The organism is Streptomyces sp. NPDC005820 (assembly GCF_040630255.1).
Lineage (GTDB): Bacteria > Actinomycetota > Actinomycetes > Streptomycetales > Streptomycetaceae > Streptomyces.
Genome location: NZ_JBEXXE010000037.1, coordinates 1 through 55,418, shown reverse-complemented (window position 1 = coordinate 55,418; position 55,418 = coordinate 1). Strand labels below are relative to the sequence as shown.

Genomic DNA, 55,418 nt, shown 5'->3' with positions numbered 1-55,418 from the left:
GCAGTGTCGTGCTTCCGCGGGTCGCGTCAAGGGCGCTTCACTCCGCTGCGCTGCGTTTCGCGTCGGCTGCGCCGATGGCCCTTCGGGCCACCCCTGACCCGACCCGCTCCAGCACGGGGGAGAAGCGAGCGAGCGGCCCGGGGAAAGCGGGGGTCCAGGGGGTGAGCCCTGGGGTTGGGTGCGTTCTGAACCGGGTGGAGGGCGCGGGGGCGCCTCGCAGGCACGCCGGGTGGGATTGGCGGCTGGCGGCGGGCCGGGGGGACCGTTACGTTCCGTCCCGCCTGCCATCCGGTTCGCTGCCTTCAGCCGGACGCGTTCCCCCCGTCCTTCCACAGTTGCTGAGTCTGACCGCCGTCGCACGTAGTCACCATGACCTGCTTGGCGCCGCCGAAGGACGGTGTGGCGATCTCCAGGCAGTGGCCGGTCTCGGTGTTCTTCAGGGTTTGGCCTGTTGAGGTGGGGCTGCCCAAGCGCCAGTGGATGTAGCCCGTTCCTCCGACTCCGCCGCAGGTTTCCAGTTGGGCCGCGTAGTCGTTGTTGAAGGGTGCCGAGAGGCATTTTCCGCCCGCGCCGTTGACCAGTTCGAAGGTGTCTCCGCTGGAGGAGCGCAGGGTCCAGGCGTAGGCGTCGCTGGAGCCGCAGGTGCCGAAGCTGGGGTAGACCGAGGAGGCGTCGCCGGACACGCACTGGTTCGTGGAGACGTTCCGGAGGGTCGCCATGGAGCCCGGGGTGAGTGTGCCGCCGGCCGCCTTGGACTCCGGGGACGACGGCTTCCCGGCTTCTTCCGGGGTGGTGCCCGCGTCCGTTCTTCCCGGCTGTGCCACGGCCTCCGCCGAGCTGGACGCTCGTGCCGCGGCCGGGCCCGAGGGGGAACCGGTGGCGGAGAGTGAGCTGGAAGGTGACGGCGATGGCGCTGGCGGGCGTGACTGCGACGCGGAGGATGTTGGGGGCAGGGTCGGGGAAGCGCGCTCCGGGTTCGGCGGAGGAGACGAGTTCGGCAGGAGAGTGATGGCTGTGATCGCCCCGCCCACCACGATGACGGGCACGATCACCATGCGGATGCGGCGTGAGTGTCGCTGCAGGAAAGAGACGTTGTCGGCGTGACCGATCGCTATCGCACGGTCGGAGGCGGTGATGGTGGTGGGGGCGGTGTCGTCCGGGAGGCGGCCGTCACCGGAATTCGACTGGTGCGGCGGCCTTCCGGGCGGGGTGGCGGCGTCAGTGCGTCGTGGACCTGACAGGCCGGGGGCGGTCAGTCCTGGGTCGCCCCCGGCCCCGGAGGGCCCACGCGCACGTCTCCGTTCAGCACACCGGCCGCCACCGAGCCGCCGGTGGCGGTGACGATCACGCCGCCGTTGGCCGCGATACCACCGTCGCCGGCCGAGGCGCCTGAGCCGGGACCGTGCTGTCGGACGTGCTCGACCAGGCGCCGCAGCTCCTCGACGGCCTCGTTCCTCGCTGCTTCCGGCAGATCCTCGAGCAGGTCCTCGAAGCGCGTCTGCCAGGACCGGGCCTGTTCGTCGCTTACCTGTTCCAGTGCTGTCCGGGTGTCTCCGGCAGGGACGCGGGCGAGTTCGGCGGCGGTCTGGTCGAGGCGCTGCAGGACTGTCTCTTCCCGTCGGCCGTCCCGGCCCAGGAGGCGGGCCACGATGGTTCGGGTCTCGGTCCAGGCGTCAGTGCCGGCCGCCGTCACCACCGCCGTTCCTCCCGAAGCCGCGAGCGCGATCAAGATTTCCGGCAACATCAAGAGCCCCCATGACCAGTTGAGTGACGGACCTTCAGCCACGCCATTCAACACGTCTCGTCGGTTGCAGGGGCCATGAATCCGGCAAGGAATGGTGGCGAAGCGAGTGCTGATTCCGGTGGATGGCGGCCTCAGAGCTCGTCGATCAGCTCTGCCGCGCGGATCACCGCCGCGAGCGCGTCGGGGTGGCCCGTGCGGCGGTGCACGTCGACGCAGGTGTCGGCGAGCTTGATGACGTGCTCGTCCTGGTGGCGGACGGCGAGGGCGAACACCTCGTCCGCCGACTCCGCCGAATCCACCGACTCGGGGGCGGCGGGGAGGCTGTCCCGGGGCGCGGGTGCGGCGGGGGTGTAGGCCGCGGTCACGGCCGCGCTCGCCGCCCAGGCCGCGTGCAGGCTCATGACCCACTGGGTGCCGGGGAGCGCGGGCAGGGTGCGCAGGACGGCCATGGGCGCGGTCACGGCGTGCACCAGCATGACGGGGTTGCCGTGCGCGTTCGGGAGGTAGCGCACGCCGGCGGCGGCCGTCAGGTCGGCCAGCAGCTGCCGGGCCTGCTCGGCGTCGGCGGCGGGTTGCAGGGCGGCCAGCGCGGTGGGCCAGCTCGTCAGGTCGGTGAGCTGGTCGAGCCGGTGGTTGATGCCCGCGCTCTGGTCGGGCACGCGCGGAACGCCGTCGAGGGCGGACGCCGGGTCGGCGGTTCCGGACGAGGGAGCGGACGAGGCAGTGAACGGGACGGGCTGCCAGCGTGCCGCCCAGTAGCCGAGGGCTTGGCCGAGCTCGGTCAGGCGTGGCGCGTCCTCGTGGTCCAGCAGGGTGTGGACGGCGTGGCCGGTGCGGATCACCCCGTGGGTGGCGCCGGCCGCGATGCCGGGCAGAAGCCGGGGCCACCACGTTTCCAGCACCGCGCGCCAGGGCTGTTCGACCACCTCGCGTTCGAAGAACTCGAGCCAGTCACCGAGGCGGCGCGGATCCCCGAGTGCCGTGCGCCATCCGTCGGCGGTGAGGGGCGAGGTACCGCGCGGCCGGTCGTCCAGTCGGCGCAGGTAGAGGTCCAGCCAGCGGTGGACCTGGCGCGCGTGTCCGCGTCGGACCATGGACTCCACCGCCATGGGGCCGTGGTTGGACAACCAGCCCTCGAACTCCGGTCCCGTCCGATGCAGCCGTTCGTAAGCCTCGTCGAGCGTGCCGTCGATGTTCATGTCACCCGACGCTAGCCGCCCGCCGATGAGCGACCATCGGGCCAGGGACCGAGATACGTCCCTGCGCCGGACTTAGGACCCGCACCGGGCGGGCTCAGGACCTGCGGCCCCCACGCTCGACGAATCGCGCGGGGGCACCCTCGCACCTGGCCTCAGCCCGCCATCCCGTGGCATCCCTCATACGCCGACTCCGACCCGCACCAGCAAGAAGCCCCCCGCTGCGGCGGCCAGGCCACGGCTCGTCCCCGGGCCGCCAAGGTCGTCGCGTACTGGGGCAGCAGGTCGGTGTCTCCCGGGGACGTGCCCTCCGACGCGGCGAAGGCCTCGTAAGAGGGGACCGTGCCGGTGACGATCCCCAGATTCGGAGTGCCGGAGGCGGCCAGTTCCCGCAGCGACGCCTCTATCGTCGACAGGTGCTCCTCGTGTGAGGCGTACTCCGTCGTCAGGGCCGGGTACGCGGACACCAGCTCCGTCAGCTCGCCCGTCGGCCAGTGCAGGACCGCCACCGGGAAGGGGCGGGAGAGGGCCTCGCGGTAGGTGCCCAGTTCGGCGCGGAGGCGGGAGATCTCCGCCGCCAACTCCGCCGGGTTGTCCGAGCCGAGGGACCACACGCGCTTGGGGTCGTGGAGTTCGTCCAGGGAGACCGGGGAGGAGTGGAGCGTGTCGGCCAGCAGGTCCCACTCGTCGTGGGGGGCGCCCAGCATCCGCCGTACGCGGTGGCGGCCGAAGAGGAGGGCGTGGGTGGCGTACGGGGGCTCCGGTACGTCGGTCAGCAGGACCCGTGCACCCTCCGTGAACGCCGCCTCCGCCGCCTCCAGCTCGTCGTGGGACTCCAGGGACTCCGCGACGATCACCCAGGGGGCCGGGTCGCGCGGGGCGGCCGCGCGGATGCCCTCGATGATCGCTCGGGCCTCGGCCTCATGGCCGTACTCCCACAGGTTCGAGGCCTTGAGGGCCCGGACCAGGTGGGGGTTGTCCAGGGCGTCGCCGCTGTCCGCGGACGACAGCAGGCGGTCGTAGAGGGTGCTCGCGGCGGGGCGGTCGCCGGAGAGTTCCAGATGGGCCGCGGCCTGCAGCAGCAGCGGCTCGGCGTCCTCGGGGTACAGGCCGGCGGTCCGCTCGAGGCGGGCCGCTTCGGCGGTGTGGTCGACGTTTTCGGCGGGCGTGTCGGGGCGCATGCACGACACCGTACTGCCCGCTGGTGACAAAGGTGAGAGATCTGCAGGCCAGGAAGGTCGGGGAGACCAGGAGGGGCCTGTGTCAGGGCACAGGCCCCCGGGGCCGCCCGGCACCGCTAGATCGTCACGTTGTCCACCTGGAGCGTCTGCACCGACTTCGCCGCGAAGGGCACGGCGACCGTCTTCCCGCTCAGGAAGGTGTCCGAGTACGCCTTGTACTGGTCCCCGCTCGTCGTGACCGTGTTCCAGCGTGGGACCAGCCCGTTCGTGCCGCCCGTCACCGTGGTGAAGTTCGACAGGTTGAACGTCAGGGTCTGGGCGGACGTGGAGGTGTTCAGGGCCACGATCACGAGGCGTTTCGCCGACGCGTCGTACGCCGCCACCGCGTTGCTCACGCCCGTGTCCAGGATCTTCATGCCGGGGCGGATGTGCCGGCTGAACTGGGCCATCACGTAGTACTTCCGCTCGATCGCGCCGGCCGTCAGGGTGCTCGCGTCGTACTTGATCACGCCCCAGCCCGCCGTCGGGTCCATGACCTGCCAGTAGACCCACGCCGTCGGGTGCAGCCAGCGGAAGTCGTACAGGAGGTTGAAGGCCATGGTGTAGCCGGTGCCGTCGCTGTCACCGGTCTCGGAGTTCCACAGGGCCTTGCCGGCCGTCGTGACGACGTCCGTGTAGAGGAGGTCCCGGCGGCCGCCCGAGCCCTGGTAGCCGTGGACGTTGACCCGGTTGACATAGCCCTTCGTGGTCGAGGAGAAGGAGTTCCAGGTGGTGCGGGCCAGGTCGTAGCTCGTCTCGTCCGACGAGGAGATCTTCGTCGACGTCAGGCCGCGCTTGTCCAACTCGCTGCGCATGTACGGCAGTACGGCCGACTGGACCGTCGAGTCCATGTGGCAGCCCTCCTGCGTGCCGGTCGCCGTCCACCAGGACGAGGACGGCTCGTTGAAGGGGTCGACCGTCGCGAAGTTCACGCCCCAGTTGTTCTTGGCGTAGAGGGCCACCGCGGCCAGGTGCGAGGCGTGCTGGCGGTAGTTCCAGGACTGGAGGTTGTTGCCGCCGTCGGAGGCGCCGGACGGGTTGTGGTTCAGGCACATCCACCACATGGGGGAGTTGGCGAAGAGCTCGGTCGTCGCGCCCCGGGAGACGGCCTTCTGGAGCATCGCGCGCTGGGTGGCGTCCGCCGTCCAGTCCCAGGCCGAGGACGTGGGGTCCTCGTTGTTCCAGTCCTGCCAGTAGCCCTCGATCTGCTTGTAGGCGGGGATGTTGGCGGAGGCCACCATCGACGCGCCGCTCACCGTGTTCCCGCTGCACGCGCCCAGGTTGTAGCGGGCGATGTTCAGGCCGAGGCCGGGCAGGCTCGTGCCGTTGTAGGTCACCGACTTGGTGGTGAAGAAGGCGTCGGCGAAGTCGTCCCGGGCGCCGAAGACGTTCGCCCACCAGGCGAGCGAGGTGCCCCAGCCTTCCCAGGTGCCGTAGGACGTGGACGGGTTGACGGAGATGGTTGCGTCGGCGTGGGCGGTGCCCGTGGCCAGTGCGCTTCCGAAGAGCGCGCCGCCGGTGGCGGCCAGCAGTGTCCTGCGTCGGATCATGGCTACTCCGCTCCGAGTGGGTGGCCGGTCCCGTGCGGCCGAAACGAAGCATCGGGCGTGACGCGTGGGGTTGTCGAGAGTTCTGACAGCGCTTTCTATAACCTGTGGAGGAAGGGGGCGGGGGTGCACCCCGGTGGGTTCGAGGGGGCGAACACGCAGGTCGTGCGTGCAGGGCTCTGGAGAGCTCGTCGTTACGGCCTTATCGTGCCCCGATGGCGCGCAGCGTGCGGATTCCCCTCGTGCAGCACAGCTCCCTGCGGCGGCGTGCCCGGTATCGGCGGGTGCTCTGGACCGGTGCCGAACTCCTCGTCACCGCAGGGGTGTTGGTCCTCCTCCTCGTCGCCCATCAGCTGTGGTGGACCAACCGGGCGGCACGGGAGGGCGCCGAACGGAAGGTGGCGGCGCTGGAGCGGGAGTGGGGTGGCGGGGTCGGGGACTCCGACGCGGGCGGCGGGGGCGGGCGGTCCGGTGGCTCCTCGACGGATCCATCCGGCTCCGATACGACGGGTCGTACGAACTCCGGCGCGACCTCCGGGGCGAGCGGCGGCGCGACCTCCGGCGCCGACACCGGCACGAGCGCCGGGGCGAACCCCCGCGCCTCCCAGGCGTACGCCGTCCTCCGCATCCCCCGCCTCGGCCTCCGGGTCCCCGTCGCCGAGGGCACCGACAAGCAGAAGGTCCTCAACAAGGGGTACGTCGGCCACTACACCCGCACCCAACAGCCCGGCCGGGCCGGCAACTTCGCGCTCGCCGGGCACCGCAACACCCACGGCGAACCCTTCCGTCACCTCAACCGCCTCAAGAAGGGCGACACGGTGGAGGTGGAGACGAGGAACGCGACCTACACCTACATCGTCGACAAGATCCTGCCGCGGACCTCACCCCGTGACTCGGGCGTCATCCGGCCCGTGCCCCGCTCCCTGACCGAGCCCGCCTACGGCTACACCCTCCCCGGCCACTACCTCACCCTCACCACCTGCACACCCGAGTACACCTCGCGGTACCGGCTGGTGGTGTGGGGGAAGCTGGTCTCGTCGCGGCCCCGCGGGTAGCGGGCTCCCCGAGAGACCCCCGAGAGACCCCCGAGAGACCCCCGAGGGGCCCCTGGGAGGGCTCGGGCGCCGCACCGACCCCGGACACGGAACGGGCACGAGAACCTGACGAGTTCCTCATAGGTGTCGGTCAGGGTCGAAGCATGATCAGACCTCTCCGCCACCTTGCGTCGCGACCGGCGGCGCTGAGCGTACCGGCCGCCGCCCTGGCCGCTTCGCTCCTGCTCACCGGCTGCGGCGGCGGCGCGGTGGCCGCTCCCGGACACAGGTCGGCCGCGGTGCCGGCCGCCCCCGGACACCCGTCGGCCGCGGCCACCCGGAGCGGAACCTCGTCCGTGCCCGAGGTCTCCCTGAAGGGCACCCGGCAGCAGCTGCCGCAGGAACTCCCGGGCCTCGGACCCAGGACCCTGGCCGAGGTGCCGTCCGGGACCCGGCAGGCCGTCGTGGTGACGGGCCGCGACAAGGACTCGTCGCAGTCCACCGTGGTGCTGTACGAGCGGACCGAGGACGGCTGGCGGGCCGGGGCGAGCTGGGCCGCGCACAACGCCCGCGACGGCTGGAGCGACCACCACATGGCCGGTGACCTGCGCTCACCCATCGGCGTGTTCGGCCTCACGGACGCCGGCGGGCTGCTCCCCGACCCCGGGTCCCGGCTGCCCTACAGCCGCTCCGGCTCCTTCACCGTGTCCGGCACGGGCTTCGAGGGAGAGCAGCTGGCGGGCTCGTTCGACTACGTGGTCGCCATCAACTACAACCGCGAGCCGGGCACCTCGCCCCTGGACTGGATCCGGCCGATGGGCTCGAGCCGCGGCGGCGGCATATGGTTGCACGTCGACCACGGCGGCCCCACCCACGGTTGCGTCAGTGTGAGCGAGGACCACATGAAGGACCTGCTGCGCGCCCTGGACCCCGACCTGAACCCGGTGATCGTCATGGGTGACGCCGACTCGCTGAGCCGCTGACGAGCCCGCGCGGGCCGGGCACGGCACAGGGATGTCAGGAAGCCGTGAGCATGTGGGAAGCCTCATTCACCGTCCTGCTCACGCTTCCGTCCGCCTAGCATCGGCCGCGTGTGCGCTTATGTGCTGGTAGCCGAGGACGACGAGAAACAGGCGGAACTGATACGCCTTTCCCTCCTCAAGGAGGGGCATACCGCCACCGTCGTCCACGACGGCGGGGCCGCGCTCGAGGCGGCCCGCCGGTACCGGCCCGACCTCGTCGTCCTGGATCTGATGCTGCCTGTCATCGACGGGTACGGGGTGTGCCGCGAGCTGCGCCGCGACGACGACATCCCCGTGCTCATGCTCACCGCCCGCTCCACCGAGGACGATGTGCTGCTCGGCCTGGAGATCGGCGCGGACGACTACATGACCAAGCCCTACAGCCCGCGCGAGCTGATGGCCCGTATCCGCACGGTCCTGCGGCGCAGCGAGCGCACCGCCGGCCGGAGCGAGGATCCCGTCGTACGGGCCGGGGGCATCGCCATCGACCTGCTGCGGCACGAGGTGCGCTGCGACGGCGCGCTCGTCGAGGTGACCCCGGCCGAGTACGAGATCCTCCTCGCCATGGCCTCCGAGCCCGAACGGGTCTTCTCCCGGCGGCAGTTGCTGCATTACACCCGGGGATTCGACCGGTCCTCCACCGAACGGGCGATCGACGTGCACATCATGAATCTGCGCAAGAAGACCGAGCGGGACCCGCGCAGACCGGTCCGGCTGCTGACCGTCTTCGGGGTGGGCTACAAACTCAGCGGTGAGCGCGCGTGACCCGGGGCATCCCGCTGCACAAGCGTCTCCTCGTACGCCTGCTGATCACCTCGGTCCTCATCGCCGTGTGCTCCGTCGCGGCGACGGCCTGGCTGGCCGTGCAGACCACCACCCGGGCCCTGCGCGAGGAACAGGGGCAGGTCCTCGCCGACGACATGGACATCCTGCAGCGCCTCAGCGGGTACGCCGCCACCCATGCCGACTGGAGCGGGGTCGACGCCACCGTGCGCGCCCTGTCCGCGAAGACGGGCCGGCGCATCGCCCTGACCACCGTGGACCGCTCGGTCGTCGTCGACTCCGCCGCGCACGGCACCTCGCTGCCGCCCCGGGCGTCGGCGACCGTCGACCCCCTGCACACCGACACCTTCACGGACCCGGGTGCGCAGAGCAGCGGCATCGACCCGCGGGCCGTCGGGCCGTTCCGGCTGACGGCCGCCGAACGCGCCGCGTCGCGCGCCAAGGCCGAGAAGCAGCAGGAGTGCCTGACACACGCCGGCCTGCGGACCACGCTAATGGAGACGCCCACCGGGCGTTCGCTGATCGTCGACGAGGACGGGGACACCGTCAGCGGTTACGACCGGGAGCAGTGCGCCGGCGAAGGCATCTACGGGCAGACGCACACGGAGGAGAAAGCCCTGGACGCGCTGATCCAGGGGGCCCGGTCCTGTCTGACGCGACAGCAGGTGGAGACCGAGGCGCCGCTCTACATCACGCTCGACGTCTGGGACCGGACGCTGCGGCCCCGCGCCATCTTCGAGGGGTCCCCGGTCCGGGAGGACAGCGCCGCGGTCCGCACGGCGCAGAGCTGCGTGGACAGCGCGCGCCGCGCCCAGCTCGACCCGTACGTCGCCCCCGCGGCCGAGCTGTTCCTCGGCACCGGGGACACCATCGCCCCGCGCTTCGACATGTCACCCGCCAACAAGGCCAAGGTCGTCGGCGCCGCCGGTCTCGTCCTCGCCCTCACCGTGGTGGTGACCGCGGTGGTCGCCACCCGGCTCGTACGACCGCTGCGCGCGCTGACCCGGGCGGCCCAGCAGCCGCCCGAACTGCACCTCCGTGTCCCCGTCACCACGCGCGACGAGACCGGTGTCCTGGCCGAGGCGTTCAACGACCTCGCCGACCGCCGGGAGCGTCTTGAGACCCAGCGCAAGGCGCTGATCAGCGACATCGCCCATGAGCTGCGCACCCCGCTCACCAACATCCGCGGCTGGCTGGAGGTCACCCGGGACGGCACGGTCGACCCGGAACCGGCTCTGCTCGACTCCCTGCACGAGGAGGCGCTGCTGCTCCAGCGCGTCATCGACGATCTGCAGGATCTCGCGTCCGCCGACGCGGGCACCCTGCGTCTGCACCCCGAGTCCGTGCGCACCGACGAACTGCTCGCCCAGGTCGCGGCCGCCCATCGGGTCGCGGCGGACGCGGCCGGCGTCGCCCTGCTGACGAAGGGCGACGACGTCCTCTGGCTGCACGCCGACCCCGTCCGGATGCGGCAGGCGCTCGGCAACCTGGTCTCCAACGCGATCCGCCACACCCCGGCCGACGGCACGATCACCCTCACCGCGCGCCGCGAGCCGGCCGGCGGCGGCCATGGCGGCCATGGCGACCGGGCCGAGCGGGCCGACCGGGCCGAGCGGGTCGTCTTCGAGGTCGCCGACACCGGCAGCGGCATCGCCCCCGAGGATCTGCCCCATGTCTTCGACCGGTTCTGGCGCGCGGAGAAGTCCCGCAGCCGCCGCACCGGAGGCAGCGGGCTGGGCCTCTCCATCGTCCGCCAGCTCGTCGCCGCCCACGGCGGAACGGTCGAGGCGGCCAGCGAACCCGGCGTGGGTTCGGTGTTCTCCCTGAGCCTTCCCGCGCAGCCCGCCGGGGTCAGTGTGTAGACCGCCACCGGGTCAGCCGCTCAGCCCTCCCGCCCCAGCGCCTCCCGCACCGCCGCGAGGATCGCCTCCGTCCCCGCGCCCAGGGCGCGGGCCGCCGAAGTGAAGTCGCGGGTCAGGGTGGCGAGTTGGGCGGGGTCGAAGCGGGCCCGCTCGGTGGGGAGGGCCGCGACGCGGGTGCCGGCGCCGCGGCGGGTGCGGATCAGTTCGGCGGCCTCCAGTTCGCGGTAGGCGCGGGCCACGGTGCCGGGGGCGAGGCCCAGGTCGGCGGCGAGCTGGCGGACGGTCGGCAGGCGTTCGCCCTCGGTCAGCCGGCCGGTGAGGATCAGGGCGGCGAGCTGGGCGCGGATCTGCTCGTACGGCGGAACCTGGCTGGTCGTGTCGACGCGGACGGCGGCTTCACTCATCGTCGACAGCCCGGGGGACCACGATGGTGAACACGGACCAGCCGAGGGTGAACAGGCTCAGCAGGCCCAGCGGGTAGATCACCAGGGCGGTGACGTTGCCCAGCATTCCGGCGCACCGGGAGTAGAACAGCACCCTGCCGATCATCCCCAGGACGAGCAGCAGCTGACTGGAGACGAGCAGTCCCCAGGCCGCGGTGATCGCCCAACTGCGGTCGTGGCGCTGCTGGTTCTCGCCGGGGCGGTGGGCGATGCGGCGCAGGGACCAGGCGCAGGCGGCGGTGCCGAGGGTGACGGAGAGCAGGACCGGGGTGGCGTAGTAGAGGCCCGGCCAGGGGGTGAGCCGGCGGGTCAGGCCGACGGCGCAGGTGACGGCGAGGGCCCGGCCGCCGTGGCCCGCGCGGTCGGCGTCGGCCGCGGCGACCCCGATCGTCAGCAGCAGGACGAGGAACGCCGACTGGAAGACCAGCAGCCGGGCCATCCGGGGCGGTACATGGTCCCGGACCCGGCGCGGGGCGAGGGCGGCCGTGCGGACCCGGTCCTGCGGGGCGGGGGTGAGCGAGTCGCCGAGCAGCACCCCGCCCACCGCGCACAGTCCGAAGGCGGTGACGGCGGCCACGAACGGCATGGCCATGTCGTCGCTGTCCATCGTGGCCAGCCCCTGCGCGACCGCCGCCCCGAGCGCCAGCCCGGCCCAGCGGGCGCAGAGATCGGCTCGGGCCAGGAGTCTGTCGGGCGTGACGGTGTCGATCATGTCGTCCCCCGGTGGAATACTTGTATCAAGAGGTGAGTACAAGATGCCGGGCACCGCTTCTTGTGTCAAACCCTTGATACAAGACGGGAGTTCTACCGATCGGGACCGGCCGGCCGTAGGATCACAGGAAGACGTACGAGAGAAGATGCGTGAGAGAAGACGTACGAGAGGGGGGAACGTGATCCGCAGGCGCCTCGCCGCGCGTTCCGTGCCGCTCCTCCTCTTCCTCGTCCTCGACGTCCTCCTCCTCGACGCCGGCAGTCTCTCGGCCGCCGTCGCGCTCGCCGCGACCGCCGCCGCCTCCTCCGCGCTCACCGTCTGCGCCCTGGTCGCCTCCCGCAGCGCGCCCGCCGTACCGCCCACCCGGGTGCGCACGGCCATCAGGGACCGCGCCCGGCGTACGGCCTTCCTGCCGCAACGCGATCCGGACGCCTCCGGCCGCCCCCGCCCCCGGGCCCCCGGTCACGCCCTCCCGGCGACCGCCGCGTAGGGCACACCGAGCACATCCGTTCCTCCCCGTGACCCCGCGCGGGTCGTCATGCCGCCCTTTCCGCAGTTCGGCACGACGAGACCCCCGGAGGGCTCCTCACCCATGTCCGTTTTCGCCACCCTGGTCGAGCACCTCGCCGACCTGCTCCAGCCGCTGTTCGGCGCGTCCGCCGCGGCCGCCGCGATCGTCCTGTTCACCGCTGTCGTACGACTCCTCGTCCACCCCCTGTCCCGGGCGGCGGCCCGGGGGCAGAAGGCCCGCGCGGCGCTCCAGCCGAGGATCGCCGAGCTGCGCAGGAAGCACGCCCGCAACCCGGAGAAGCTCCAGCGGGCCGTGCTCGACCTGCACGCCGAGGAAAAGGTGTCGCCGCTGTCCGGACTGCTGCCCAGCCTCTGCCAGATGCCCGCCTTCTTCCTCCTCTACCACCTCTTCTCCAGCACCTCGATCGGCGGCGAGGCCAACGGTCTGCTCGGCCATCAGCTCCTCGCCGCGCCCCTCGGCGACCGCTGGGCCGACGCGCTGGGCGGCGACGGGCCGTTCGGGCCGGCGGGGCTGGTCTATCTGGCGCTGTTCGTCGTCGTCGCGGCCGTCGCCACGTTCAACTTCCTGCGGGCGCGGCGGGTCCCGCTGCCCGAGACCGGCACCGGCCAGGACGTCCCCGGCGTCGGCGCGATCACCAAGGTGATGCCGTTCCTGTCCTTCTTCACCCTGGCCACCGTGGCCGTCGTCCCGCTCGCCGCCGCGCTGTACGTGATCACCAGCACGACGTGGAGCGCGGTCGAGCGGGCGGTGCTGTACCGGTGACGGTCCAGTACGTGAACCGGGTATTGCGGAGTGCACCTCCAGCTTGGAGGATCGACCAGTCATCCGATGGCTGCACCCGGAGATGGTGATTATGAAGCTGCTGCGAGTCGGTACGGCGGGCGCGGAGCGCCCCGCGCTGCTCGACGCCGACGCAACCCTGCGGGACCTGTCGGGTGTCGTGGACGACATCGACGGCGCGCTGCTCGCCGACGCCGCCGCGCTCGGCCGGATCCGCGCGGCCGCCGAGGCCGGCGAGCTGCCCGCGCTCGACGCGACCGGGCTGCGGATCGGGCCGCCGCTGGGCCGCATCGGCAAGATCGTGTGCATCGGGCTGAACTACCACGACCACGCCCGGGAGACCGGCGCCGAGCCGCCGGCCGAGCCCGTCGTCTTCTTCAAGGCGCCGGACACGGTCGTCGGGCCGTACGACACCGTGCTCGTCCCGCGCGGGTCCGCCAAGACCGACTGGGAGGTGGAGCTGGCGGTCGTCATCGGGCGTACGGCCCGCTACCTGGAGTCGGCCGAGGAGGGGCTCGCCCATGTCGCCGGGTACGCGGTGGCGCACGACGTGTCCGAGCGGGAGTTCCAGATCGAGCGGGGCGGGACCTGGGACAAGGGGAAGAACTGCGAGACGTTCAACCCGCTGGGGCCGTGGCTGGTGACCGCCGACGAGGTCGGTGATCCACAGGATCTGTCGCTGCGGCTGTGGGTCAACGGGGAGCTGAAGCAGGACGGGACCACGGCCGAGCAGATCTTTCCCGTGGGGGAGGTCGTGCGGTACGTCAGTCGGTTCATGACGCTCTATCCCGGGGACGTGATCAACACGGGGACGCCGGCGGGGGTGGCGCTGGGCGCGCCCGAGCCGAAGCCGTTCCTGCGGGCCGGGGATGTCGTGGAGTTGGAGATCTCCGGGTTGGGCAGACAGCGGCAGGAGTTCAAGAACGCCTGAGAGACCTGTCACATCCCCGCGCCCCCAAGAAAGGCGTCTCTCCTACAGGTACTTCTCCAGGAACCGTTCCAGGGCCTCGACCACGAAGCGGTGGTCCTCCAGTTGGGGGAGGCCCGACACCGTCACCGCGCCCACCACTCCCACGCCCTCCACGTTGATCGGGAAGGAGCCGCCGTGGGCCGCGTACTCGTCCTGGTTCAGGCGGGAGGACTCCTCGAACGTCGTTCCCCTGGAGCGGTAGCGGGCGCCGACCAGGTAGGAGGAGGCGCCGAAACGCTCCACCACGCGGCGCTTGCGGGCGATCCAGGCGTCGTTGTCGGGGGTGGAGCCGGGCAGCGCCGCGTGGAAGAGCTGCTGGCCGGCGCGGTGGATGTCGACCGCCACCGGGGCCTCGCGCTCCCGGGCCATCTCCACCAGGAGCGAGCCGAGCGCCCAGGCGTCCTCGTGGGTGAACTGGCGGAAGACCAGCCGTCGTTCCTGCGCCTGGAGCTCCTCCAGGGTCGGGGTGATCTCCGGGGTGAACTTCGGGGTCAGTTCGTGGGTGCCCATTACAGCGTCACCGCCACTCCGTCTCGTGCCGAACGGCGGGCCGCCTCCAGGACGTCGAGGGCGGCGGCCGCCTCGACGGCGGTCACCGGGTTCGGGCCGCCGTCGATCAGTGCCTTGGACACCGCAGCGTAGTAGGCGGGATAGTCCCCGGGGAGGGTCCGTACGGGTCGTCCGCCGCCGGTCAGGGGGGATTCCCCGGCGCCGACGCGACCCCACAGCTCCTCGGGTTCCTCGCCCCAGCCGGGCCCGGGGCGCCCGCCCTCGCGCAGGGCCGCCTCCTGGGGGTCCAGACCGTACTTCACATAGCCCGCCGTCGAACCCAGCACCCGGAAGCGCGGGCCGAGTTGCGGGGTGGTCGCGGAGACGTACAGATGGGAGCGGACGCCGTTCGTGTGGGTGAGCGCGATGAAGGTGTCGTCGTCGGCCTCCGCGCCCGGGCGGCGGACGTCGGCCTCGGCGTACACGGAGGCGGCGGGGCCGAACAGCGTCAGTGCCTGGTCGACGACATGACTGCCGAGGTCGTACAGCAGACCTCCGATCTCTGCGGGGTCGCCGGACTCCCGCCAGCCGCCCTTCGGCTGCGGCCGCCACCGCTCGAAACGGGACTCGAACCGTCGTACGTCGCCCAGCTCGCCGTCGGCCAGGAGCCGGCGGAGGGTCAGGAAGTCGTTGTCCCAGCGGCGGTTCTGGAAGACGGAGAGGAGCAGGCCCCGCTCGTCGGCGAGGGCGGCCAGCGCCCGTGCCTCGGCGGCGGTGCCGGCGACCGGCTTGTCGACCACGACCGGGACGCCCGCCTTCAGGGCGGCCGTGGCCAGGGGGACATGGGTGCGGTTCGGGGACGCGACGACGATCAGGTCCAGCGCGTCGGCGCGGGCGAGGAGATCCTCGGCGGTGGCGGCGAGCCGTACGTCCGGGAACGCGGCGCGGGCCTGTTCCTGCCGCTCGGGGTGCGAGGTGACCACCGTGTCCAGGGCGAGGCCCTCGGTGCCGGCGATCAGCGGGGCGTGGAAGACCGAGCCCGCGAGGCCGTAGCCGATCAGGCCCACGCGCAGAGGGGTCTCGCCAGTCTTGCGTCCAGTCATGCGCCCCACTTTCGCAACGCTGTTGCCAAAGTGCAAGCAGGAGGGACAATGGAGGAGTGAACGGGACGAACGGAAGCGGGCGCACGACCGGCGTGAACCTGCCGGACCTGCGCAACCACAACGCCGCGCTGGTGCTCGACCTGCTGCGGTCGGCCGGCCGGGACGGCATCAGCAGGCTGGAGCTCGCCGACCGCACCGGACTCACCCCACAGGCCGTCAGCAAGATCACCGCCCGGCTGCGGGAGGAGGGGTTCGCGGCCGAGGCGGGTCAGCGTGCCTCGACCGGCGGCAAACCGCGCACGCTGCTGCGCCTGGTCCCCGGCGCCGGGCACGCCGTCGGCGTCCATCTGGACCGCGACGAACTGCGGGCCGTGCTGGCCGACCTCGACGGCAGCGTGGTGGGGGAGCGGCGGGTGCCGCTGGACCTGGGCGCGGGCGCCGAGGAGGTGCTGGAGACGCTGGTGCGGGAGGCGGAGGAGCTGGGGCGCAACGTCGGCGGCCCGCTGCTCGGCGTCGGGGTCGCGCTGCCCGGGCCGCTCGACCACGTCCACGGCGTGCTCCACCGCGTCACCGGCTTCCCGGAGTGGGACGGCTTCCCCCTGCGCGACGCCCTCGCCGAGCGCCTCGGGGTACCGGTCGTCGTCGACAAGGACACCAACGCCGCCGCCCTCGGACTCGCCGTCGGCGGCGAGCGCGGCTCCTTCGCCTACCTCCACCTCGGCACGGGCCTCGGGGCCGGACTGGTGATCGGCGGGACCGTGCACCGGGGGACGCGCACCGGGGCCGGCGAGTTCGGCCACCAGGTCATCCAGATGGACGGGCTGCACTGCTCGTGCGGCAACCGGGGCTGCGTCGAGGCGCTCTGCCTCGCGGCCATCGCCAAGGGGGACGTGAGCGAGGCCGCCCGGGTGCTCGGCGAGGGGGCCGCCAACCTCGTGGGGCTGCTCGACATCGACCTCGTCCTGCTGGGCGGCCGTACGGTCACGGCGGCGCCGGGGCCGTTCGTCCGCGGGGTCACCTCGGTGCTCGCCGACCGCGCCCGCCGCGAGGGGACACCCGACGGCGCCGTACCCGTACGGCTCGCCCCGGGCGGGGACCGGGCGGTCGCCGACGGCGCGGCCCAGCTGCTGCTCGCGCCGGTGTTCGGGCGGGGGGACGGCTGAGCGGGGCCGGGCTGCCTTCCTCCGCTGCGCCGAAGGGGTGATAAACCCGCACATCACATGGTCGTACGGTCGTGTCGCCGCCCCCTGTCCCGGCCCGCCGGGCAGGCTCACCTGACCATGCGAGTGTCCACGCCCGACGCCCTCCGCCGTGCCGCCGCCGCCCTCTCCGCCGCCGCGGCCGCCGCGCTGTTCGCCGCGCCCGCGCACGCCGAGGACGGCGCGCCCTGCGCCGGTTCCGACGCCGAAGCGTTCCCGCTCACCACCCGGCTGCACGGCGGCCCGGACTCCTACCGCGCGGGCGGCGCCCACGGCACCTGGTATCTCGACCTCACCAACACCACCGACCGCACCTGCGCGGGGATCCACCCGGTCGTCGTCCTCGTCGACACCGGGCGCGCCCTGAAGCCCGGTCAGCCGCACCTGGACTTCTACGCGGACGGCCGGCCGCACCCCGTCCGCTTCGAGACGACCGACGAGGACGAGCTGGTCGGCGCCTTCACCGACGGCCCCGACGGGGAGCCCGGCGCCTTCCCCGGCTTCACGGTCGCTCCCGGCAAGACCCTCACCGTCAAGGTGCGGCTCGCGCTCACCTCGGACACCACGTCAGACGACATCACCGCCAACGCGGCGCTCGTCCAGCGGCACGGCGACGACGGCGACTGGATCGGACAGTCGAACGACTACCGGTTCGCCGTCGAGGCGGGGTCCGGCGCCACCACCCCCACGCCCGAGACCCCCAGCGACCCCGGTGGCACGACCACCCCCGGGACCGGGACCACTCCCGACCCGGCCGCCTCCCCCGCCGACTCCGCCTCCCCCCGCTCCACCGACGCCCCCTCCCTCGCCGACGAGGCCGCCGAACTCGCCCGCAGCGGCCTCGGCTCGACCTCCGCCCTCCTCGCCGCCACCGCCTGCTTCGTCGCCGCCGGCATCGCTCTGCTGCTCGCCCGCCGCCGCAACTGAGCTCCCGCGGTCCCAGCCCGTGGACGCTCCGATTCCGGGCATTCCCTCAAGATCGGACGTGTGATTAGGCTGGGGCGCACGCAGCACCGCGTACGGCAGGAGACCCCCGCACATGGCAGACCGCAAGCCCATCGAGTCGTGGCTCACCGACATGGACGGTGTGCTCATCCACGAGGGCGTCCCGATCCCCGGAGCCGACGCCTTCCTGAAGAAGCTGCGCGAGTCCGGCAGGCCGTTCCTGGTCCTGACCAACAACTCGATCTACACCCCGCGCGACCTGCACGCCCGTCTCCAGCGCATGGGCCTGGACGTGCCCATCGACAACATCTGGACCTCGGCCCTCGCCACCGCCCAGTTCCTGGACGACCAGCGGCCGGGCGGCACCGCGTACGTCATCGGCGAGGCCGGTGTCACCACCGCCCTGCACGACATCGGCTACATCCTCACCGACCACGAGCCGGACTACGTCGTCCTGGGCGAGACCCGCACCTACTCCTTCGAGGCGATGACCAAGGCGGTCCGGCTGATCAACGACGGCGCCCGGTTCATCTGCACCAACCCGGACGAGACCGGCCCCTCCACCGAGGGCCCCCTCCCGGCCACCGGGGCCGTCGCCGCGCTGATCACCAAGGCGACCGGCAAGCAGCCGTACTTCGCCGGCAAGCCGAACCCGCTGATGATGCGCACCGGTCTGAACGCGATCGGCGCCCACTCCGAGACCAGCGCGATGATCGGCGACCGCATGGACACCGATGTGCTGGCCGGCATGGAGGCCGGGATGCAGACCTTCCTGGTGCTCACCGGTCTGACCCGGCCCGAGCAGGTGGAGCACTTCCCGTACCGCCCCTCGAAGGTCGTCGACTCGATCGCGGACCTCGTCGACCGGATCTGAAACCCGGCCTGCGCCGGAACACACCCGTACGGAGCAATGGGACCCCGCCAGAGGATGCGGTTCGGGTCCCGGCGGGGGAGTCTCCAGAGAGCTGGAGGTTCACGATGAGTTCACTGAAAGTCACTCTCTGTGCGAGTGCCGCGGTCGCCGCCGCGGTGCTCCTCCCCACGGCCCACGCCTTCGCCGAGGACGGCGCAGGCAAGGGCGGCAGCGTCTCCGTGACGCCCGAGACCCCCACGCCCGGCTCCGAGGTCGTCCTGAAGGTCAGCGGCTGCGGCGGAAAGACCGCCACCGCGGCCTCGGCCGCCTTCGTCGCGGACGCCCGGCTCGTCGGCACGGGCGGCACCCTCGTCGGGGAGACCCAGGTCCGCTCCTCGATCGCGGCCGGCACCTACGACGTGAGGATCACCTGCGTCGACTTCCAGGTGAAGGGCCGCATCACGGTCATCGCCGCGCCCCCGTCCCCGTCGCACACCCCGACCCGCACCCCGTCGCGCATGCCGTCGGTCCCCGGAGACACCCCCGCCTCCCCGATCGCCCCCGTGCACGCGGGCGGCGGCGGCACCGCGCCGCTCGCCTCCGCCGACGAGGCCCGGGTGGAGGGCCCCGGTACGGCGCAGACCGTCACCGGACTGGTGCTGGCGGGTGTGGCCGCGGCCGTGGTGGCGTACCGGGGCGCGCGCGGCGCCCGGGCCACCCGTGCCGCCCGCCGGAGCCGGGGGACGGGCTGAGCGATGGCCGACCCCGAACGCTCCTCCGGCCGTTTGGTCACCGGAGTGGCCTGGGCGGTGCTGCTGCTCGGGCTGTGGCTGTGGGGGCGCGAGGTGACCGACGTACGGCCGGGGGCGTCCGCGCCGACCACGGGTGACGTGGCCGCCGTGGGCCGCCCGGCGGGCGCCGAACTGCCGCCCGCCGCCACGCCGCTCACGTCCGCGCTGCCGCAGCGCATCGACATCCCCGAACTGGGCGTCCAGGCACCGGTCGTCGCCCGCGGCCTGGACGCCCAGGGCGGGATCGACCCGCCGCCGTACGACCAGGCGGGCGTCGTCGGCTGGTACGCGGCCGGTGCGAAACCCGGCGCCAAGGGCACCGCGCTGATGGTCGGGCACGTCGACACCGAGACCCGTCCCGCCGTCTTCTACAAGCTCAGCACCATGCGGGCGGGCGAGACGATCCGAGTGGTCCGTGACGACGGCAGGATCGCCGAGTTCACCGTCGACCAGGTCGAGGTCGTCCAGCGCGCCGACTTCGACGCCCGCCAGGCCTACGGCACCCGGCAGGCGGACCGCGCCGAACTCCGCCTGATCACCTGCGGCGGCACCTTCGACCGGGTGAGCCGCAGCTACACGGCGAACGTGATCGTGTCGGCATACCTGACGGGCCGCACCTGACCGCGCGAGGGGGATCCGGATGCACATCAGGAGGGGGGCCGCGGCCCTCCTGGGCGCGACGCTGGGCACGGCACTGCTGCTCACGGGATGCTCCTCGGCCGACGGCACCAGCGGGGCCGGCACCTACGGCGGCCCCGAGACCTGGACGAGTACGGCCGGGGAGGCTGCGGCGGGTGAGACCTCGGCCGGGGCGAGTGTGCCCGGGGGCGCGCATCCCGGGGCGAGTGTGCCCGGGGGTGTCCCGCCCGGGGCGAGCGTGCCCGGGGGCACAGACGCCGGGCCGAGCACGGCCGGTGAGGCCCCGCCCGGAGTCACCAGGCCAGGTGAGGCCCTGCCCCGAGGCACCCGACCCGAGGGTGCCCCGCCCGGAGACGCCCCGCCCGAACCGGGTGTCGGCCGGGATCCCGTCGCCACCGCCGACCCCTTCTGGGTCGACCCCGACAGTCCGGCCGCCCGGCAGGTCGCGGTGTACGAGCGGCAGGGTGAGGGGGCCCGGGCGGCGGCGGTTCGGGAGATCGCCGGGCGGCCGGCCGCGGTGTGGCTCGGCGGGGAGTATCCGCAGGCGCGGGCCCGCAGGGTCACCGAGGCCGCCGCGCGGGCGGGCCGGGTCCCGCTGCTCGTCCTCTACGACATCCCGCACCGCGACTGCGGCCAGTACTCCCGGGGCGGCGCGGCCGACGGCGCCGCCTACCGCGCCTGGATCGCCGCCGTGGCCCGGGGCATCGGCGACCGCCCCGCGCTGGTCGTCGTGGAGCCCGACGCCCTCCTCCACCTGGTCGACGGCTGCACCCCGGCCGACCTGCGCGAGGAGCGCTACGCCCTGCTGGCGGGCGCGGTCACCACGCTGAAGTCCCTGGAGAACACCAAGGTCTACCTGGACGCGGGCAACGCGGGCCGGGGCCGGACCGACGGGATCGACCGGGCGCTGCTGCGGGCGGGGGTGGCCCGGGCCGACGGCTTCGCGGTCAACGTCTCCAACTTCTACTCCACCGGCGACTCCCTGGCGTACGGCAGAGCGCTCTCCGCCAAGGTCGGCGGCAAGCACTTCGTCGTCGACACCAGCCGCAACGGCAACGGCCCCTACCGCGAGGGCGACCCGGGGGAGCGCTGGTGCAACCCGCCGGGCCGGTCCCTGGGCACCCCTCCCACCACGAGGACGGCCGACCCCCTCGCGGACGCCTACCTGTGGGTGAAGGGCCCGGGGGAGTCGGACGGGGAGTGCAAGGGCGGCCCGAAGGCGGGCGCATGGTGGCCGGAGTACGCGCTGGGTCTCACCCGCGGCATGCGAAAGGCCCCCCGCTTTCGCGAGGGGCCTCTGCCGTCTGTGCGCCGCCAGGGACTCGAACCCCGGACCCGCTGATTAAGAGTCAGCTGCTCTAACCAACTGAGCTAGCGGCGCCTGCTGACGTCGTCACTCTACAGGACGCCGGAGGGTGCCTTTGACCACTCGCCCGGGGGCCACCCGCGCCGGGTGCCGGTGTACATCATTCGGACCGTCAGCATGCGCGCCGGGACGACAGTTGAGAAACTGGCGAACGTGCACAGCCGCGGACATTTCCATCTGGAGTGTGAGGGGAATCGCATGGAGACTCCGGTATTCGAGGAATTCGATCCCGCGAGTGACTGCGACTGCCCCGGATGCGCGCACTGGCGCCGGGTGAATCCCTATTCCCCCTCCTGGGGGTCTTCCGGTTTCGGCGGTCACCCTGCCGCCCGGCGGACCCTGGTGGTCGCCACCGCGGCGGCCACGACCCTCGGCGCCGGATACGCCGTGCCCGCCCTCGCCGCCCCGCAGGCCCCCGGCCGGCCGGGAGTTCCCGCAGGTGACGAGCCCGACACCCCCCAGGGCGGCAAGGCGCCGCTGCACGGTCCCGGCGGGCGGCCCGCGCAGCCCGCGGCCACGGTGAGAACCCCGGCGACGACCCGCGCGGAGATCATCCGGCGGGCCAAGGAATGGGTCGCGGCCCAGGTGCCGTACAGCATGAGCGCGTACTGGTCCGACGGTTACCGGCAGGACTGTTCGGGCTTCGTCTCGATGGCCTGGGGGCTGCCCGGAAACGAGTGGACGGGCACCCTCGGCCAGTACGGGACGCGCATTTCCAAGGAGGAACTCCAGCCCGGCGACATTCTTCTCTTCCACAATCCCGCCGACCCCCAGAAAGGCTCGCACGTCGTCATTTTCGGTGGTTGGACGGACTACACCCACACCTACTACCTCGCCTACGAGCAGGCCCGCCCGACCGCCCGCCGCCAGGCCACCCCGTATGCCTACTGGAGCCATGCGGACCGCTATGTCCCCTACCGGTACAAAGGCCTCGTGGCGGGGTCCGGTACGGAGGCGTCCGGGCCGGAGTCGGCCGTCGCGGCGGCTCCTTATCCCGGGCAGTCGTTCTTCGGCCCCGGCGCGAACAACCCGTACGTCACCCAGCTCGGCCGGCTCCTCGTGGCGCGCGGCGGGGCCCGCTTCTACGCCTCGGGGCCGGGCCCCCGCTGGTCGGCGGCCGACCGCCGGGCCACCCAGGCGTTCCAGCTGGCCCAGGGCTGGAGCGGCGCCCTCGCGGACGGGCTGCCCGGCCCCGGGACCTGGCAGCTGCTGATCACGGGAGGGGGCCGGGACATCGCGCCCGCCGCGCCCCCGCCTCCCTCGTCGCGCGCCCTGGCCTTCCCGGGCCGGGGCGTGTTCCGGCCGGGGGCGCAGAACACGTATGTCACGCAGTTGGGGAGGCAGCTCATGAAGAAAGGGTTCGGCAGGTACTACACCCAGGGCCCGGGACCGCGCTGGGGCGAGGCGGACCGGCGTGCCGTCGAGGCGTTCCAGCGGGCCCAGGGCTGGCGCGGCGGCGCGGCGGACGGCTACCCGGGTCCGGAGACCTGGCGGCGGCTGTTCGCCTAGGAGGCCCCTCAGGCCGCTCAGGCCGCTCAGGCCCCTCAGGCCGTCCAGGCCGCTCACTCACTGTCATGGCGTATCTGGCGCGGAGGCTGGAGGCACGCAATGCACCCGACCACTTCACACACACCTGAACCGGAGAACCCCTCGGAGCCGGGTGCGGCGGACGACCCGCCGCGGGGCGGGCGGCTCATCCAGAACGAGGCGACGACCGAGATCCCCGTACACCTGCTGTTCCGGGACGAGGCCGAGCCGCGGTCGGTGGCGGTGGGACCGGCCGTGGTGGCGAGCCGGAGCGGGGAGCAGCCGAGGCTGCGGCGGCCGGTGGCGGCGAAGGCGCGGCCGGTGGCCGAGGTCGACCCGGACCTGGTGGAGCGGGCCGCGCGGGTGCTGCCCGGTGCGGCCGGGGTGCTCGCCGGGGTCTGCGGGGCGGCCGGGTGCGTGGCCGCCTCCTGGTGGGCGGGGGTGCTGCCGCCGCTGGTGGCGGAGGCGCTCCGGCTGCCCGCGTGGGCGGGGGCCGGGCTCGGTCCGGCGCAGTGGGCGGCGTACGCGGGAGCGGGGACCCTGGGGCTGTTCGGGTTCGGGGGGCTGGCCCGGGGACGGACCGGGCGGGCCTGGGTGCTGGGCCTGTTCGGGCGCTATCGGGGCACGGTCCGACGCACCGGTCTCCTCTGGGTCAACCCGCTGCTGCTGCGCCGTCAGGTCGACGTACGGCTGCGGCACTGGCGCAGTGAGCCGATGCCGGCGGCCGACGGGAGCGGGGTCGCGCTGCGGGTGGTCGTCCTCGTCGTGTGGCGGGTGCGGGACACCGCGCGGGCCACGCTGGGTGTGGAGGACCACGAGACGTATCTGCGGGAGTGCGTCGAGGCGGCGCTCGCGCGGATCCCGGTGGAGCCGCCGGGTGCGGGCCGGGGGTCGGTCGAGGCGGCGGGGGAGGCGCTGACCCGGCGGGTCGCGCGGGACGCGGGCGCGATCGGCGTGGAGGTGTTCTCGGTGCAGCCGCTGCGGATCGAGTACGCCCCGGAGGTGGCCGCCGCGATGCACCGGCGCCGGATCGCCGCGCTCGACGCCCAGCACCGGGCGACCGTGCTGACCTCGGTGGTCGACTCGGTGGAGGACACGGTGACCCGGCTGACCATGCGCGGTCTGGTGGAGCTGGACGACTACGAGCGCAAGGCGCTGGTGAAGGACCTGACGGTGGCGTTCGCGGCGGGCCGTGGGGAGCAGGCCCCCTGAAATCCCCTCCGCGATTGGTCTGGACATGTCCATGAACCGGCAATAATCTCGCACTTGGTCTAGACCTGCACGGCAGCTCGGCTCAGTGAACTCCCCACGTTCTCCAGGAGCGGCAGCATGCGCAAAAAGACCAGGTGGTACGCCGCCGCGCTCGGGCTCACCACGGCGGGAGCCTTCGTGCTCTCGGCCGGCGGCGCGAGCGGCCACGGCTACACCGATCTGCCCGTCAGCCGGCAGAAGCTCTGTCAGAACGGCACGGTCACGAACTGCGGCGACATCCAGTGGGAGCCGCAGAGCGTCGAAGGTCCGAAGGGCTTCCCGGGCTCAGGGGCGGCCGACGGATCGATCTGCTCCGCGAACAACACCCGCTTCGCCCAGCTCGACAGCCCGAAGACCCCCTCGGGCGGGGCGTGGCCGACCACGAAGGTGACCGGTGGTCAGAGCTACACCTTCCGCTGGCAGTTCACCGCGATGCACGCCACGACCGACTTCAAGTACTACGTCACCAAACAGGGCTGGAACCAGAACCACAGCCTGGCCCGCTCCGACCTCACCCTCACCCCCTTCCTCACCGTCCCCTACGGCGGACAGCGTCCGCCCGCCACCCTCTCCCACAGCGGCACGCTCCCCTCGGGTCTGTCCGGCCGGCATGTGATCCTCGCGGTCTGGACGATCGCCGACACGGGCAACGCCTTCTACGCCTGCTCCGACGTCACCTTCTGAGAGACCGTCGGATAGGGTCCGGATCCGCGTGCGTCCTCACCGGCGCGCGCGGGTCCTGGCATCGACGTACGGGGGTAGCGGGCGCATGGATGCCGTCGACATGGTCTTCGTCCTGCTCATCATCGGTTTCCTCGCCGCGGCGTACGCGATCGTGCGCCGGACCCGGCAGCGGCGGGCGGCCTGGGAGAGCGGGCTGACCGCGCGGGGCCGGGTGGTGCGGCAGTGGCGGACCACCCAGGTGGTCAACAACGTGCCCCGCACGACGCAGTGGCACGAGTACGACTACACGACCGCCGACGGCCGCGCCGTCGTCTTCAAGGAGGGCGGCGGTCCGCACACCCGCGCGGTCGGCGACGAGGCCACCGTCTACTACACGGCCGAGGACCCGGAGCGGGCCACGGCCGCCCCGCCGCAGCCCGGCAAGGACACGGCGTCCACGGCCTTCGCCCTGGTCCTGTTCGGCGCCGGAGTCGTCCTGATGATCAAACTGCTGGTGACCGGCCCCTGAACCGGCCCCTGAACCGGCTCCCGAGTTCTGAGCTTCCCTTGAGTCAACCCCGCCCTACGTGCGGGTAGGTTCCCTGCACACCGGCCGCGCAGGCCGGTGACCGGAGTTCGGGGGGCTCGTATGGACATCTTCTTCTTGATCATCCCGTCGATCATGATCGTGGGCATCCTCCTCGCGATGTACACCGTGATCAGCCGCTCCCGCCGGACCACCCGGGCCTGGGGCAGCGGTCTGACGGCCGAGGCGCGCTGTCTGCGGACGTACACGACGACCGGGTCCGGCGGCGGTGAGCACCACCGGGTGACGACGGTCCTGCACCACGTCTACGAGTTCACCACCCGCGAGGGCCGCACGGTCCGGTTCGAGGAGGAGAACGGCCCGGGGACGACGCTGGAGGGGGACATCGTCACCGTCTTCTACCCGGGCGACCACCCCGAGCGGGCCACCGCCCGGCCCCCGGCGCACGGCCGGCTCTTCGCTGAGTCCGGCTGTCTGCTGGTCTTCCTCGGGGTGGCGCTCCTGTTCTGCGTCGGCTTCATGATCAGCGTCGAGGCCGCGTTCTCCGCCTGGGACGACGTCGCGCCATAGTCTTCTGACGGTACGTCAGCTACCGTGCGCCTCCATGGAGTCCGTCGCCGAACTCGTAGCGCGCCGCTGGGACGACCACCGGCCGGGACTGTGGTGCGAGGAGCCCGGGAGCCCCGGGGCAGCGGTCCTCAGTCATCACGAGATCGCGGCCGGTGCCGCCGCCCGGGCCGCCCTTCTCGCCGATCTGCTGTCGCCGGACGCCGCACCCCATCTGGGGCTGCTGCTGGACAACACCCCGGAGTTCCCGCTGTGGCTGTCCGCCGCGGCGCTCGCCGGCGCGGCGGTCGCCGGGATCAACCCCACCCGCCGGGGCCCCGAGCTGGCCCGGGACATCCTGCACACCGAGTGCCGGCTGCTGATCACCGAGCGGGCGCACCTCCCGCTGCTCGCCGGGCTCGACCTCCCCGGAGTCCGTGTCCTGGTGACCGACACGGAGGAGTACGGGGCTCTCCTCACGCCCTACGCGGACGCCCGCCCGGACCCGTCCCGGGCCCGCCCCGCCGACCGGCTCCTGCTCTACTTCACCTCCGGTTCGACCGGCGCCCCCAAGGCCGCGATCTGCACCCAGGGCCGGCTGGCCGCCGCGGGCCGGTCCCTGGCGGCGCAGTTCTCCGTCGCGCCGGACGACGTGCACTACGTCTGCATGCCGATGTTCCACGGCAACGCGGTGATCGCCGACTGGGCCCCCGCGCTGGCCGCCGGAGCCGGGGTGGCGCTGCGCCGGCGCTTCTCGGCCTCCGCGTTCCTCACGGACGTACGGCGCTACCGGGCGACGTACTTCACCTATGTCGGCCGGGCGATCCAGTACCTGCTGGCCACCGAGCCGGGCCCCGACGACCGGGACCATGTGCTGCGGCTGGGTTTCGGGACGGAGGCGGGGGTGGTGGACGCGGCGGCCTTCGAGCGGCGGTTCGGGGTGCGGCTGGTGGAGGGATACGGCTCCTCGGAGGGCGGCGCGGCGGTGCAGTGGTCGCCGGGGACACCGGCGGGCGCGGTGGGGCGGGCGGGGCCCGGGCTCGCCGTCCTCGACGCGGAGTCGGGGAGGGAGTGCCCGCCGGCCCGCTTCGACACCGCCGGGCGGCTGCTGAACGGGGACGAGGCGATCGGGGAGCTGGTCAACCGCGGGCCGAACCCGTTCGAGGGGTACTGGCGCAACCCGGAGGCGGAGTCCGAGCGGCGCCGGGACGGCCTGTACTGGACCGGCGACCTCTTCTACCGCGACCCCGACGGCTACCTCTACTTCGCCGGGCGTACGGATGACCGGATCCGCGTGGACAGCGAGAATCTCGCCGCCGCGATGATCGAGAACATCCTCGCCCGGTACGAGGGCGCGCATGCCGTCGCCGTGTACGCCGTGCCGGACCCGGTCACCGGGGACCAGGTGATGGCGACGATCGCGGGGGAGTTCGCACCGGAGGCCTTCGCCGCGTTCCTCGCCGCCCAGCCGGACCTGGGGACGAAGATGGCGCCCCGGTTCGTCCGGGTGGTGGAGCGGATGCCCGTGACCGCCACCAACAAGATCCACCGCGCGCTGCTGAGACGGGAGGGGCTGCGCTGCGCCGACCCGGTGTGGTGGCGCCCCCCGGGCGAGCCCGGCTACCGCCCGCTGACCGCCGAGGACGCCGAAGGGCCCCTCGTGATGTCCACGAGGGGCCCTTCTTGACGGGGGTGTGGGTGGCGGAGCCCCCACCACGCGCGGCGCAGCCGCGCAGACACGACGATGGCGGCCTGTGTTCGCGCTTTCTGCGAACACAGGCCGCCATCGTCATCGTGCGCCGCCAGGGACTCGAACCCCGGACCCGCTGATTAAGAGTCAGCTGCTCTAACCAACTGAGCTAGCGGCGCATGACTCTCGCCGTCCGCCCTTCGGCGGCTGGCGACAGAGAAAATACTACCTGGTCCCGAGCGGTGCTTCCGACCACCGGCCGGGCGGGTGAACCACGCGATCGCATAGTCGTATGTCACATGCCGACCCCGCTTCCCGGCCGATGGTGGTGGCCCAGCCTCGTTCCACCGACCCGAAGGGGCCCGCCGTGACCACCGTGGAGCTCGACTACAGCAGCGACGGAATCGTCCGGCTGCTCAGGACACCGCCCGAGCAGCGCTCACCGTCCTGGCTGAAGGACGCGCTGCAGCAGGCGATCATGCTGGAACTCGCCACCCTGCCGCCCTATCTGTGCGGCTGGTGGTCGCTGCTCCAGGACACCGACTCGGGGAAGGCGGCGGCCGCCGCCATCCGCGTGATCGTCTTCGACGAGATGTCGCACCTCGGGCACGTCTGCAACCTGCTCACCACGATCGGCGGGAGCCCGCGCATCGCCGACCCGAGTGTGCTGGCCCCGTACCCCTGCCCCCTGCCCGGCGGGGTGCGGCCCGCGATCAATCCCGGCCTGGAGGTCTACCTGGGCGGGCTGACGAAGGACTCGGTCGAGATGTACTCGCAGATCGAGGCGCCCGAGGAGCCGCTGGCCCAGCTCGTGCTCGAAGAGGAGACGTTCGCGTCGATCGGGCTCTTCTACACCGCGATCCTGGAGGCCTTCCGGGTGCACCAGGGGGAGATCAGGGGCACGCGGCAGGTGATCAAGGAGATGGACCACGGGGAGGGGAACAGCCTCTTCGCGATCAGGTCCCTCGCCGACGCCGAGAAGGTGATCACGATCATCAAGGAGCAGGGCGAGGGGACCGAGAAGACGCCGGACAACCCGTTCCCCGGGGTCGCCGGGGAACTGTCCCACTACTACGTCTTCCGGGAGATCTTCCGGGGACGGAAGCTGAAGAAGATCCAGGAGACTCCCCCGAAGTGGGACTTCCAGGGGGACCCCATCCCGTTCCCGAACGCCCGCCCGATGGGCAAGGTGCCGAAGGGCGGCTGGGCGAACGACCCGGCCACCGTCCCGGACGCGACCGCGCGGGCGGAGCTGGACAAGGGCAACGCGGCCTTCAGCGCGATGCTGCACTCGCTGGAGGAGGCATGGAAGCAGGACCGGCAGGAGGACGCCGACCAGCACCTCGGCGCCGCGATCGGCCACATGTTCGCCCTCAAGGGGCCGGCGGTGAAACTGATGAACATGCCCCTCCCGAACGACCCCGCGAAGCGCTACGGACCGGAGTTCCGGTTCGTCGCCACCCCGTAGCGGCGCGGGTCCAGGGCCTGGCTGGGGCCTGTCGTTTGGATCAGGTCGGCTGAGCCGACGTGGCCTCTCGGCCGACCCGAGCGGGGTGTGACGCGCGTGCCACACCCCGCGACGCGCGGCATGATCCAAACGACAGGCCCTAGATCGCCAGGGAGAGCAGCACCGGGGCCGCGCTCCTGTTCAGGGCGTCGGCCGCGTGGCGCAGGCGGTGGGCGTGGGCGACGGGCAGGGACAGGGCCAGACAGCCGACGGAGGAGCCGGCGGTGATCGGGACGGCCGCGCAGACCGTGCCGACCGCGTACTCCTGGAGGTCGAGGTGCGGGACCGTCGGCGGCTGCGACTCCAGCCGGGACAGCAGCAGCCGGTCGCTGGTGATGGTGCGGGAGGTGAGGCGGGCCATCTTGTGCCGGGAGAGATGGTCCCGCCGGCCGTTGTGGTCGAGCTGGCCGAGCAGGCTCTTGCCGAGCGCGGTGGCGTGCGCCGAGGAGCGGAAGTCGAACCACTCGTGGACGGCGGGGGTGGCGGGGCTGTCGGCGTACTGGGCGATGGTGACCTCGCCGTCGACGTACCGGCTGACGTAGACGGCGGCGCCGATCGAGTCGCGCAGCCGGTCGAGGGTGCGCTGGAGCTGCTCGCGCAGGGCCTGCTGGCGGCCGTGGGCGGAGCCCAGGCGGGTCAGGGCGTCGCCGGTGACATAGGCGCCGTCGGCGACCTGCTCGACGTATCCCTCGCGGCGCAGCATGCGCAGGAGGGTGGTCAGCCGCTCCGTGCCCAGGCCGGTCTCGCGGGCGAGCTCGGCGTCGGTGACGCCGGTGGAGTGCCGCGCCACCGTCTCCAGGACGCGCAGGGCGTCCTGAGCCGAGTGGTACGGCGCGGTCGGCTCGTGCTTCAGCGCCACGGTGTTCCCCCCTGGTCGCTTTCTCTGGCCATGATCCTGGCAGCGAATCATCTCCACGATAACGGCCAAGGCGGCTCAGGGGAGGGGGTGTTGGCGAGAATATGGTGCGCCTTTGGTGCCCTCAACTGCGGCACTGACCCCCTGGCATATGCCAAAGTCATGTCCCGCCCTCACGCCCCGCGCGCGACCTGCCCCCTTACAGCACCGCGCTCAAGAACTCCCGGGTCCGCTCCTCCTCCGGCGCGCCGAAGATCTTCTCCGGCGGACCCGCCTCGACCACCCGCCCCGCGTCGAACATCAGTACCTGGTCGGAGATGTCCCGGGCGAAGTTCATCTCATGGGTCACACAGAGCATGGTGATGTCGGTGGTGGAGGCGATGTCCCTGAGGACATCGAGGACCCCGGCGACCAGCTCGGGGTCCAGGGCGGAGGTCACCTCGTCCAGGAGGAGCACCTTCGGCCGCATCGCCAGCGCCCGCGCGATCGCCACCCGCTGCTGCTGCCCGCCGGAGAGCCGGGACGGCCGGGCATCGCACTTGTCGGCCAGCCCGACCATCTCCAGCAGCGTGCGGGCCCGCTCCTCCGCCTCGTCCTTCGACAGCCCGAGCACGGTGACCGGGGCCTCGGTGATGTTCCTGAGGACGCTCATGTTCGGGAACAGGTTGAACTGCTGGAAGACCATGCCGATCTCCCGGCGCACCTCGCGGCGTTGCTTCTCCGAGGCGGGGAACAGCGGCTGCCCGTCCACCGTGATGGTGCCCGAGTCGGGCTCGGTGAGGGTCATCAGCATCCGCAGGATGGTCGTCTTGCCGGACCCGGAAGGACCGATGAGGGTGACATGGCTGCCGGCCTTCACGGACAGGTCCAGACGGTCGAGGACGGTGTGGTCGCCGAACCGCTTGGTGACGTTGCTGATCTCAACGGACAAGGCGTCGCTCCAGGGTGCGCAGAAGGAAGGAGGCGAGGGCGGAGATGACGACGAAGGCCACCCCGATCACCGTCAGCGGCTCCGTGAACCGGAAGTGCTGCTGGGAGAAGAGCCGCGCCCGGCCGAGCATCTCCAGCACGGTGATCGCCATCAGCAGCGGTGTGTCCTTGAGTATCGCGATCACGTAGTTGCCGAGCGCCGGCACGACCCGGCGGACCGCCTGCGGCAGGATCACCGCCCGCCAGGTGCGGCCCCTCGAAAGGTTCAGCGCGGTCGCCGCCTCCCACTGCCCGGCGGGCACCGCCTCGATGCCGGCCCGGTAGACCTGCATGGTGTACGTCGAGTAGTGCAGCCCGATCGCCAGGACCCCGGTGGTCATCGCCGACAGGGTCAGCCCCCACTCCGGCAGCACATAGAAGAGGAAGAACAACTGCACCAGCAGCGGGGTGTCCCGGACGAACTCCGTGACGACCCCGACCGGCCAGCGCACGAACCGGGTCGGCGTCCGCATCAGCAGCGCCCACAGCAGCCCCAGCGTGAACGAGATCAGCGACCCGAGGGCCAGCGCCTGGAGCGTGACGAGGGTCCCGTCCCGGAACAGCGGCATGAAGTCGCGTACGGCGGTCCAGTCCCAGTTCATCGCAGCCCCGCCTTCAGCCGGTGCTCAAGCCCTCGCATCAGCCGCGTCAGCAGGAACGCGATGACGAAGTACAGGAGCAGGACGTACGTGTAGATCTGCGCGCTCTCCTGGAGCGCGAGGCGGACCAGATTGCCGCTGAACGCCAGATCGCCCATGCCCATGACCGACACCAGGGCGGTGCCCTTGAGCAGCTCGACCAGCAGGTTCGAGAACGGCGGGATCATCTCCGGCACCGCCTGCGGCAGCAGGATCCTGCGCAGCCGCTGCCCGGCCGTGAACCCGAGCGCGACCCCGCCCTCCCGCTGCGCCGGATCGACCGCGCCGAGCGCCCCGCGCACGATCTCCGCGCCGTACGCCCCGTAGGTCAGCCCGAGCGCCAGCGTCCCCGCCCACATCGGCACCAGCTGCCAGCCGAAGGCGGGCGGCAGCACGAAGAACACCCAGAAGATCATCACCAGCGCCGAGGTCCCCCGGAACACCTCGGTGTAGCAGCCCGCGAGGAAGCGGACGAACCACAGCCGGTGGGTACGCGCGATCCCGACGGCGAACGCCACGGCCGCCCCCAGCGCCGCGCTGAACACGAGGAGCTGGACGGTCGTCCACGCCCCCCTGAGGACGAGTTCCCACAGTCCCGAGGTCATCCGCCGCAGAGCTCCTTCGCGGTCAGGTCCGTCATCTCGGCCTTCGTGAACCCGAAGGGCTCGAGGATCCGGAACAGCTCCCCGCTCTTCCTCAGCTTCCGCAGCTCGGTGTTGAAGGCGTCCCGCAGCCGGGTCTCGCCCGGCCGGAACGCGAACGCGCCCCCGTCGACGTGCGGTCTGCCGTCGACGAGCGGGGCGAAGGGCCTGGTCGACTCCGCCTTGCGGGACTTCTTCACGACCTCGCGGACGGTCAGGGCCGTCCCCGCGAAGACGTCGACCCGGCCCGCCTCGACCGCGTTCAGCCCGGCCACCTGGTCCGGCACGATCAGGATGTCGCCCTCCTCGTACCCCGCGTCCACGGCGTACTGGATCTCGGCGTACCCGGTCCCGGTGGCGAACCTGGCCTTCTTCTCCACCACGTCCCGGTAGCCGTGCAGCCCCTTCGGGTTGCCCTCGCGGACGATGAAGGCGTCCAGCATCTGATAGTCCGGGTCGGCGAAGAGCACCTGCTCGCAGCGCTCGGGATTGACGTACATCCCGGCGGCCACGACGTCGAACTGCTGGGACTTCAGCCCGGGTATCAGCGACCCGAACTCGGTGGGCACGGGCTGCACCGCGTCCACCCCGAGCCGCTTGAAGATCACCTCCGCCAGCTCGGGCGCCTCCCCGGTGAGCCGCCCGTCCTTGTCGATGTAGCCGAAGGGGATCTCGCCCGCTATGCCGAGCCGTACGACCCCGGCGGCGCGGAGCCGGTCGAGCAGGTCGCCGCCGTCCGCGGTGGACGCCGTGGCCACCCGCGAACAGCCCGCGGCGCCCAGCGCGCCGAGCGCCGCCACCCCCGCGAGCAGCGATCGACGGGTGGGGTTGTGGGGGTGTGCGGGTTGTCTGTTCGGTGTGTTCGGTGTGTTCGGTGTGTTCGGTGGAGCCATGGCCGCGCGGCTACCCGGGCGCCCACCGGTTATGCGGGGGCGGCGTGTGAGGGGAGTGTGGTGACCGTCAGCGGCCGGGGACGTATCCGCGCGCCTTGTCGACCACGTTCCGCAGCGGCCGGCCCGCCGCCCACCGCTCGAACAGTTCGACGAACTGCGCACCGAGTTCGTCGTGCCGGCCGACCGTCCCGCCGGCCAGGTGCGGGGACACCAGCAGGCCCGGGACCTGCCACAACGGGCTGTCGGGCGGCAGGGGTTCGGTGCCGAACACATCCAGGGCGGCGCCCGCGATCCAGCGGCTGCGCAGGGCCCGTACGAGTGCCTCCTCGACGACCAGGCCGCCGCGGCCGACGTTCAGGAAACGGGCCGAGGGCTGCATCACGCCGAAGCGGCGGGTGTCGAACATGCCCCGGGTCCGCTCGGTGAGCGGAGCCGCCGCGATCACCCAGTCGGCCCGGGCGAGCAGCCGGTCCAGATCGTCGGGGCCGTGGATGCCGGTGCGCGGGACCCGCCCGACGAGCGCGGTGGTGACCCCGAGCGCCTTGAGCGTGCGGGTGATCGCCCGGCCTACCGGGCCCGACCCGACGACCACGGCCCGGGTGCCGGCCACCCGCCGGCTCTCCCGGGGCCGCCACTCGCCGCGCGTCTGCGCCGCCCAGGTGCCCGGCAGATCCTTCGCCAGCGCCAGGACCAGCGCGGCCACGTACTCGGCGACCGGCTCCTCGAACACCCCGCGCGCGTTCGTCAGCACCGTGTCGGACGCGGCCAGTTCCGGCGACAGCACCCGGTCCACGTCCGCGCCCGCCGTGTGCACCCAGCGTGGCCGCGGCCCCGCGCCGGGCCAGGCGGCGCGCACCGCGTCCGAGGCGGTGTCCCACACCAGCAGGACGTCGGCCTCCGGCAGCAGTCCGCCGAGGGTGGCGCCGTCGGCGTGCAGCACCCGCACCCGGCCCGTGAGCCGGCCGAGCCGGGGGAGGGGCTCCGCGTCGAGGACGAGGAGCGTGGGGACGGCGGCCATCCGGTGCCTTTTCCATGACCAAGGGCCTGACGTGCGCGGACGGAACACGGTCGCACCCCGGCACACGGCCGTCAACACGGCCGGACCGCCAACCAGGTGAGGATGGGGCCCGTGGGCTGCGCACGCTGGGTACCCGGGTACTTCCGGAACAAGAGCAGCAGCAGGAAGGCCGTCATGACCGCACTCGGATTCCTCCACCCGGGCCACTCCGCCGAGGCCGACTACCCCCGTATCGAGCAGCTCCTGTCCAGCGACATCCGGGTGGACCTCGTCCGCGCCGACCCCGGGGAGGAGGGCGGGGAAGCCGACGGGGAGGAGGGCGGGTACACCGACGCCTCCCTGCGCCTGGGCGCGCCCCACCGGCTCGCGGCGGGCGTCGAGCAACTGCGGCTGTCGGGCGCGGAGGCGATCGTCTGGGCCTCCACGAGCGGCAGTTTCGGCTACGGCTGGGAGGGCGCCCACGAGCAGGTGCGCACCCTGGCCACGGCCGCCGGCATGCCCGCCTCCTCCACCTCGTTCGCCTTCGTGCACGCGACCCGGGAACTGGGGGCCGCGCGGGTCGCCGTGGGAGCGACGTACCCGCGGGACGCCGCCGGGCTGTTCGTGGAGTTCCTGCGGGCGGGCGGCGTGGAGGTGATCGCGCTGCACGCCGCCGGGGCCACGCCGGTGGAGGCCGGCGTCTGGGGCGAGGCGGAGGTGTTCGCGCTCGCGCGGGAGGCCGACGCCTCCGGCGCCGAGGCGGTCCTGCTGCCCGACACCGCCCTGCACACCGTCGCCTTCCTCCCGGCCCTGGAACGGGAACTGCGCAAGCCCGTCCTCACCGCGAACCAGGTGACCGTGTGGGAGGGGCTGCGGCTGACGGACCGGCGGGTGAACGCGCCGGGACTGGGGGCGCTGTTCACACGGGAGCCGATCGTGCAGGTGTGATCGGCATGGGGTGTGCGGGCTGTGCGGGCTGTGCCGTGCGGGCCGCGCGGTGCGGGCCGTGTCGTGCGGGAATAAACGGGGACACCCTCCTGTTAGAGGGCGGAGGACACCGCAAGCCCGACGACAGGAGGACCCCGTGGCGGCAGACGAGACGGTGACGGAGGGGACGGCGGCCGACGGCACGGCGACCGGCGGCACGGGGACCGACGCGGCGGCGGCCGACGGCATACGGGCCACCGCCCACGGCACCGCCCCCACCCCCCTCTCCGTCCTCGACCTGGTCACCGTCGGCTCCGGGCGCACCGCCACCGATGCCCTGCGCACCAGCGTCGACCTCGCCCGGCTCGCCGAGGCCCGCGGCTTCCACCGCTACTGGGTCGCCGAGCACCACTCGATGCCCGGCGTCGCCTCCTCCTCGCCCGCGGTGATCCTCGCCCACCTCGCCGCCCACACCGACCGCATCCGGCTAGGCTCGGGCGGCGTCATGCTGCCCAACCACGCGCCCCTCGTCATCGCCGAACAGTTCGGCACCCTGGAGGCGCTCGCGCCGGGCCGGATCGACCTCGGCCTCGGCCGCGCCCCCGGCACCGACGGGGCCACCGCCGCCGCCCTGCGCCGGACGGCCACCCTGCACGAGGGCGCCGACGACTTCCCCGAGCAGCTCGCCGAGCTCACCCGCTTCCTGGACGACGACTTCCCCGACGGCCACCGCTACCGCCGTATCCACGCCGTGCCCGGCCCGGTCCAGGCGACCTCGCCCGGGGGCGTGCAGTCCCGGCACCGCCCGCCGGTCTGGCTGCTGGGCTCCTCCGGCTTCAGCGCCCGACTGGCCGGACTCCTCGGTCTGCCGTTCGCCTTCGCGCACCACTTCTCCGCGCAGAACACCGTCCCGGCCCTGGACCTCTACCGGGAGTCCTTCCGCCCGTCCGCGGTGCTCGCCGAGCCGTACGCCCTGATCGGGGTCTCCGTCCTCGCCGCCGACGACGCACACGAGGCCCGCCGGCAGGTTCTCGCGACCGGCCTCAACATGGTCCGGCTGCGCACCGGCCGCCCCGGTCTCTTCCCCTCCCCCGAGGAGGCGGAGGCGCACGAGTTCAGCGAGCTGGAGCGGGAGTTCGTCGACTCCTGGACGGCGAACATCGTCCACGGCACCGCCGACGAGGTCCGCACCGGCCTCGACGACCTGCACAAGCGCACCGGCGCCGACGAACTGATGCTCACCAGCCACGCCCACCGCGGCGAGCTCCGCCTGCGGTCGTACGAACTGGTGGCCGACGCGTACGGACTGCCGACGGCCGCCGTGTAGGCGCCGGTGCCGGGGGCGCCCCTACGGGTTCTGGGGTGCCCCCACGGGTGCCGCCCGGTCCGGGCCCGACGCCCGTAGCTCGGAGATGCGGTCCGGCGACACCGCGCGCGAGTACAGCCAGCCCTGGCCGGTGTCGCAGCCGATGCTGCGCAGACGGTTGGCCTGGGCGGCGGTCTCCACGCACTCGGCGGTGACGGTGAGGCCGAGGCGGTGGGCGAGGTCGATCATCGCCTCGACGACGACCTCGTCGGCCGGGTTGGGCGCCGCGCCCGTGCCCTCGTACTGGAAGCCGCGGACGAACGACCCGTCCAGCTTGAGGACCGAGACCGGCAGCCGGCTCAGATAGGCGAGGTTGGAGTAGCCGGTGCCGAAGTCGTCGATGGCGATGTGCACGCCCATGTCGCTGAGGGCCTGCAGGGCCTGGAGCGGGCGGCCGGCCGAGCCCATGACGGCCGACTCGGTGAGCTCCAGCTGGAGCAGGTGCGGCGGCAGCCCGGTCTCGGCGAGGATCTCCGCCACGTCCGCCACCAGGTCGGAGTCCCACACCTGACGGACCGCCACGTTGACGCTGACGAACAGCGGCGGCTCGTCCGGCCGGTCCAGCTGCCAGGCGCGGGCCTGACGGCAGGCGGTGGCCAGAATCCATCGCCCGAGCGGGACGATCGAACCGTCCTCCTCGGCCAGTGCGACGAACCGATTCGGCGGCAGCGAGCCGAACCGCGGGTGGTCCCAGCGCACCAGCGCCTCCACCCCGCGCAGCCGCCCGTCGGACATGCCGACCAGCGGCTGGTACTCCAGCCGGAACTCGCCGCGCTCGATGGCGGGCCGCAGCGTGGAGGCGAGGGCCTGGCTGGTCATCAGATGCGCGTTGCGCTCCGGGTCGAACAGCGTCCAGCGGTCCTTGCCGTCCACCTTCGCCCAGTACAGCGTGGTGTCGGCGGCCTGCATCAGCGCGGTCGCGGTGGTCCCGGCCGCGTGCCGTTCGACGACCCCGATCGACGCGGAGACGTTCATCCGCTGTCCCGCGAGGTCGAAGGGCGCCTGGAGCGCCTTCAGCACGGACTCGGCGAGATCCGCGAGCTGTTCGGTGCCGGTCGAGTCCTCCACCAGCAGCGCGAACTCGTCCCCGCCCAGTCTGGCCACCAGCGGCTCGCTCGGCCGGTTCTGCCCGGCGTCCTTCGCGCACTCCGTCAGCCGCTCGGCGACGGCGGCCAGCAGCCGGTCGCCGACCCGGTGGCCGAGGGTGTCGTTGACCGCCTTGAAGCCGTCCAGGTCGAGATAGCACAGGCCGATCCGGCCGGTCCCGCTCTGCTCGTACGACTCCGCCTCCAGCGCCGCCGACACCCGCTCGAAGAACAGGGTGCGGTTGGGCAGCCGGGTCACCGGATCGTGCATCTGGAGGTGCCGCAGCCTCGCCTGGAGGTCACGCCGGTCGCTGACGTCGGCGACCGACAGCAGTACGCCGGGGCCGCCTTCGTCCAGTGGGGCGACGGTGACCTGGGCCCAGAGCGTGCGCCCGTCGGGGTGTTTCAGCCGCCGGGTGCAGCGCAGTTTCGCCTGCCGGCCGCGCAGCACCTCGCGGTAGGCGTGCCAGGTGCGGGCGTCGGAGGCGAGGTCCAGCAGATCGGCGGCGACCCGCCCGACCAGACCGGCCCCGTCGCCGCCCAGCAGCTCGCCGAGCGCCTGGTTGGCGTCCACGACCTGGCCGTCACGATCGACGAGGGCCATGGCGAGAGGCGCCGCCGCGAACACGGAACGGTAGGCCGGAGGGTCGGCTCCCTCCAGGCTCTCCGCACAAGTAGCGGCATGACTGTCACGCTCCGTGACGGCGGACCGGTCGAGGTCTGCCGCGGGCGTCGACCCTTCGGACGTTCCGCTCACCGCTCGCTCCCGCAGTGCACTCGATCGCTGTCCTGGCAGGAAAGTGTGCCGATCATAGATGCTGCCCCCGGAGTTGCGCAGCCACTGCCCAGTGTCCCGGAACACCCCACCCTTCTGACAGATCGTTTCTGCCCGCAGGTGGACCGCTTCTGCAGGCGCTCGATCGCTTGTGACGGACCGTGAGAATTCCGGGGGTGTCGGGATTGATGCCCGCTTTCTCCCTCCTCACTCTTCTGGGGCAGACAAACAGGGCATAGCTGGACAAAGTCGAACAGGCTGAGGGCGGTGTCCCGTGAACCGCCCCCGGAGGTCCGAAGTGCCGCGACTGCTCCCGCGCCCCCGACTGCGCACCACCGCGGCCCTGTGCACGACCCTCTCCGCGATCGCCGCGATCTCCCTGGCCACCGGCCCCTCCATCGCGGAACCCTTCTCCGCCGCGCCCTGCGCCCTCAAGCGAACCGCCGCCCACCACTCCGAGGGCCTCGACACCTGGAACACCGCCTACCCCCGCCCCACCCGCGCCCTCGACGCGGTGATGGTCTTCCTGTCCTTCCCGGACCGGGCCCCGACCGCCACCCCCGCCGAACTGGCCGCCGACCACTTCCCGGCCACCAGCCGTTTCTTCCAGCAGGCGTCCTACGGCCGGTTCACCCTGCGCGCCCACCCCCTGAAGCGCTGGATCCGGATGCCGAAGCCGTCCACCACGTACGCCATACAGCGCGACTGGAACGCCGAGCGCCGCGCCGCCTATCTGCACGACGCGCTCACCGCCGCCGACCCCCAGGTCGATTTCTCCCGGTACGACCTCGTCTACTTCGTCGCCGACCCGGACGCGCCCGGCGTGGACTCCGACGCCACGAAGGTCGTCAACCTGGACGAGCCCCTGCACGCCGACGGCACCGACATCCGCCGCGTCGTCACGGTCTTCGAGCAGCACCCCCCGGACCGGCTGGTGCTGGCCCACGAGACAGGTCATGTCTTCGACCTGCCCGACCTCTACCACCGCCCGGTCGACGGCAAGGGCGACTGGGACACGTACGTCGGCGACTGGGACCTGATGGGCAGCCAGTTCGGACTCGCCCCGGATCTCTTCGGCTGGCACAAGTGGAAGCTGGGCTGGCTGGCGCCGCGCCAGGTGGTGTGCGTACGGAAGGCGGGGCCGACCCGGCTCACCCTGGAACCGCTCGGCGCCGGCCCGGGGGTCCTCGTCACCGGCGCCTCCGGCGCACCCGCCTTCGGCCTCGGCGACGGCGCCAAACTGGCCGTCGTCCGCACCGGCCCCGACTCCGTCCTCGCCTTCGAGGCCCGCGGCCCCCTCGGCAACGACCACGCCGCCTGCCGCTCCGGCATCCTCGTCTACCGCATCAGCGGCGACGCCCAGTCCGGCCGCGGCCCGGTCGAGGTGATCGACGCCCACCCGCACACCGAGGCCTGCTGGGAATCCTCCGTCTACCCACCCCTCGCCGACGCCCCGGTCGCCCTCGGCGAGAGCTTCACGGTGCCGGGGGACGGCGTACGCGTGGAGGCGGAGAGCCGCACACCGACGGGAGCCTGGAACGTGAAGATCACGCTGCCGCGCGTGTGAACCGGACGGTGGCATGCGAAAGGCCCCCCGCTTCCGCGAGGGGCCTCTGCCGTCTGTGCGCCGCCAGGGACTCGAACCCCGGACCCGCTGATTAAGAGTCAGCTGCTCTAACCAACTGAGCTAGCGGCGCCTGCTGACGTCGTAGACCTTAGCATCCTGATCCTGGGGAGGAAAAATCGATATCCGTACGGCCGCGCGGGCCGCTCGGACGGCCGCCCAGAGCAGTACCTCGGGGCCCGGCAGCCACGGGTGCCGGCAGTCCGGGGCGACCACCCAGCGGGTCGGCCCCTGCTCCCGCTCCGGGGCGAGCGCGGGCACGGTCACCGCGTCCCCGGTGCCGTGGCACAGCAGCGGCGGCACGGATCCCGTACGACCGTCCCGCCGACCGTGGGCGCCCCACTCCTCCCACTCCAGCAGCGAGGGCAGCCGCTGGGCCGTGCCCGGCGCGGCGAACAGCAGCATCCGCCCCCGGAACACCGCCACCGGCCCGGAGCCCGGCCCCTCGCTCCACAGCCGGTCCAGCATCAGCCGCCCGAACATCGCCGGCGCGCTCACGATGTCGAACACCGAGCCGCAGGGCAGCACGACCGGGGCCTGCGGCCGCTCGTCCCAGAGGGCGAGGGTGCTGCGCGGATACGTTCCGGCGGAGGCCAGCCAGACGGCGCCGTCCGCGGTGACACATGCGCTGCTCATGCCCACCTGTCTACCGGCTGTGAGGAGACGATTCCCGTGAGTTGCGGAAAGCCGGGACAGTGGGCGGGGAAGCGAGTATCTTGCCCGCCTGGCATATGCCGGTCGAGTGGTGCCCGTCTACAGCGGGTCCACCGGTCCCCGGCCCTCGGTGTCGCCCCGCAGCAGGTCCCGGCCGAACTCGACCATCTTCTTCGCGTAGTCCTCGGTCCACTCGGCCCGCGCGGCGATGTCCGCGGGCGTCAGCCGGTCGAAGCGGCGCGGGTCGGCGAGCTGGGCCGCCGCGACGGCCTGGAACTCCAGCGCCCGGTCGGCGGCCGCCTGGAACGCCACCGTCAGCTCCGTCGCCCGCGCCAGCAGCGCGCCCGGGTCGTCGATCGACTCCAGGTCGAAGAAGTGCTCCGGATCACCGGCCGCCTCCGCCGGCTCGAAGAGCAGGGGCGCGGGGCGTAGCCGCGGTTCGTTCCGACGCGGCGTGGGCTCCGCCATGTCTTCTCCTCCTCGTGCGTTCGTACGTTCGTGCGTCCCGATGCGGACCACCTTCCATTGTCCCCCGCCGGCGCAAGAGGCCCTCGCCCCCGCACCCTCAAGCAATCCGCACCCCGGGATGTTCCCCCACAGCCACCCCTTCCAGCCCTCCCGGAGTTCCCCACCTTCACGGCGTCCAGGGCACGCGGTGTTCTCCCAGATGGGCCAGCACCGCATGATTCGCCTCCCAGCCGTCCGGGCTGTATTCATCGGCCGCCTCCGGCGGCGTGCCGGACTCCGTCCGGCGGGTGGGGCGTGCCGGGCTCGGCGTCCGTCGGCGGAGCCCCCGTGCGCCGGTCACGGCGTCCAGGGCACGCGGTGTTCTCCCAGATGGGCCAGCACCGCATGATTCGCCTCCCAGCCGTCCGGGAACTTCACGAGGGTTCCCAGTTGGACCGGTTCTGTCGAGGGGTAGTCGTCCAGGAGGTCGCCCACTCCCGCGCGGCAGACCACGATGCAGGCGTGGCGGTGGCGGGAGGCGAGGACGCAGAGGCGGCCGGTCTCCAGGTGGAACGCGGTGGCGTCGGGGCGGCCGGAGAGCGGGTGGAGGATCACCGTGACGTCGAACTCCATGCCCTGGAGCCGGTTCGCGGTGTCCACCGTGACGTCCGCCACGCCCAGCTCGGCCAGGGCCGCCCTGACCGCCGCCGCCTGGTCCCGGTGGGCGGTGCCGACGGCGATCCGCCCGGCGGTCACGGGGGTGGGGTGCGGGGAGCGCTCCGAGGTGGCCGCGCCGCCCCGGTCCAGCAGTCGCCGTACGACCGTCGCCACCGCCCGTACCGCCTCCGGGTCGGTGCGGGGCGTGTGCCGCGCGGGCAGCTCCAGCAGGCCCCAGCCCGACTCCGCCGCCTCGTCGATCACCCGGTCGGGACCCGAGCCGTCCGAGGGCACGCCGAAGGAGAGCCGGCGGTCGCCGTGCCCGGTGCCGCTGCGGAAGGGCGTGTACGGGTAGAAGGCGTCGGAGACGAGAGGGGCCGCGGAGGCCGGGAGACGCCAGGAGACCGGCAGGCGGTGCTGGGGGAGCTCCGGGTTGTGCGCCAGCAGGGTGGTCACGGCGGAGCCCGAGGGGTCGTACGACAGGCCCGCCCACTGCTCGCTGCCCACGATCGCGAACGGGTCCAGCTGCCCGGGATCGCCCACGAACAGCGCCCGCTCGAACAGCCCGGCCACGGCCAGCAGCCCGTCCGAGCGCATCTGGTACGCCTCGTCCACGATCGCGTGCCGCCACGGCTCGTCGACCTTCACATGCGCCCACTTGGCGGCGGTGGAGATGACGACCGGCAGCCCGGCCAGGTCGGCCGCCTTCGCGGACTTCCGTACGTGGTCCAGGCCGTCCAGCGCCTTGTCGTACGGGTCGGCGTCACTGCTGTGCAGCCGCCCCACCGGCAGCTCGGGGCTCTTCTCAGCCAGCCGCAGCACCAGGTCGTCGACCTGCGCGTTGGTCTGCGCGACCACCATCAGAGGGCGCCCCGCGTCCGCGAGTTCCAGCGCCGCCCGGACGACGAGCGTGGACTTCCCGGCACCGGGCGGCGAGTCCACGACCACCCCGCGCGCGGTGCCGTGCAGGGTGTCGCGGAGGATCGCGTCGGTGGCCCGGGTCGCGGCCGTACCGGGGTCGAAGGCGGCCTCGGTGGTCACAGCACATCCTCCTGGGTGACGGAGTCGGGAGCTTCGGGCACCTGCTCACCGGGCGGTCCGCCGTGCGTCCACGGCGTCTCCTCCGGGTCCGGCAGCTTGGCGCCGCCCCGCTGCTCGTGTTCGAACAGGGTGAAGCAGAGCAGGTCGCCCTTCTCGGGCACCGACCCCTGCTCCGGCTCCTTGCCGCGGCCCATCCGGTCGACGATCCGCAGCACCAGCAGACCGTCCTCCGGCTGCTCCACGAACTCCGCCGCCTGCGGCTTCCCGCCCAGCGACCGGTACGCCTTCGCCCGCTGCCCGAGATGCGGCCGGTCGTCCGTCCGTACGGTGACCAGCGGACGCGGACTGGGCCGCTTGCCCTCGCTGTACGCCATGACGACATCCACGACCTCGCCCGCGAACGCCTCCCCGGCCAGCCGCCGCCCGGCCATCACCAGCGGGTCGTCCAGGGCCTCCTGCGCCTCCAGCCGGGCCTGTTCCCGCTCGCGCGTGGCCAGTTTGTTCGCCGCGGTCACCGCGTCGTCGCGGCGCGGCTGCGGGGGCTCGCCCGCGGCGACCCGGTCGCGGTGGCCGGTGAACGACCAGCGGTCGCGGGTCCACCGCTCCTCGGCGTGCGCCCCCTCGGGCAGCTCCCGCAGCAGGTCGAGCCCCCGCCACACGGCCTGCCAGGTGGGCAGGGTCCGGCTCAGCACCAGATCGCGGATCTCCCGCTCGGCGGCGGCCAGTCCGCCCAGCCGGTCGTCGGCCTCCAGCCCGTCCTCGGCCGCAGAGAACGCGGTCCGCGCGCGGTCGTAGCGCTCGATGGCCGGGGCGAGCAGCTTGTTGTCGAAGGCGGGGTCGGTGGCCGGACCGGCGGGCGGGCACAGCAGCTGACCCGCGGCGTCCCGGCCCAGCTCCGCCCGGCCGGCCGCCTCGGCGCCCGTGACGCCCGAGTGGGGGTCCCCCCGGTCGAGCGAAGCCGAGACTGGGGGAGGGTCGATCCAGGCGAGCAGCGCGCCCAGGTGCTGGTCCTCCAGGCTGGACTGGCCGGTCGCCCAGTGCCGGCCGAGCACCTCGGTGAGCGCGAGCAGCAGCGACGAGCCGGGCACCCGGGCCCGCTCCCCGAAGTGCGTCAGCCACCGGCCGAGCAGCGGCACGCGCGGGGGCGCCGGATGCGGCGACTCCGGGTCCTGCTCCGCCGTACGCCGGAAACGCATGGAGCGGCCGAGGAGGCGGACGTACTCGACGCCGGCGCGGCTCGGGACGATCAGCTGGGGCGCGTCGGCGCACAGCTCGACCTCGACCTTGACGCGCTTGCCGGTCTCGGGGTCGGTCTCGTTGCGCTCGGCCGCCTCCACGGCGGCGGCGTGATCGTCGATGTACGGCAGGACGACGTCGGCGAGTTCGGCGAGGAACGCGAACCTGAGGTCGCGGTCGCGGGGCTGCGGTACCGCGAGCAGGCGCGGCGCGTCCCGGTCGGTGCCGACGAGCGCGCCGAGCGGGGCCCCGGCCTCACCGGCGGTGGTCAGCGGCACGAACACCAGCGGGCGGTCGGACAGATGGCGGTGCCGGACGGTGGCCATCGGGTGGGCGCGGCCGGTGGTGACGGCCTCGAGGCGGGCGAGGGTGGCGATCAGCGACACATCGCCCCCCGGCCGGCGAGCGCCTCGGTGCGCAGCTGGGCGGCGCGGCGCAGGGCGGCCACCGCCGGGTCGTCCGGGTCCCCGGACTCGCCGCGGGCGGCGGACAGCACGTCGTCGACGGTGCTCAGGCCGCCCAGTTCGGCGCGGAGCGAGCGGCCCAGGGTGGTCACCGCGCCGGCCGCGCGGGAGCGGTCGCGGCAGTGGAACGCCAGCTCGCAGGCGGCCAGGCACTCGGGCGCGTAGGCCGCCGGGACCGCCTCGACGGCCGCCGTGAGCCGCTCGGCGGGCAGCTCGGGGGAGAAGCAGGTGCCCTCGGGGAGGGCGTCGGCGATGTCCTGGATGCGGGTGAGCCGGGCCAACTGGCGGCTGGTGACCGCGCGCTGCTTGCGGACGTCCACGGCGGAGGCGGTGGGCAGGTTGGAGAAGTCCTTGGGGCAGACCAGGAGGACGCGGTGGCGGACCCTCGGTGCGGGGTCGAGGCGGGCGGCGACCTCCTCCAGGGCCAGCACGTAGACGGCGGCCTGGCGGGCGGCGGCGCCCACCTTCGCCGGGTCGGCCGAACCGTCCAGCATCGGGAAGGACTTGATCTCCACGACCGTCCAGCTGCCGTCCGGGTGCACCACCACCGCGTCCGGCTCAAGGAAGGCGGTGGAGCCGGCGACGTCGAGGGCCAGCATGGGGTGGTCGAGGAACGTCCAGGTGCCGAGGGCCTGCTCGGTGGCCTCGCGCAGCGCCAGCGCGGTCCGCGCGGTACGGCCCTCGGGGCCGGAGGCCGTGAGGTCGGGGGTGCTCTTGCTGGTGGGCGGTTCGGCGCCCGGGTCCAGCCGCTCGTGCACGAGCCGCAGCAGTTCCGCGCCGCCGTCCGCCTTCACCTTCGCCTCGAACGCGTTGCCGCGGGTGAGGGCGAACTGGGACTGGCCGAAGGCCGACGGGGAGCCCAGGGCCCCCGCCAGCGCCGCCTTGTTCACCCCGGCGCCGTCGAGGATCGCGCGCCGCTTGCAGCCTGGGTTGGCGGCGAGGGCCGCGAGGGCACGGGCGTCCAGCGCCTTGGCCGGTACGTCGGGGCCGCGCAGCTCAGCGAGCCGCTGCCGGAGCGCCGTCCCCCGCGTCCGAGGGGGAGGCACCCGGTTCGGTTCCCGCTCCGAACCGTGACTCGCGCTGCCGTGGAATTCGTTCACCCGTCGAAGTCTGGCATCCGCCACTGACAATCGGGGCGCCTGTGTCCGGGGAGGCCATGGCGGCGGCCGTGTCGGCCGCCGTCGGGGCGGTGGCCGGGGCGGCGGTCGAGCCGGACGGGACGCGGGCCGCGAACGACGGGACGCGGGCGGCGAACGCGGTCCGCAGCCGGTCGCTGGTCCGCATCACGAGCGGCGCCAGCAGCAGGCCGACGCCCATCACGGCCGCGCCCGCGACCGCGTCGAGGAAGTAGTGGTTCGCGGTGCCCATGACCACGATCGTCGTCAGCAGCGGGTAGAGCACGGCCGCCGTCCGCGCCACGGGTGTGCGCCCGTGGCGCCACAGCATCACCCCGCACCACAGCGACCAGCCGACATGCAGACTCGGCATCGCCGCGTACTGGTTGGTCATCCCGCCGAGCCCGCGCGGCGCGCTGGCCTCACCGCCCCACCAGCCCCAGGAGCTGTACTGGGCCATGGTGTCCACGAAGCCGTGCTCCGCCGACAGCAGGCGGGGCGGGCAGGTGGGCAGCAGGGTGAAGCCGATCAGACCTATGAAGGTCGACGTCATCAGCCAGGTGCGGGCCGCGCGGTAGCGCAGGCTGCGGGAGCGGAACAGCCAGACCAGGATCACCGGGGTCACCAGGTAGTGCAGCGACGCGTACCAGAAGTCGGCCGGGACGCCGAGCCAGGCCTCGCTGGTGAACAGGCGGTTCAGCGGGTGTTCGGCGTTGATGTGCAGGAACTTCTCGACGCGCAGGATCGCCAGGCCGTGGTCGACGGCGGTCGTCACGTCCCCGCGCGCGAGCAGCCGGCCCGCCGAGTAGCAGGCGTACACCAGCAGGATCAGCGGCAGCTCCGTCCACCAGCGCAGCCGGATCCGCGGGGCCGCCTCGGTGCCCGGTGTCTCGGTCTGCGGCATCCGATCGCCTCCCCCTTCGTGTCGCTGACGTGTCGCTGCGCCCGTGGTCGCGGGACGTGCCACTTTAACGGCGTATGCGCGCGCCCCCACGGGGCGCCCCCGGCCCTCAAAGACGCCGGGATCGCCCGCCGGGTTGCCCCGTTTCAGGGTGAGCGATGATGGAGGGGTCCCGCCTCCGATTTCTCCCCTGAGACGTCCCAGGGTTTCCCCGGAAAGGTCCCCCATGGCACCGCGCATCCTGCTGGCCCGGCACGGACAGACCGAGTGGTCGCTGTCCGGCAAGCACACCGGCAGGACCGACGTACCGCTGCTGGAGGAGGGCCGCCGGGGCGCCAAGCTGCTCGGCGAACGGCTGCACCGGACGCCGTTCGACGCACTGCCGGACGTCGAGATACGCACCAGCCCGCTGGCCCGCGCGCGGGAGACGTGCGAGCTGGCCGGCTTCGGCGAGCGGGCGACGCACTGGGACACCCTCATGGAGTGGGACTACGGCGCGTACGAGGGCCTGACCCCGGCCGACATCCAGGCGGTCCGGCCCGGCTGGCTGATCTGGCGCGACGGCGTCCCCGAGGGGGAGTCGCTCGCCGAGGTCACCGCGCGCGCGGACGCGGTCGTCGCCTGGGCGCGGTCGGCGGACCGGGACGTCCTGGTCTTCGCCCACGGGCACATCCTGCGCTCCATCGGCGCCCGCTGGCTGGGCCTCCCTCTGGACTTCGCGGCCCGCATCCGGCTGAACCCGACCTCGCTGTCGGTCCTGGGCTGGGCGTACGGCGAGCCGGCGATCGAGAGCTGGAACGACCTCGGGCACCTGGCGCCGTAGCGCCGTCGAACCCTTCCCTCCCTTTTCCTCCCTTATCCTCACACCGCTGTTCACACCGCTGTTCACACCGCTGTTCACACCGTTCTCGGCGTCGACGCGTGCCGGTCCAGGAACTCCTGCACCCCGCCCGCCCGCCGATGCGGCAGCAGCACCCGCGCGGTCCCCGCCAGCATCCCCTGGATCCGCGAGGACTGGACCTGGCCCAGCAGATCCAGCACCCGCATGCCCGCCACCGCCGCCTCGTCGGGCCGGCCGCCCCGGGCCAGGTCGTCGGTCAGCTCGGCCGTGTACAGCGCGATGTTGCGGGTGAAGTGCGGATCCTGCAGATCCGCCGCGCGCCCCGCGTGCCGGGCCGCCCGGGTCCAGTCGCCCAGCGTGGACCAGCACTGCGCCTCGAGCCCGGCCAGCTCGGCCTCGCCGTAGAACGTCATCCACTCGGGGTCGGCGTCCGAGGAGCCCCGCTCGTAGAGGGCGTGCGCCCGGGCGAGGGACTGTTCGCAGCCGGCCCGGTCGGCGAGCCCGGCCCAGCCGCCCGCCTCGCGCAGCGCGAGCAGGGACATCAGCCGGGGTGAGCCGAGGGGGCGCGCGACGCGCTGCGCGGCCTGCGCGGCGCGCACCGCCTCGCGGGGGCGCCCGGCGTCGCGCGCGAGGAACGCGGTGTTGCAGAAGGCGTGCGCCTCCAGCGCCTGGTCGCCGGTCACGCGCGCGGTGGCGAGGGCCTCCGCGTAGTGCGAGCGGGCGTCGTCGAAGCGGCCCGAGTCGTGCGCCAGCCAGCCCACGGAGATGGCGAGTTCACCGGCGCCCGAGTGCAGCCGGTCGGCGGTCGTCTGCCGGGTGGTGCCGGCGTCGAGCAGCGCGTAGGCGGCGCGCAGCGGGGCGGCCGCGCGCCGGTAGAGGCCGTCGGCGCCGTGCCGGTCGTCCAGCAGACGGATTCTGCGGACCGCTTCTTCGAGGGCGCCCGCCTCCCCCGACCCGACACGGCGCACCGGGCGGGGCCGGGAGTGGGGGACGGCGAGCCCCAGGGGGCCCAGCGAGGCGGAGGCCACGGTGGCGCCTCCGCCGGTCATGAATGCGCGACGCAGCACGTCGCTCTCCTCGTGGTTGTGGTGCGTGTCGTACGGGTCCTGCGTGTCATACGGCTCACGCGCCCCACGTGTCTCACCCGCCTCCCCGGCGGCGCGCGCTCCTCGTCCGCGTACGGACGCCCGGGGCGCGAACCCCAGGTCGGCGAGCGTCCGGCCGGGGAACATGTGCAGGAAGACCCGCTCGTAGGCGTAGTTGGGACAGCGGATCTCCCCCGCCTCGACCCGCCCGATGTAGCGCGCGTCACAGCTGACCCGCTCGCCGATCTCGCGTGCGGCCCGCCGTACCAGTGCGGCGAACTCGGCCGGCGAGCGCTGTCCACGCAGCTGCCGGAAGGCGAGGTTGGGCCGTGGTGGCCGGTCGGGCCGGGGTGGGGTCACCGTTGACGACGCCATGGCCGGGTCCTCTCATGCGAACCGTCGAACCATGCCGGGATCGGGATGACTTGGCCGCTTTTCAGCGTTGATCACCCTGATGTCCAGCGAGCAAGAACGTACCTGCTGTGATGAGGCCGCCACGCAGTGTTTGGCTACAAACCGGATATCTCATCCACGATCTGCCATGAACTGCCATCCTTTGCGGCGGACTTCCGCCGTAGCCGTTGACGCGGTCCTGCGTTGAATGCTGTGGACTACAAGAGCGGGCTGTGTGGTGGAGGCCGGGATGGAGACCAGCCAGAGCAACGATCCTTGTACGCCGTCGTCGGCGGCCGGGCCCGCGGGCACGGCGTGCGACCTCGTGACGGTGCCGACCCGGCAGGGCCTGGAGGCGGTCGACATCCTGCGCCGCGGCGCGGCCGAGGCGGTGGGGCCCGTGCTGCACGACGACGGCGGCGACACCCTCGGCTTCCTGGTGCCGCCCGGCACCGCCGCCGCCTGGGACCTGCCGGGCAGCGTCTGCACGGAGACCGACGGGCGCGGCCTGAGACTCGACCCCGAGCCCCCGGTGGAGGGTTCGGACTGGCTGCTGCCGCCCGGCGAGGCGGACCTCGCGACCGATCCGGCGGTGCTGCGCCGGGCGCTGGGCGAGGCGGCCCGGACGATCGAGGCGGCCGACAGCTGCCGCTGAGGTCACCCGGGCGTGCGCGAGGTGGCCCCGCCGCCTGCGAAGATGCCCCCATGGGGAAGTCCAGGAACACCCGGCGTGAACGCGACGCCGACCCGGCGGCCGTCGTCGAGGCCGTCGACGGGGGGCTCGCGGAGCTGCTGCCCGACCGGGACCGGGCGCGGGCCTGGACCCTGCTCATCGACGGGGCGCCGCAGTCGCACGTCGACCTCGACGACCCGGCCCATCTCTCCTTCGAGTACCAGCGCCGCCTCGGCCATGTCGTCGACCTGGCCGCGCCGCCCGGCCGGCCGGTGCACGTCGTGCACCTCGGCGGCGGCGCGTTCACCCTCGCCCGGTACGTGGCCGCGACCCGCCCCCGCTCCACCCAGCAGGTCGTCGAGCGCGACGCCGCCCTGGTGCGGCTGGTGCGCCGGGAACTGCCCCTGGACCCGGGGGCCCGGATCAGGGTCAGGTCCGTGGACGCGCGGGAGGGGCTCGGCAAGGTGCCGGACGGCTGGGCCGACGTCGTCGTCGCCGATGTCTTCAGCGGCGCCCGCACCCCCGCCCACCTCACCTCGACCGAGTTCCTCGAGGAGGTCCGCAGGGCGCTGAAGCCGGGCGGTCTCTACGCCGCCAACATCGCCGACGGACCGCCGCTGGCGCATCTGCGCGGCCAGATCGCCACCGCCGCCGCCCGCTTCGCCGAGCTCGCCCTGGTCGCCGACCCGACGGTGCTCCGGGGGAAACGGTTCGGCAACGCCGTACTCCTGGCCGGTGACCTCCCCCTGCCGATCACCGAACTGACCCGCCGGGCGGCGTCCGACCCGCATCCGGCGCGCGTCGAGCACGGCCGCCCGCTCCTCGACTTCACCGGCGGCGCGCTCCCGGTGACGGACGCGGCGGCGGTCGCCTCCCCGGCGCCACCGCCCTCGGTGTTCCGCTAGGACCTGCCTCGGCCCGGGCGGCCTTCATGGTGGGTTTTGTTGGTTTCCGGTTCAGAAGTTCTGCACGTCCACCCGCGGCGGCCCGTCGTGCCAGGTGCAGAACACCGACACCCGGTCCGCGCCCGAGGCGAAGTCCACCCGGATCCACGACTCCGTCTTCCACACCTGCACCGACCAGCCGGCCGCCGGGGTGGCGGACACCAGGGTCGCGTAGGTCGGGGCGAGGTCGAGGACGACCCGGCCGCCGTCGGTGTCGTAGCTCTTGACCGTCCCGGACGGCGTGCTCCGCGGAGCGGCCGGGGTGGCCGGGGCGGTGGCGGTGCGGCTCGGGGCCGCGGACGCCGGGCGGCCCGTCGGGGAAGGGGTGGGCGAGGCCGACGAGGCGGTCGGGCCGGCGCTCGGGGCGGACGGGAGGCCGGACTTCCCGGGGGCGGAGGTCACCTCGCTCACCGTCAGCGGCAGGGCGCGCGGAGGGTCGTAGGCCGTGCCCGCCAGCACCGTGTGGACGCCCCACCACGACAGCGTGACCGCCGCGCCCGTGGCGAGCGTCCAGGCGAGTACGTGTACGAGTGCGCTCCGCATAGCGGGCCATCCTGCCGCACCTTTCGCACTGGTGTCGCACGGACGGGCCACCGGTTGTCCACAGGAGCCGAGTTGTCCACAGGCCCCGGACGGGTCCGTGGGCATGGCGTACGGTGCGGCGCATGGCAAGTGTGCTCGTGGTCGAGGACGACCAGTTCGTACGCTCGGCGCTCATCCGGCATCTGACCGACGCCTCGCACCTCGTGCGCAGCGTCGGCACCGCGCTGGAGGCGCTGCGCGAGGTCGCCCATTTCCGCTTCGACGTGGTGATCCTGGACCTCGGACTGCCCGATCTGGACGGCTCCGAGGCCCTGAAGATGCTGCGCGGCATCACCGATGTGCCGGTCATCATCGCCACCGCCCGCGACGACGAGACGGAGATCGTCCGGCTGCTGAACGCCGGCGCGGACGACTACCTGACCAAGCCGTTCTCCGTGGAGCACCTGTCGGCGCGGATGGCGGCGGTCCTGCGCCGGGCCCGGTCCGCCGCCGGGGAGCCCCCGCCCTCCAGCGTCCTGCGCGTGGGCGGTCTGAGCGTGGATCCGCTGCGCCGCCAGGCGGAGTTGGACGGCGTACGTCTCGACCTCACCCGCCGTGAGTTCGACCTGCTGGCCTTCCTGGCCGGCCGGCCGGGTGTCGTCGTCCCGCGCCGGGAGCTGCTCGCCGAGGTGTGGCAGCAGTCCTACGGCGACGACCAGACGATCGACGTCCATCTGTCCTGGCTGCGGCGGAAGTTGGGGGAGACGGCGGCAAGACCGCGCTATCTGCACACCCTGCGCGGGGTCGGCGTGAAGCTCGAACCACCGGGGGAAGCGGGGCCCGTGCGATGAGATGGGCACTGGTCAGAGTCTGTCTGGCGGTCACCACGATGGTCGTGGTCGCCTTCGCCGTCCCCCTCGGACTCGTCGTCCGGGAGATGGCCCGCGACCGCGCCTTCTCCAACGCCGAGCGGGAGGCCGCGGTGGTGGTGCCGGCCCTGTCCATCACCACCGACCGGGAGGAGCTGGAGCGGGTGGTCGCCTCGGCCGGCGTGGACGACGGGATGGCCGTGCACCTCCCGGCCGGCGACGGCCGGACCGCCGTGGATCTCGGCCGGCGGCGGGCCGCCGACACGGACATCGCCGCCGTACGGAAGCTGGGCCGCGCCTCGACCGCCGAGGTGCCGGGCGGCTCCGTGCTGCTCCAGCCGGTCGCGCTGGGCCTCGGGACCGTGGTCGTCGAGGTGTACGTCCCCGAGTCCGAGGTCACCAACGGCGTCGGCACGGCGTGGGCGGTGCTGGCCGGGGTGGGGATCGCGCTGGTCCTCGGCTCGGTCGCGGTCGCCGACCGGCTCGGCGTACGGATGGTGCGGCCGGCCCGGCGACTGGTGGAGGGGGCGCACGACCTGGGGGAGGGGAAACTGGGGGCGAGGGTCCCGGAGGAGGGTCCGAACGAACTACGAAGAGCGGCCGTCGCCTTCAACTCCATGGCCGACCAGGTGGTGCAACTCCTTGCCAACGAAAGAGAGTTGGCGGCGGACCTGTCCCACCGTCTGCGCACCCCGCTGACCGTGCTCCGGCTGAACGCGGCCTCCCTCGGCGACTCCCCGGCCGCCGAGCAGACCCGCACGGCGGTGGCCCAGCTGGAGCGCGAGGTCGACACGATCATCCGTACGGCCCGGGAGGCCAAGCCGCAGACCGCGGCGCCCGGCGCGGGGGCCGGCTGCGACGCGGCGGAGGTGGTCCGGGAGCGGATGGCGTTCTGGTCGGCGCTCGCCGAGGACGAGGGCCGCAAGGTCCGCACCGCCGGGGTCGACCGCCCGGTCCGCATACCCGTGGCCCGTGCCGACCTGGCCGCCGCCCTGGACGCCCTCCTCGGCAACGTCTTCCGGCACACCCCGGAGGGCACCGCCTTCGCGGTCGACGTCCACAACAGCGAGGACGCGGTGATCGTCCTGGTCTCGGACGCGGGCCCCGGCATCCCCGACCCCGCGACGGCGATGGCCCGCGGCCGCGGCTCGGGCACCACCGGCTCCACCGGCCTGGGCCTGGACATCGTCCGCCGCCTCGCCGAGTCCACCGGCGGCGACGTCCGCATCGGCCGCTCGGTCCTCGGCGGCACGGAGATCCGCATCTGGCTCCAACTGGACGACCGCGAGCCGGTGCGCCGGGGCCACCGAGGGACCGTACGGAAGCGGAGACGGGCGACGGCCAGGTGACGCGCCCTCAGGAGCCCGACCCGCTGTGGGGCCAGACCGCGTGGTGCTGCGGGCAACCGGAATTGGTCTCGACCTTTAATCGGCTCCGATGGCCGGCTTAAGCGCACCCTAAGATCCTCAACCCCCCGCCCCTATCAGGCACTTTGTCCGGTTCGGGCTCGCTAGCGTGCTGCCGCACCTCACCCCACGAGCAGTGAAGGCAGGCACGTCATGAGCAGTCACCGGCGCAAGGTCAGCGGCAGGAACCAGGTGATCGGCGGTGTCGTCGCCGCGGCGGTGGTGGGCGGTGGGGCCGTGTTCGTCGCCGGGACCGCGCAGGCGGCCGGGGTCGGGGCGGCCTACACCAGGACCAGCGACTGGTCGACCGGCTACACCGCCCAGTACGTCGTCACCAACAACAGCGGGCGGGTGAAGGCGGACTGGAAGCTGGAGTTCGATCTGCCGGCCGGGGCGAGGCTGAGTTCGCTCTGGAACGCCGAGTCGACGGTCGGCGGGCGGCATGTCACCGTGACCCCGCCGAAGTGGGACACCGACGGGCTGGCCGTCGGGGAGTCGGTCACCGTCGGGTTCGTGGTCAACGGGACCGGGGATCCGGTCGGTTGCCGGGTCGACGGGGGCGCGTGCTCGGCGGACCAGGGGGCCACGCCCGAGCCGAGCGGACGGCCGACGGGGACCGCGACCCCCACCGCCACACCCACCAGGACGCCCACCGCGACGCCCACCACGGCAGCACCCACACAGACCCCCACGTCCCCCGCCCCGAGCCCGAGCACCGGCACCGGCTCCGGCACCCCCGCCCCCTTCGCCCCCTACGTCGACACCTCCCTCTACCCCGCCTTCGACCTCCTCGCCCACGCCTCCGCGACCGGGGTGAAGGACTACACCCTCGCCTTCGTGACCGACGGCGGCGGCTGTACGCCGAAGTGGGGCGGGGTGACCGACCTCGGGAGCGACGGGGTGGCGGCGCAGATCGGGGCGCTCAGGGCGAAGGGCGGGGACGTCCGGGTCTCCTTCGGTGGCGCGAGCGGCTCGGAGCTGGCCACGACCTGCTCCTCGACGGACGCGCTGGCGGCGGCGTACGGGAAGGTCGTGGACGCGTACCGGCTGACCAAGGTCGACTTCGACGTGGAGGGCGGGGCGCTGCCGAACACGGCGGCCAACGCCCGGCGCGCTCAGGCGATCGCGAAGCTCCAGCGGCAGCACCCGGGACTCGACGTCTCCTTCACCCTCCCGGTGATGCCGGAGGGGCTGACCCAGGACGGCGTGACTTTGCTCTCGGACGCCAAGGCAAATGGTGTGAAAGTCGACACTGTGAATGTCATGGCGATGGACTACGGTCCGGCGTACAGCGGTGACATGGGCACCTATGCCGAGCAGGCGGCCACCGCTACTCATGCGCAGGTCAAGAGTGTGTTCGGGCTGGGCGACAGCGCGGCGTGGAAGGCGGTCGCGGTGACCCCCATGATCGGGGTGAACGACGTCGCGTCGGAGGTCTTCAAGGTCGAGGACGCCACCCAGCTCGTCGCCTTCGCGAAGTCGAAGGGGCTCGCGTGGCTGTCGATGTGGTCGGCGACGCGGGACCGGCAGTGCCCGGGCGGGGCCAAGGGCTCCGCCGACGCCACCTGCAGCTCGATCCTCCAGGGCGACGCGGCGTTCTCGAAGGCCTTCGCCACCCTCAAATGATCATGAAAGTGACCAAGTAGGTGATCAAGGTGTGTCGATTACGTTTCGACAAATGAAGGCTACGGCTCTTGACGCATGACTGGACATACGGCTGTTATTGCGCCACCCGGTGTTCGGTCAAGTTGATTTCTGGTCGATTAAGACCGGAAGTTTCAGCCAGACCTCCATGGCCGAACCTTGCTGTCAGGAGCCGATTCATGCACGACCTCTCCCCCTCCGGCCGCCTCCACCTCCCCTCCCCGAGCCGCCGCACCCTGCTGCGCGGCATAGGCGGCGCGGCCGTCCTCGGTGCCGGCATCCCGCTGCTGTCCGCCTGTGGCGGCGGCAGCACCTCCTCCGACCCGAAGACCGTCAGCCTCGGCTCCAACGCGTCCGACGCGGTCCCGAAGAAGGCCTTCGCCGAGATCTACGCGGCCTTCAAGAAGCAGTCCGGGATCGCGGTCGACGTGAACACCAAGGACCACAACACGTTCCAGGAGCAGATCAACTCCTACCTCCAGGGCACCCCGGACGACGTGTTCAACTGGTTCGCCGGCTACCGCATGCAGTTCTTCGCGGCCAAGGGCCTGGCCACGTCCATCGACGACGTGTGGGGCAAGATCGGGGACAACTTCCCCGACGCCATGAAGAAGCTCAGCAAGGGCGCGGACGGCAAGTACTACTTCGTGCCGCTGTACACGTACCCCTGGGCGCTGTTCTACCGCAAGAGCGTCTTCGAGCAGCACGGCTACACCGTCCCCACCACCTGGGACGAGCTGGTCGCGCTGTGCAAGCAGATGAAGAAGGACGGGCTCACCCCGATCGCGTTCGGC

At 72.8% G+C, this 55,418-nt stretch carries 54 protein-coding genes and 3 tRNA genes; 30 read left to right on the top strand and 27 right to left on the bottom strand.

Going from position 1 to position 55,418, the window contains the following annotated elements:
• Nucleotides 1-302: 302 nt before the first annotated feature.
• From ABZ464_RS36555 to ABZ464_RS36535, 5 genes are all read right to left on the bottom strand, one after another.
• Nucleotides 303-824, bottom strand: coding sequence for a ricin-type beta-trefoil lectin domain protein (locus ABZ464_RS36555; protein WP_359284661.1), 522 nt, complete (start codon nt 822-824; stop codon nt 303-305).
• A gap of 428 nt (nt 825-1,252) precedes the next feature.
• On the bottom strand, nt 1,253-1,798 hold the full coding sequence (locus ABZ464_RS36550) for a hypothetical protein (protein WP_359284660.1): 546 nt from the start codon (nt 1,796-1,798) through the stop codon (nt 1,253-1,255).
• Between the two features lie 77 nt (nt 1,799-1,875).
• Nucleotides 1,876-2,943: a questin oxidase family protein gene (locus ABZ464_RS36545; protein ID WP_359284658.1), complete on the bottom strand. Its 1,068-nt coding sequence runs from the start codon at nt 2,941-2,943 to the stop codon at nt 1,876-1,878.
• A 152-nt stretch (nt 2,944-3,095) separates the two neighbouring features.
• The gene (locus ABZ464_RS36540; protein WP_359284656.1) at nt 3,096-4,121 is read right to left on the bottom strand and encodes a hypothetical protein; all 1,026 of its coding nucleotides are present in this window, start codon (nt 4,119-4,121) and stop codon (nt 3,096-3,098) included.
• 116 nt (nt 4,122-4,237) lie between these two features.
• A complete protein-coding gene (locus tag ABZ464_RS36535) occupies nt 4,238-5,710 on the bottom strand; it encodes a beta-1,6-galactanase (protein ID WP_359284653.1) in 1,473 nt (490 codons plus the stop codon).
• A gap of 212 nt (nt 5,711-5,922) precedes the next feature.
• Here ABZ464_RS36535 and ABZ464_RS36530 point away from each other — a divergent pair, with 212 nt between their 5' ends.
• The 4 genes from ABZ464_RS36530 to ABZ464_RS36515 all read left to right on the top strand — a co-directional run bounded on the left by ABZ464_RS36530 (nt 5,923) and on the right by ABZ464_RS36515 (nt 10,408).
• Entirely contained in the window at nt 5,923-6,762 is an 840-nt protein-coding gene (locus ABZ464_RS36530; protein ID WP_359284652.1) for a class E sortase, read from the top strand.
• Between the two features lie 143 nt (nt 6,763-6,905).
• Complete coding sequence (locus ABZ464_RS36525; RefSeq protein ID WP_359284650.1) at nt 6,906-7,724, top strand: L,D-transpeptidase family protein; 819 nt, start codon at nt 6,906-6,908, stop codon at nt 7,722-7,724.
• A 108-nt stretch (nt 7,725-7,832) separates the two neighbouring features.
• Nucleotides 7,833-8,528, top strand: coding sequence for a response regulator transcription factor (locus tag ABZ464_RS36520; RefSeq protein ID WP_359284648.1), 696 nt, complete (start codon nt 7,833-7,835; stop codon nt 8,526-8,528).
• Nucleotides 8,525-10,408: a HAMP domain-containing sensor histidine kinase gene (locus ABZ464_RS36515; protein WP_359284647.1), complete on the top strand. Its 1,884-nt coding sequence runs from the start codon at nt 8,525-8,527 to the stop codon at nt 10,406-10,408. Before ABZ464_RS36520 ends, ABZ464_RS36515 begins: the two co-directional genes overlap by 4 nt.
• A 20-nt stretch (nt 10,409-10,428) precedes the next feature.
• Here the strand turns inward: ABZ464_RS36515 and ABZ464_RS36510 are convergent, their stop codons facing one another.
• The gene (locus tag ABZ464_RS36510; RefSeq protein WP_359284644.1) at nt 10,429-10,812 is read right to left on the bottom strand and encodes a GntR family transcriptional regulator; all 384 of its coding nucleotides are present in this window, start codon (nt 10,810-10,812) and stop codon (nt 10,429-10,431) included.
• Complete coding sequence (locus ABZ464_RS36505) at nt 10,805-11,563, bottom strand: hypothetical protein (protein ID WP_359284641.1); 759 nt, start codon at nt 11,561-11,563, stop codon at nt 10,805-10,807. Before ABZ464_RS36505 ends, ABZ464_RS36510 begins: the two co-directional genes overlap by 8 nt.
• Nucleotides 11,564-11,741: 178 nt before the next feature.
• Here ABZ464_RS36505 and ABZ464_RS36500 point away from each other — a divergent pair, with 178 nt between their 5' ends.
• The 3 genes from ABZ464_RS36500 (at nt 11,742) to ABZ464_RS36490 (ending at nt 13,806) form a co-directional block, all read left to right on the top strand.
• Nucleotides 11,742-12,053 (top strand): DUF6412 domain-containing protein, encoded by a 312-nt coding sequence (locus ABZ464_RS36500; RefSeq protein ID WP_359284639.1) that lies wholly within the window; start codon nt 11,742-11,744, stop codon nt 12,051-12,053.
• Nucleotides 12,054-12,155: 102 nt separating this feature from the next.
• Entirely contained in the window at nt 12,156-12,857 is a 702-nt protein-coding gene (gene yidC, locus ABZ464_RS36495; protein WP_359284636.1) for a membrane protein insertase YidC, read from the top strand.
• A gap of 91 nt (nt 12,858-12,948) precedes the next feature.
• Nucleotides 12,949-13,806: a fumarylacetoacetate hydrolase family protein gene (locus ABZ464_RS36490; protein ID WP_359284634.1), complete on the top strand. Its 858-nt coding sequence runs from the start codon at nt 12,949-12,951 to the stop codon at nt 13,804-13,806.
• A 42-nt stretch (nt 13,807-13,848) separates the two neighbouring features.
• Here ABZ464_RS36490 and ABZ464_RS36485 read toward each other — a convergent pair whose 3' ends face one another.
• On the bottom strand, nt 13,849-14,355 hold the full coding sequence (locus tag ABZ464_RS36485) for a heme-degrading domain-containing protein (RefSeq protein ID WP_359284631.1): 507 nt from the start codon (nt 14,353-14,355) through the stop codon (nt 13,849-13,851).
• A complete protein-coding gene (locus tag ABZ464_RS36480) occupies nt 14,355-15,437 on the bottom strand; it encodes a Gfo/Idh/MocA family oxidoreductase (RefSeq protein WP_359284629.1) in 1,083 nt (360 codons plus the stop codon). Before ABZ464_RS36480 ends, ABZ464_RS36485 begins: the two co-directional genes overlap by 1 nt.
• Nucleotides 15,438-15,493: 56 nt before the next feature.
• Between ABZ464_RS36480 and ABZ464_RS36475 the strand changes: the two genes are divergently transcribed.
• The 6 genes from ABZ464_RS36475 (at nt 15,494) to ABZ464_RS36450 (ending at nt 21,206) form a co-directional block, all read left to right on the top strand.
• Nucleotides 15,494-16,600 (top strand): ROK family transcriptional regulator, encoded by a 1,107-nt coding sequence (locus ABZ464_RS36475; protein WP_359284627.1) that lies wholly within the window; start codon nt 15,494-15,496, stop codon nt 16,598-16,600.
• A 117-nt stretch (nt 16,601-16,717) separates the two neighbouring features.
• The gene (locus tag ABZ464_RS36470) at nt 16,718-17,563 is read left to right on the top strand and encodes a hypothetical protein (RefSeq protein WP_359284624.1); all 846 of its coding nucleotides are present in this window, start codon (nt 16,718-16,720) and stop codon (nt 17,561-17,563) included.
• A 112-nt stretch (nt 17,564-17,675) separates the two neighbouring features.
• Complete coding sequence (locus ABZ464_RS36465) at nt 17,676-18,455, top strand: HAD-IIA family hydrolase (protein WP_359284621.1); 780 nt, start codon at nt 17,676-17,678, stop codon at nt 18,453-18,455.
• A gap of 104 nt (nt 18,456-18,559) precedes the next feature.
• Entirely contained in the window at nt 18,560-19,186 is a 627-nt protein-coding gene (locus ABZ464_RS36460) for a hypothetical protein (protein WP_359284619.1), read from the top strand.
• Nucleotides 19,187-19,189: 3 nt separating this feature from the next.
• Nucleotides 19,190-19,846: a class F sortase gene (locus ABZ464_RS36455; RefSeq protein ID WP_359284617.1), complete on the top strand. Its 657-nt coding sequence runs from the start codon at nt 19,190-19,192 to the stop codon at nt 19,844-19,846.
• 19 nt (nt 19,847-19,865) lie between these two features.
• Nucleotides 19,866-21,206, top strand: coding sequence for a glycoside hydrolase family 6 protein (locus tag ABZ464_RS36450; RefSeq protein ID WP_359284615.1), 1,341 nt, complete (start codon nt 19,866-19,868; stop codon nt 21,204-21,206).
• Here ABZ464_RS36450 and ABZ464_RS36445 read toward each other — a convergent pair.
• Nucleotides 21,172-21,245, bottom strand: a tRNA-Lys gene (locus tag ABZ464_RS36445). The two genes, ABZ464_RS36450 and ABZ464_RS36445, sit on opposite strands and share 35 nt — an antisense overlap.
• Nucleotides 21,246-21,428: 183 nt before the next feature.
• Here ABZ464_RS36445 and ABZ464_RS36440 point away from each other — a divergent pair.
• The 6 genes from ABZ464_RS36440 to ABZ464_RS36415 all read left to right on the top strand — a co-directional run bounded on the left by ABZ464_RS36440 (nt 21,429) and on the right by ABZ464_RS36415 (nt 27,451).
• Nucleotides 21,429-22,739, top strand: a complete 1,311-nt coding sequence (locus tag ABZ464_RS36440; RefSeq protein ID WP_359284613.1) for a peptidoglycan-binding protein — start codon at nt 21,429-21,431, stop codon at nt 22,737-22,739.
• Between the two features lie 99 nt (nt 22,740-22,838).
• The gene (locus ABZ464_RS36435) at nt 22,839-23,969 is read left to right on the top strand and encodes an SPFH domain-containing protein (RefSeq protein ID WP_359284610.1); all 1,131 of its coding nucleotides are present in this window, start codon (nt 22,839-22,841) and stop codon (nt 23,967-23,969) included.
• A gap of 117 nt (nt 23,970-24,086) precedes the next feature.
• A complete protein-coding gene (locus tag ABZ464_RS36430; RefSeq protein ID WP_359284608.1) occupies nt 24,087-24,692 on the top strand; it encodes a lytic polysaccharide monooxygenase in 606 nt (201 codons plus the stop codon).
• An 85-nt stretch (nt 24,693-24,777) separates the two neighbouring features.
• Nucleotides 24,778-25,200, top strand: a complete 423-nt coding sequence (locus tag ABZ464_RS36425; protein ID WP_359284605.1) for a DUF3592 domain-containing protein — start codon at nt 24,778-24,780, stop codon at nt 25,198-25,200.
• A 120-nt stretch (nt 25,201-25,320) separates the two neighbouring features.
• Nucleotides 25,321-25,788, top strand: a complete 468-nt coding sequence (locus tag ABZ464_RS36420) for a DUF3592 domain-containing protein (protein WP_359284603.1) — start codon at nt 25,321-25,323, stop codon at nt 25,786-25,788.
• Nucleotides 25,789-25,822: 34 nt separating this feature from the next.
• On the top strand, nt 25,823-27,451 hold the full coding sequence (locus ABZ464_RS36415; RefSeq protein ID WP_359284600.1) for an AMP-binding protein: 1,629 nt from the start codon (nt 25,823-25,825) through the stop codon (nt 27,449-27,451).
• A 108-nt stretch (nt 27,452-27,559) separates the two neighbouring features.
• Here the strand turns inward: ABZ464_RS36415 and ABZ464_RS36410 are convergent.
• Nucleotides 27,560-27,633: transfer RNA gene (locus tag ABZ464_RS36410), tRNA-Lys, on the bottom strand.
• A 188-nt stretch (nt 27,634-27,821) separates the two neighbouring features.
• On the opposite strand from ABZ464_RS36410, the gene ABZ464_RS36405 reads away from it, so the two are divergent.
• A complete protein-coding gene (locus ABZ464_RS36405; RefSeq protein WP_359284598.1) occupies nt 27,822-28,922 on the top strand; it encodes a ferritin-like protein in 1,101 nt (366 codons plus the stop codon).
• Between the two features lie 139 nt (nt 28,923-29,061).
• Here the strand turns inward: ABZ464_RS36405 and ABZ464_RS36400 are convergent, their stop codons facing one another.
• From ABZ464_RS36400 to ABZ464_RS36375, 6 genes are all read right to left on the bottom strand, one after another.
• Nucleotides 29,062-29,820, bottom strand: a complete 759-nt coding sequence (locus ABZ464_RS36400; protein ID WP_359284596.1) for an IclR family transcriptional regulator C-terminal domain-containing protein — start codon at nt 29,818-29,820, stop codon at nt 29,062-29,064.
• Between the two features lie 196 nt (nt 29,821-30,016).
• Nucleotides 30,017-30,748: an ectoine/hydroxyectoine ABC transporter ATP-binding protein EhuA gene (gene ehuA, locus ABZ464_RS36395; protein ID WP_359284593.1), complete on the bottom strand. Its 732-nt coding sequence runs from the start codon at nt 30,746-30,748 to the stop codon at nt 30,017-30,019.
• On the bottom strand, nt 30,738-31,388 hold the full coding sequence (gene ehuD, locus ABZ464_RS36390) for an ectoine/hydroxyectoine ABC transporter permease subunit EhuD (RefSeq protein ID WP_359284590.1): 651 nt from the start codon (nt 31,386-31,388) through the stop codon (nt 30,738-30,740). Before ehuD ends, ehuA begins: the two co-directional genes overlap by 11 nt.
• Nucleotides 31,385-32,029: an ectoine/hydroxyectoine ABC transporter permease subunit EhuC gene (gene ehuC, locus ABZ464_RS36385; RefSeq protein ID WP_359284588.1), complete on the bottom strand. Its 645-nt coding sequence runs from the start codon at nt 32,027-32,029 to the stop codon at nt 31,385-31,387. Before ehuC ends, ehuD begins: the two co-directional genes overlap by 4 nt.
• Nucleotides 32,026-32,865: an ectoine/hydroxyectoine ABC transporter substrate-binding protein EhuB gene (gene ehuB / locus ABZ464_RS36380; protein ID WP_359284805.1), complete on the bottom strand. Its 840-nt coding sequence runs from the start codon at nt 32,863-32,865 to the stop codon at nt 32,026-32,028. The genes ehuC and ehuB overlap by 4 nt, the downstream gene beginning before the upstream one ends.
• 160 nt (nt 32,866-33,025) lie before the next feature.
• Nucleotides 33,026-33,976, bottom strand: coding sequence for a D-2-hydroxyacid dehydrogenase (locus ABZ464_RS36375; RefSeq protein WP_359284587.1), 951 nt, complete (start codon nt 33,974-33,976; stop codon nt 33,026-33,028).
• Nucleotides 33,977-34,150: 174 nt separating this feature from the next.
• Here ABZ464_RS36375 and ABZ464_RS36370 point away from each other — a divergent pair, with 174 nt between their 5' ends.
• Together ABZ464_RS36370 and ABZ464_RS36365 are read left to right on the top strand one after the other, a co-directional pair.
• Nucleotides 34,151-34,903 (top strand): decarboxylase, encoded by a 753-nt coding sequence (locus ABZ464_RS36370; RefSeq protein WP_359284585.1) that lies wholly within the window; start codon nt 34,151-34,153, stop codon nt 34,901-34,903.
• Nucleotides 34,904-35,129: 226 nt separating this feature from the next.
• On the top strand, nt 35,130-36,209 hold the full coding sequence (locus ABZ464_RS36365) for an LLM class flavin-dependent oxidoreductase (protein ID WP_359284802.1): 1,080 nt from the start codon (nt 35,130-35,132) through the stop codon (nt 36,207-36,209).
• Between the two features lie 21 nt (nt 36,210-36,230).
• Here ABZ464_RS36365 and ABZ464_RS36360 read toward each other — a convergent pair whose 3' ends face one another.
• Nucleotides 36,231-38,090 carry an EAL domain-containing protein gene (locus tag ABZ464_RS36360; protein ID WP_359284582.1) on the bottom strand — a complete coding sequence of 620 codons (1,860 nt, stop codon included), beginning with the start codon at nt 38,088-38,090 and terminating at the stop codon, nt 36,231-36,233.
• A gap of 316 nt (nt 38,091-38,406) precedes the next feature.
• Here ABZ464_RS36360 and ABZ464_RS36355 point away from each other — a divergent pair, with 316 nt between their 5' ends.
• Complete coding sequence (locus tag ABZ464_RS36355) at nt 38,407-39,675, top strand: M6 family metalloprotease domain-containing protein (protein ID WP_359284579.1); 1,269 nt, start codon at nt 38,407-38,409, stop codon at nt 39,673-39,675.
• Nucleotides 39,676-39,731: 56 nt separating this feature from the next.
• On the opposite strand, the gene ABZ464_RS36350 is transcribed toward ABZ464_RS36355, so the two are convergent.
• The 7 genes from ABZ464_RS36350 to ABZ464_RS36320 form a co-directional block, all read right to left on the bottom strand.
• Nucleotides 39,732-39,805: transfer RNA gene (locus tag ABZ464_RS36350), tRNA-Lys, on the bottom strand.
• Nucleotides 39,796-40,368 (bottom strand): bifunctional DNA primase/polymerase, encoded by a 573-nt coding sequence (locus ABZ464_RS36345; protein WP_359284576.1) that lies wholly within the window; start codon nt 40,366-40,368, stop codon nt 39,796-39,798. Before ABZ464_RS36345 ends, ABZ464_RS36350 begins: the two co-directional genes overlap by 10 nt.
• A 117-nt stretch (nt 40,369-40,485) precedes the next feature.
• Nucleotides 40,486-40,854 (bottom strand): hypothetical protein, encoded by a 369-nt coding sequence (locus ABZ464_RS36340; protein WP_359284573.1) that lies wholly within the window; start codon nt 40,852-40,854, stop codon nt 40,486-40,488.
• A gap of 336 nt (nt 40,855-41,190) precedes the next feature.
• On the bottom strand, nt 41,191-42,531 hold the full coding sequence (locus ABZ464_RS36335) for an AAA domain-containing protein (RefSeq protein WP_359284570.1): 1,341 nt from the start codon (nt 42,529-42,531) through the stop codon (nt 41,191-41,193).
• Nucleotides 42,528-44,153: a hypothetical protein gene (locus ABZ464_RS36330; protein ID WP_359284567.1), complete on the bottom strand. Its 1,626-nt coding sequence runs from the start codon at nt 44,151-44,153 to the stop codon at nt 42,528-42,530. Before ABZ464_RS36330 ends, ABZ464_RS36335 begins: the two co-directional genes overlap by 4 nt.
• Nucleotides 44,144-45,277, bottom strand: a complete 1,134-nt coding sequence (locus ABZ464_RS36325; protein ID WP_359284565.1) for a hypothetical protein — start codon at nt 45,275-45,277, stop codon at nt 44,144-44,146. Before ABZ464_RS36325 ends, ABZ464_RS36330 begins: the two co-directional genes overlap by 10 nt.
• Complete coding sequence (locus tag ABZ464_RS36320) at nt 45,228-46,250, bottom strand: phosphatase PAP2 family protein (RefSeq protein ID WP_359284562.1); 1,023 nt, start codon at nt 46,248-46,250, stop codon at nt 45,228-45,230. Before ABZ464_RS36320 ends, ABZ464_RS36325 begins: the two co-directional genes overlap by 50 nt.
• 223 nt (nt 46,251-46,473) lie before the next feature.
• Here ABZ464_RS36320 and ABZ464_RS36315 point away from each other — a divergent pair, with 223 nt between their 5' ends.
• Nucleotides 46,474-47,070, top strand: coding sequence for a histidine phosphatase family protein (locus ABZ464_RS36315; RefSeq protein WP_359284560.1), 597 nt, complete (start codon nt 46,474-46,476; stop codon nt 47,068-47,070).
• A gap of 74 nt (nt 47,071-47,144) precedes the next feature.
• Here the strand turns inward: ABZ464_RS36315 and ABZ464_RS36310 are convergent, their stop codons facing one another.
• Entirely contained in the window at nt 47,145-48,548 is a 1,404-nt protein-coding gene (locus tag ABZ464_RS36310; RefSeq protein WP_359284557.1) for a hypothetical protein, read from the bottom strand.
• A gap of 268 nt (nt 48,549-48,816) precedes the next feature.
• Here ABZ464_RS36310 and ABZ464_RS36305 point away from each other — a divergent pair, with 268 nt between their 5' ends.
• Together ABZ464_RS36305 and ABZ464_RS36300 are read left to right on the top strand one after the other, a co-directional pair.
• The gene (locus ABZ464_RS36305; protein ID WP_359284554.1) at nt 48,817-49,221 is read left to right on the top strand and encodes a hypothetical protein; all 405 of its coding nucleotides are present in this window, start codon (nt 48,817-48,819) and stop codon (nt 49,219-49,221) included.
• A 50-nt stretch (nt 49,222-49,271) separates the two neighbouring features.
• The gene (locus ABZ464_RS36300) at nt 49,272-50,144 is read left to right on the top strand and encodes a fused MFS/spermidine synthase (protein ID WP_359284552.1); all 873 of its coding nucleotides are present in this window, start codon (nt 49,272-49,274) and stop codon (nt 50,142-50,144) included.
• 51 nt (nt 50,145-50,195) lie between these two features.
• Here ABZ464_RS36300 and ABZ464_RS36295 read toward each other — a convergent pair whose 3' ends face one another.
• Nucleotides 50,196-50,726: a hypothetical protein gene (locus ABZ464_RS36295; protein WP_359284550.1), complete on the bottom strand. Its 531-nt coding sequence runs from the start codon at nt 50,724-50,726 to the stop codon at nt 50,196-50,198.
• A gap of 122 nt (nt 50,727-50,848) precedes the next feature.
• On the opposite strand from ABZ464_RS36295, the gene ABZ464_RS36290 reads away from it, so the two are divergent.
• The 4 genes from ABZ464_RS36290 to ABZ464_RS36275 form a co-directional block, all read left to right on the top strand.
• Nucleotides 50,849-51,556 (top strand): response regulator transcription factor, encoded by a 708-nt coding sequence (locus tag ABZ464_RS36290; protein ID WP_359284548.1) that lies wholly within the window; start codon nt 50,849-50,851, stop codon nt 51,554-51,556.
• A complete protein-coding gene (locus ABZ464_RS36285; RefSeq protein WP_359284545.1) occupies nt 51,553-52,923 on the top strand; it encodes a HAMP domain-containing sensor histidine kinase in 1,371 nt (456 codons plus the stop codon). Before ABZ464_RS36290 ends, ABZ464_RS36285 begins: the two co-directional genes overlap by 4 nt.
• Nucleotides 52,924-53,133: 210 nt before the next feature.
• Nucleotides 53,134-54,606: a cellulose binding domain-containing protein gene (locus tag ABZ464_RS36280; protein WP_359284542.1), complete on the top strand. Its 1,473-nt coding sequence runs from the start codon at nt 53,134-53,136 to the stop codon at nt 54,604-54,606.
• Between the two features lie 197 nt (nt 54,607-54,803).
• A partial coding sequence (locus tag ABZ464_RS36275) for an ABC transporter substrate-binding protein (RefSeq protein WP_359284539.1) occupies nt 54,804-55,418 on the top strand: 615 nt, incomplete at its 3' end.

Excerpts from the sequence above, each read along its gene's own strand:
- ABZ464_RS36540 (WP_359284656.1), bottom strand. The coding sequence starts at position 4,121 with ATGCGCCCCGACACGCCCGCCGAAAACGTCGACCACACCGCCGAAGCG.
- ABZ464_RS36320 (WP_359284562.1), bottom strand. The coding sequence starts at position 46,250 with ATGCCGCAGACCGAGACACCGGGCACCGAGGCGGCCCCGCGGATCCGG.
- ABZ464_RS36425 (WP_359284605.1), top strand. The coding sequence starts at position 24,778 with ATGGATGCCGTCGACATGGTCTTCGTCCTGCTCATCATCGGTTTCCTC.
- ABZ464_RS36420 (WP_359284603.1), top strand. The coding sequence starts at position 25,321 with ATGGACATCTTCTTCTTGATCATCCCGTCGATCATGATCGTGGGCATC.
- ABZ464_RS36290 (WP_359284548.1), top strand. The coding sequence starts at position 50,849 with ATGGCAAGTGTGCTCGTGGTCGAGGACGACCAGTTCGTACGCTCGGCG.
- ABZ464_RS36455 (WP_359284617.1), top strand. The coding sequence starts at position 19,190 with ATGGCCGACCCCGAACGCTCCTCCGGCCGTTTGGTCACCGGAGTGGCC.
- ABZ464_RS36415 (WP_359284600.1), top strand. The coding sequence starts at position 25,823 with ATGGAGTCCGTCGCCGAACTCGTAGCGCGCCGCTGGGACGACCACCGG.
- ABZ464_RS36310 (WP_359284557.1), bottom strand. The coding sequence starts at position 48,548 with ATGGCGTCGTCAACGGTGACCCCACCCCGGCCCGACCGGCCACCACGG.
- ABZ464_RS36315 (WP_359284560.1), top strand. The coding sequence starts at position 46,474 with ATGGCACCGCGCATCCTGCTGGCCCGGCACGGACAGACCGAGTGGTCG.
- ABZ464_RS36345 (WP_359284576.1), bottom strand. The coding sequence starts at position 40,368 with ATGAGCAGCGCATGTGTCACCGCGGACGGCGCCGTCTGGCTGGCCTCC.
- ABZ464_RS36480 (WP_359284629.1), bottom strand. The coding sequence starts at position 15,437 with ATGACTGGACGCAAGACTGGCGAGACCCCTCTGCGCGTGGGCCTGATC.
- ABZ464_RS36460 (WP_359284619.1), top strand. The coding sequence starts at position 18,560 with ATGAGTTCACTGAAAGTCACTCTCTGTGCGAGTGCCGCGGTCGCCGCC.
- ABZ464_RS36375 (WP_359284587.1), bottom strand. The coding sequence starts at position 33,976 with ATGGCCGCCGTCCCCACGCTCCTCGTCCTCGACGCGGAGCCCCTCCCC.
- ABZ464_RS36510 (WP_359284644.1), bottom strand. The coding sequence starts at position 10,812 with ATGAGTGAAGCCGCCGTCCGCGTCGACACGACCAGCCAGGTTCCGCCG.
- ABZ464_RS36295 (WP_359284550.1), bottom strand. The coding sequence starts at position 50,726 with ATGCGGAGCGCACTCGTACACGTACTCGCCTGGACGCTCGCCACGGGC.
- ABZ464_RS36440 (WP_359284613.1), top strand. The coding sequence starts at position 21,429 with ATGGAGACTCCGGTATTCGAGGAATTCGATCCCGCGAGTGACTGCGAC.
- ABZ464_RS36450 (WP_359284615.1), top strand. The coding sequence starts at position 19,866 with ATGCACATCAGGAGGGGGGCCGCGGCCCTCCTGGGCGCGACGCTGGGC.
- ABZ464_RS36465 (WP_359284621.1), top strand. The coding sequence starts at position 17,676 with ATGGCAGACCGCAAGCCCATCGAGTCGTGGCTCACCGACATGGACGGT.
- ABZ464_RS36485 (WP_359284631.1), bottom strand. The coding sequence starts at position 14,355 with ATGGGCACCCACGAACTGACCCCGAAGTTCACCCCGGAGATCACCCCG.
- ABZ464_RS36530 (WP_359284652.1), top strand. The coding sequence starts at position 5,923 with ATGGCGCGCAGCGTGCGGATTCCCCTCGTGCAGCACAGCTCCCTGCGG.
- ABZ464_RS36535 (WP_359284653.1), bottom strand. The coding sequence starts at position 5,710 with ATGATCCGACGCAGGACACTGCTGGCCGCCACCGGCGGCGCGCTCTTC.
- ABZ464_RS36430 (WP_359284608.1), top strand. The coding sequence starts at position 24,087 with ATGCGCAAAAAGACCAGGTGGTACGCCGCCGCGCTCGGGCTCACCACG.
- yidC (WP_359284636.1), top strand. The coding sequence starts at position 12,156 with ATGTCCGTTTTCGCCACCCTGGTCGAGCACCTCGCCGACCTGCTCCAG.
- ehuC (WP_359284588.1), bottom strand. The coding sequence starts at position 32,029 with ATGACCTCGGGACTGTGGGAACTCGTCCTCAGGGGGGCGTGGACGACC.
- ABZ464_RS36285 (WP_359284545.1), top strand. The coding sequence starts at position 51,553 with ATGAGATGGGCACTGGTCAGAGTCTGTCTGGCGGTCACCACGATGGTC.
- ABZ464_RS36525 (WP_359284650.1), top strand. The coding sequence starts at position 6,906 with ATGATCAGACCTCTCCGCCACCTTGCGTCGCGACCGGCGGCGCTGAGC.
- ehuD (WP_359284590.1), bottom strand. The coding sequence starts at position 31,388 with ATGAACTGGGACTGGACCGCCGTACGCGACTTCATGCCGCTGTTCCGG.
- ABZ464_RS36370 (WP_359284585.1), top strand. The coding sequence starts at position 34,151 with ATGACCGCACTCGGATTCCTCCACCCGGGCCACTCCGCCGAGGCCGAC.
- ABZ464_RS36505 (WP_359284641.1), bottom strand. The coding sequence starts at position 11,563 with ATGATCGACACCGTCACGCCCGACAGACTCCTGGCCCGAGCCGATCTC.
- ABZ464_RS36305 (WP_359284554.1), top strand. The coding sequence starts at position 48,817 with ATGGAGACCAGCCAGAGCAACGATCCTTGTACGCCGTCGTCGGCGGCC.
- ABZ464_RS36340 (WP_359284573.1), bottom strand. The coding sequence starts at position 40,854 with ATGGCGGAGCCCACGCCGCGTCGGAACGAACCGCGGCTACGCCCCGCG.
- ABZ464_RS36545 (WP_359284658.1), bottom strand. The coding sequence starts at position 2,943 with ATGAACATCGACGGCACGCTCGACGAGGCTTACGAACGGCTGCATCGG.
- ABZ464_RS36490 (WP_359284634.1), top strand. The coding sequence starts at position 12,949 with ATGAAGCTGCTGCGAGTCGGTACGGCGGGCGCGGAGCGCCCCGCGCTG.
- ABZ464_RS36300 (WP_359284552.1), top strand. The coding sequence starts at position 49,272 with ATGGGGAAGTCCAGGAACACCCGGCGTGAACGCGACGCCGACCCGGCG.
- ABZ464_RS36435 (WP_359284610.1), top strand. The coding sequence starts at position 22,839 with ATGCACCCGACCACTTCACACACACCTGAACCGGAGAACCCCTCGGAG.
- ABZ464_RS36470 (WP_359284624.1), top strand. The coding sequence starts at position 16,718 with ATGCGAGTGTCCACGCCCGACGCCCTCCGCCGTGCCGCCGCCGCCCTC.
- ABZ464_RS36280 (WP_359284542.1), top strand. The coding sequence starts at position 53,134 with ATGAGCAGTCACCGGCGCAAGGTCAGCGGCAGGAACCAGGTGATCGGC.